General features: G+C 59.4%; 49 protein-coding genes and 1 tRNA gene (2 of these 50 only partly in view). 18 read left to right on the forward strand and 32 right to left on the reverse strand.

Features of this window, described 5'->3' with window-relative positions; all coding sequences use genetic code 11:
- Both BSZ35_RS01720 and BSZ35_RS01725 read left to right on the forward strand, forming a co-directional pair.
- Positions 1 to 193 carry the 3' portion of a LacI family DNA-binding transcriptional regulator gene (locus BSZ35_RS01720; RefSeq protein WP_105010839.1) on the forward strand. The gene continues 845 nt to the left of window position 1, outside the view, so 193 of the gene's 1038 nt are visible here — the last part of the coding sequence; its start codon lies beyond the left edge, outside the window; it ends in the stop codon at positions 191 to 193.
- 45 nt (positions 194 to 238) lie between these two features.
- Positions 239 to 1210, forward strand: a complete 972-nt coding sequence (locus BSZ35_RS01725) for a phosphoribosylaminoimidazolesuccinocarboxamide synthase (protein ID WP_105010840.1) — start codon at positions 239 to 241, stop codon at positions 1208 to 1210.
- A gap of 63 nt (positions 1211 to 1273) precedes the next feature.
- Here BSZ35_RS01725 and BSZ35_RS01730 read toward each other — a convergent pair whose 3' ends face one another.
- From BSZ35_RS01730 to BSZ35_RS01740, 3 genes are all read right to left on the reverse strand, one after another.
- Positions 1274 to 2116: a nitrilase-related carbon-nitrogen hydrolase gene (locus BSZ35_RS01730; RefSeq protein ID WP_105010841.1), complete on the reverse strand. Its 843-nt coding sequence runs from the start codon at positions 2114 to 2116 to the stop codon at positions 1274 to 1276.
- 78 nt (positions 2117 to 2194) lie between these two features.
- A complete protein-coding gene (locus tag BSZ35_RS01735; RefSeq protein ID WP_105010842.1) occupies positions 2195 to 2686 on the reverse strand; it encodes a redoxin domain-containing protein in 492 nt (163 codons plus the stop codon).
- Positions 2687 to 2737: 51 nt separating this feature from the next.
- Entirely contained in the window at positions 2738 to 3973 is a 1236-nt protein-coding gene (locus BSZ35_RS01740) for an ABC transporter permease (RefSeq protein ID WP_105010843.1), read from the reverse strand.
- 357 nt (positions 3974 to 4330) lie between these two features.
- Between BSZ35_RS01740 and pruA the strand changes: the two genes are divergently transcribed.
- Entirely contained in the window at positions 4331 to 6019 is a 1689-nt protein-coding gene (gene pruA, locus BSZ35_RS01745; protein ID WP_105010844.1) for an L-glutamate gamma-semialdehyde dehydrogenase, read from the forward strand.
- Between the two features lie 627 nt (positions 6020 to 6646).
- Positions 6647 to 7579 (forward strand): GntR family transcriptional regulator, encoded by a 933-nt coding sequence (locus BSZ35_RS01755; RefSeq protein ID WP_105010846.1) that lies wholly within the window; start codon positions 6647 to 6649, stop codon positions 7577 to 7579.
- Positions 7580 to 7611: 32 nt separating this feature from the next.
- Here BSZ35_RS01755 and BSZ35_RS01760 read toward each other — a convergent pair whose 3' ends face one another.
- The 4 genes from BSZ35_RS01760 to BSZ35_RS01775 form a co-directional block, all read right to left on the reverse strand.
- A complete protein-coding gene (locus BSZ35_RS01760; RefSeq protein ID WP_105010847.1) occupies positions 7612 to 10314 on the reverse strand; it encodes an HDIG domain-containing metalloprotein in 2703 nt (900 codons plus the stop codon).
- A 146-nt stretch (positions 10315 to 10460) separates the two neighbouring features.
- Positions 10461 to 12584: an NAD-dependent DNA ligase LigA gene (gene ligA, locus BSZ35_RS01765; protein ID WP_105013677.1), complete on the reverse strand. Its 2124-nt coding sequence runs from the start codon at positions 12582 to 12584 to the stop codon at positions 10461 to 10463.
- Positions 12585 to 12596: 12 nt separating this feature from the next.
- Positions 12597 to 14051, reverse strand: a complete 1455-nt coding sequence (locus tag BSZ35_RS01770) for a helix-turn-helix transcriptional regulator (protein ID WP_105010848.1) — start codon at positions 14049 to 14051, stop codon at positions 12597 to 12599.
- 204 nt (positions 14052 to 14255) lie between these two features.
- A tRNA-Pro gene (locus BSZ35_RS01775) sits at positions 14256 to 14332 on the reverse strand.
- Between the two features lie 205 nt (positions 14333 to 14537).
- Between BSZ35_RS01775 and BSZ35_RS01780 the strand changes: the two genes are divergently transcribed.
- The gene (locus BSZ35_RS01780) at positions 14538 to 16517 is read left to right on the forward strand and encodes a hypothetical protein (protein ID WP_146109969.1); all 1980 of its coding nucleotides are present in this window, start codon (positions 14538 to 14540) and stop codon (positions 16515 to 16517) included.
- A gap of 26 nt (positions 16518 to 16543) precedes the next feature.
- Here the strand turns inward: BSZ35_RS01780 and BSZ35_RS01785 are convergent, their stop codons facing one another.
- The 16 genes from BSZ35_RS01785 to BSZ35_RS01860 all read right to left on the reverse strand — a co-directional run bounded on the left by BSZ35_RS01785 (position 16544) and on the right by BSZ35_RS01860 (position 34533).
- Entirely contained in the window at positions 16544 to 17857 is a 1314-nt protein-coding gene (locus BSZ35_RS01785; RefSeq protein WP_181149134.1) for a M48 family metalloprotease, read from the reverse strand.
- Between the two features lie 64 nt (positions 17858 to 17921).
- Positions 17922 to 20111, reverse strand: coding sequence for an adenylate/guanylate cyclase domain-containing protein (locus tag BSZ35_RS01790; RefSeq protein WP_105010851.1), 2190 nt, complete (start codon positions 20109 to 20111; stop codon positions 17922 to 17924).
- Positions 20112 to 20383: 272 nt separating this feature from the next.
- Positions 20384 to 22003, reverse strand: coding sequence for a hypothetical protein (locus BSZ35_RS01795; protein ID WP_146109970.1), 1620 nt, complete (start codon positions 22001 to 22003; stop codon positions 20384 to 20386).
- A gap of 26 nt (positions 22004 to 22029) precedes the next feature.
- Positions 22030 to 22797, reverse strand: coding sequence for a hypothetical protein (locus BSZ35_RS01800; RefSeq protein ID WP_146109971.1), 768 nt, complete (start codon positions 22795 to 22797; stop codon positions 22030 to 22032).
- A gap of 6 nt (positions 22798 to 22803) precedes the next feature.
- Positions 22804 to 23403: a hypothetical protein gene (locus BSZ35_RS01805; RefSeq protein ID WP_146109972.1), complete on the reverse strand. Its 600-nt coding sequence runs from the start codon at positions 23401 to 23403 to the stop codon at positions 22804 to 22806.
- Between the two features lie 423 nt (positions 23404 to 23826).
- Positions 23827 to 24129, reverse strand: a complete 303-nt coding sequence (locus BSZ35_RS01810) for a MerR family transcriptional regulator (RefSeq protein ID WP_219846565.1) — start codon at positions 24127 to 24129, stop codon at positions 23827 to 23829.
- Between the two features lie 92 nt (positions 24130 to 24221).
- A complete protein-coding gene (locus BSZ35_RS01815; RefSeq protein WP_105010856.1) occupies positions 24222 to 27281 on the reverse strand; it encodes an SMC family ATPase in 3060 nt (1019 codons plus the stop codon).
- Between the two features lie 103 nt (positions 27282 to 27384).
- Positions 27385 to 27816: a hypothetical protein gene (locus BSZ35_RS01820; RefSeq protein ID WP_105010857.1), complete on the reverse strand. Its 432-nt coding sequence runs from the start codon at positions 27814 to 27816 to the stop codon at positions 27385 to 27387.
- Between the two features lie 287 nt (positions 27817 to 28103).
- On the reverse strand, positions 28104 to 28679 hold the full coding sequence (locus tag BSZ35_RS01825) for a CvpA family protein (protein WP_105010858.1): 576 nt from the start codon (positions 28677 to 28679) through the stop codon (positions 28104 to 28106).
- Positions 28680 to 28862: 183 nt separating this feature from the next.
- Complete coding sequence (locus tag BSZ35_RS01830; protein WP_105010859.1) at positions 28863 to 29333, reverse strand: GatB/YqeY domain-containing protein; 471 nt, start codon at positions 29331 to 29333, stop codon at positions 28863 to 28865.
- 74 nt (positions 29334 to 29407) lie between these two features.
- Entirely contained in the window at positions 29408 to 31204 is a 1797-nt protein-coding gene (gene ptsP / locus BSZ35_RS01835) for a phosphoenolpyruvate--protein phosphotransferase (RefSeq protein WP_181149135.1), read from the reverse strand.
- Between the two features lie 37 nt (positions 31205 to 31241).
- On the reverse strand, positions 31242 to 31511 hold the full coding sequence (locus tag BSZ35_RS01840) for an HPr family phosphocarrier protein (RefSeq protein WP_105010861.1): 270 nt from the start codon (positions 31509 to 31511) through the stop codon (positions 31242 to 31244).
- A gap of 82 nt (positions 31512 to 31593) precedes the next feature.
- A complete protein-coding gene (locus BSZ35_RS01845) occupies positions 31594 to 32592 on the reverse strand; it encodes a polyprenyl synthetase family protein (RefSeq protein ID WP_105010862.1) in 999 nt (332 codons plus the stop codon).
- A gap of 50 nt (positions 32593 to 32642) precedes the next feature.
- Positions 32643 to 33284: an adenylate kinase gene (locus BSZ35_RS01850; RefSeq protein ID WP_105010863.1), complete on the reverse strand. Its 642-nt coding sequence runs from the start codon at positions 33282 to 33284 to the stop codon at positions 32643 to 32645.
- A 110-nt stretch (positions 33285 to 33394) separates the two neighbouring features.
- Positions 33395 to 33994, reverse strand: a complete 600-nt coding sequence (locus tag BSZ35_RS01855; RefSeq protein WP_181149136.1) for a hypothetical protein — start codon at positions 33992 to 33994, stop codon at positions 33395 to 33397.
- Between the two features lie 29 nt (positions 33995 to 34023).
- A complete protein-coding gene (locus tag BSZ35_RS01860; protein ID WP_258096028.1) occupies positions 34024 to 34533 on the reverse strand; it encodes a phage holin family protein in 510 nt (169 codons plus the stop codon).
- A gap of 184 nt (positions 34534 to 34717) precedes the next feature.
- Here BSZ35_RS01860 and BSZ35_RS01865 point away from each other — a divergent pair, with 184 nt between their 5' ends.
- Entirely contained in the window at positions 34718 to 34999 is a 282-nt protein-coding gene (locus BSZ35_RS01865; protein WP_105010864.1) for a NifU N-terminal domain-containing protein, read from the forward strand.
- On the opposite strand, the gene BSZ35_RS01870 is transcribed toward BSZ35_RS01865, so the two are convergent.
- Both BSZ35_RS01870 and BSZ35_RS01875 read right to left on the reverse strand, forming a co-directional pair.
- Entirely contained in the window at positions 34996 to 36048 is a 1053-nt protein-coding gene (locus BSZ35_RS01870) for a hypothetical protein (RefSeq protein WP_105010865.1), read from the reverse strand. The two genes, BSZ35_RS01865 and BSZ35_RS01870, sit on opposite strands and share 4 nt — an antisense overlap.
- A gap of 33 nt (positions 36049 to 36081) precedes the next feature.
- The gene (locus BSZ35_RS01875; RefSeq protein WP_181149137.1) at positions 36082 to 36681 is read right to left on the reverse strand and encodes a redoxin family protein; all 600 of its coding nucleotides are present in this window, start codon (positions 36679 to 36681) and stop codon (positions 36082 to 36084) included.
- Positions 36682 to 36844: 163 nt separating this feature from the next.
- Here BSZ35_RS01875 and BSZ35_RS01880 point away from each other — a divergent pair, with 163 nt between their 5' ends.
- Complete coding sequence (locus tag BSZ35_RS01880) at positions 36845 to 38284, forward strand: sodium-dependent transporter (RefSeq protein WP_105013680.1); 1440 nt, start codon at positions 36845 to 36847, stop codon at positions 38282 to 38284.
- Positions 38285 to 38398: 114 nt separating this feature from the next.
- Entirely contained in the window at positions 38399 to 38719 is a 321-nt protein-coding gene (locus tag BSZ35_RS01885; protein ID WP_105010866.1) for a hypothetical protein, read from the forward strand.
- Between the two features lie 69 nt (positions 38720 to 38788).
- On the opposite strand, the gene BSZ35_RS01890 is transcribed toward BSZ35_RS01885, so the two are convergent.
- Both BSZ35_RS01890 and BSZ35_RS01895 read right to left on the reverse strand, forming a co-directional pair.
- Entirely contained in the window at positions 38789 to 41281 is a 2493-nt protein-coding gene (locus BSZ35_RS01890; RefSeq protein ID WP_105010867.1) for a penicillin acylase family protein, read from the reverse strand.
- 33 nt (positions 41282 to 41314) lie between these two features.
- Complete coding sequence (locus BSZ35_RS01895; RefSeq protein ID WP_105010868.1) at positions 41315 to 42163, reverse strand: ParA family protein; 849 nt, start codon at positions 42161 to 42163, stop codon at positions 41315 to 41317.
- A 171-nt stretch (positions 42164 to 42334) separates the two neighbouring features.
- Here BSZ35_RS01895 and BSZ35_RS01900 point away from each other — a divergent pair, with 171 nt between their 5' ends.
- Both BSZ35_RS01900 and BSZ35_RS01905 read left to right on the forward strand, forming a co-directional pair.
- A complete protein-coding gene (locus BSZ35_RS01900; protein ID WP_258096029.1) occupies positions 42335 to 42952 on the forward strand; it encodes a Maf family protein in 618 nt (205 codons plus the stop codon).
- A 187-nt stretch (positions 42953 to 43139) separates the two neighbouring features.
- Positions 43140 to 43931, forward strand: a complete 792-nt coding sequence (locus BSZ35_RS01905; protein WP_258096030.1) for a type 1 glutamine amidotransferase — start codon at positions 43140 to 43142, stop codon at positions 43929 to 43931.
- 4 nt (positions 43932 to 43935) lie between these two features.
- Here the strand turns inward: BSZ35_RS01905 and folB are convergent, their stop codons facing one another.
- The 4 genes from folB to BSZ35_RS01925 form a co-directional block, all read right to left on the reverse strand.
- Positions 43936 to 44376 (reverse strand): dihydroneopterin aldolase, encoded by a 441-nt coding sequence (folB, locus tag BSZ35_RS01910; RefSeq protein WP_105010871.1) that lies wholly within the window; start codon positions 44374 to 44376, stop codon positions 43936 to 43938.
- A 37-nt stretch (positions 44377 to 44413) separates the two neighbouring features.
- Complete coding sequence (locus BSZ35_RS01915) at positions 44414 to 45352, reverse strand: PfkB family carbohydrate kinase (RefSeq protein ID WP_105010872.1); 939 nt, start codon at positions 45350 to 45352, stop codon at positions 44414 to 44416.
- 148 nt (positions 45353 to 45500) lie between these two features.
- The gene (locus BSZ35_RS01920) at positions 45501 to 46244 is read right to left on the reverse strand and encodes a YtxH domain-containing protein (RefSeq protein ID WP_105010873.1); all 744 of its coding nucleotides are present in this window, start codon (positions 46242 to 46244) and stop codon (positions 45501 to 45503) included.
- A gap of 139 nt (positions 46245 to 46383) precedes the next feature.
- Positions 46384 to 46635: a hypothetical protein gene (locus BSZ35_RS01925; RefSeq protein ID WP_105010874.1), complete on the reverse strand. Its 252-nt coding sequence runs from the start codon at positions 46633 to 46635 to the stop codon at positions 46384 to 46386.
- A gap of 278 nt (positions 46636 to 46913) precedes the next feature.
- On the opposite strand from BSZ35_RS01925, the gene BSZ35_RS01930 reads away from it, so the two are divergent.
- The 8 genes from BSZ35_RS01930 (at position 46914) to BSZ35_RS01965 (ending at position 55711) form a co-directional block, all read left to right on the forward strand.
- Positions 46914 to 49883: a tetratricopeptide repeat protein gene (locus tag BSZ35_RS01930; protein WP_181149138.1), complete on the forward strand. Its 2970-nt coding sequence runs from the start codon at positions 46914 to 46916 to the stop codon at positions 49881 to 49883.
- A 132-nt stretch (positions 49884 to 50015) separates the two neighbouring features.
- Entirely contained in the window at positions 50016 to 51707 is a 1692-nt protein-coding gene (locus BSZ35_RS01935; RefSeq protein WP_146109973.1) for a hypothetical protein, read from the forward strand.
- Positions 51708 to 51838: 131 nt separating this feature from the next.
- Positions 51839 to 52045, forward strand: a complete 207-nt coding sequence (locus BSZ35_RS01940) for an HU family DNA-binding protein (protein ID WP_105010877.1) — start codon at positions 51839 to 51841, stop codon at positions 52043 to 52045.
- A gap of 30 nt (positions 52046 to 52075) precedes the next feature.
- Positions 52076 to 53623, forward strand: coding sequence for an SPOR domain-containing protein (locus BSZ35_RS01945; RefSeq protein ID WP_105010878.1), 1548 nt, complete (start codon positions 52076 to 52078; stop codon positions 53621 to 53623).
- 41 nt (positions 53624 to 53664) lie between these two features.
- Positions 53665 to 54378, forward strand: coding sequence for a MotA/TolQ/ExbB proton channel family protein (locus tag BSZ35_RS01950; protein ID WP_105010879.1), 714 nt, complete (start codon positions 53665 to 53667; stop codon positions 54376 to 54378).
- A 45-nt stretch (positions 54379 to 54423) separates the two neighbouring features.
- The gene (locus BSZ35_RS01955) at positions 54424 to 54831 is read left to right on the forward strand and encodes a biopolymer transporter ExbD (protein WP_105010880.1); all 408 of its coding nucleotides are present in this window, start codon (positions 54424 to 54426) and stop codon (positions 54829 to 54831) included.
- A 329-nt stretch (positions 54832 to 55160) separates the two neighbouring features.
- The gene (locus BSZ35_RS01960) at positions 55161 to 55451 is read left to right on the forward strand and encodes a hypothetical protein (RefSeq protein ID WP_105010881.1); all 291 of its coding nucleotides are present in this window, start codon (positions 55161 to 55163) and stop codon (positions 55449 to 55451) included.
- Entirely contained in the window at positions 55448 to 55711 is a 264-nt protein-coding gene (locus BSZ35_RS01965; protein ID WP_105010882.1) for a hypothetical protein, read from the forward strand. The genes BSZ35_RS01960 and BSZ35_RS01965 overlap by 4 nt, the downstream gene beginning before the upstream one ends.
- Positions 55712 to 56086: 375 nt before the next feature.
- Here BSZ35_RS01965 and alaS read toward each other — a convergent pair whose 3' ends face one another.
- Positions 56087 to 57671, reverse strand: the 3' portion of a protein-coding gene (gene alaS / locus BSZ35_RS01970) for an alanine--tRNA ligase (protein WP_105010883.1). The gene runs 1304 nt beyond the window's last position; only the last 1585 of its 2889 coding nucleotides appear in the window; the start codon falls outside the window, past its right edge; it ends in the stop codon at positions 56087 to 56089.

Below are 57671 nucleotides of genomic sequence, written 5' to 3' on the forward strand. Positions count from 1 at the left end.
AGGATATGATGACATCAAGGTGAGCCGCTTTATTGGCCTCACCAGCGTTGCGCAAAACATGCACTATGTCGGGGAACGTGCGACCGACGTTCTGCTGAACCGCCTGGACAACACCGGCTCCGACGAACCGGTTTCCGAACTGGTCGAACCAGAACTGAAGGTTCGAAAATCGAGCCAACGCCCCGACGACTAATTCTCGTCTCTCTTGCACCGCTGTTTTTGACTGACTGCCTTCCTCATGGACCGCGACCTCATTCGTCAGCAACTCGACCATACCCTCACCGCCACCCATTTCGACGACTTAGGAACCCGATACCAGGGCAAAGTTCGGGACACCTATCGCCAGGACGACCGGTTGATTCTGGTTACGAGTGATCGAATTTCGGCCTTCGATCACATTCTCGCCCAAACAATCCCTTTTAAGGGCCAAGTGCTGAATCAAACGGCGGCCTACTTCTTCGATGCAACCGACGACCTCGTGCCGAACCACGTGATCGAGGTTCCGGATCCAAACGTGACAATTGCCCGGGCGTGTGAACCGATTCCGATCGAGTTCGTGGTGCGCGGATACCTTGAGGGACACGCCTGGCGCGAATACGATAGCGGGGCCCGGTCGCTCTGTGGCCAGTCCCTTCCGGATGGGCTTCAGCAGAGCGAAAAACTTCCCTCTCCCATTGTGACACCGACCACCAAGGCGGAAGAGGGCCACGATCAGGATGTGACCCGAGAAGAGGCCATTGCGAGCACCGACGTTTCTGCGGCTGAATACGACCAGTTGGAAGAGTGGGCCCTCGCCTTGTTTGATCGAGGAAGCGAAATGGCCGCGGAGCAGGGGCTGCTTCTCGTAGATACCAAGTACGAGTTTGGGCGTGCTTCCGACGGCTCCTTTGTCTTAATTGACGAGGTACATACACCCGATTCCTCGCGCTACTACTACAAGGACGGGTACGAGGACCGCCTCGAAGACGGCATTCCTCAACAGCAGCTTTCCAAGGAGTTTGTACGAGAGTGGCTCATGGATCACGACTTTCAGGGACGCGAGGGCGAAGAGATGCCCGACCTTCCCGATGCGTTCCGCGTCAAGGTTGCGGAGCGATACATTGAACTGTACGAGACCGTGACCGGACTCACGTTCAAGCCGGACCCCCATGAGGATCCCGAGCGTCGCATCCACGAAGCTCTCGGAGCGTACGTTCAGTCGGCGGAATAGCCCTCTTTTTGCCGCTTTCCTTCTTCAAGAAAAGCGCCGTGAAAGCAACGGCGCTTTTTTATTTTAATGGGTTGTGCGTCGCTCCGGCCCGGATGCAGTTTGCTCCGTGACGTACGTTTCCGGTCGACGATCCCCAAGAGTATCGTTGTAACGGTTAATGTCGCGGCTGCGCGCCTCATGCGGATCAAACGATTCGATTGCGATCTCCACCTCGTCACGAGGGCCACGGTGCAGAATATCGCCCGTGGGGGCACAGATTTCGCTCATCCCGATAAAGGTCAACGACTCCGTCTCATTCGTCTCCGTCCCGAATCGATTGGCCGTGATGGTGTAGACGTGATTCTCACGGGCTCGTACCGGCATAGAATCCGGGCAATGAGGCAGGACTAGATTGGACGGGTGAGCGATCACATCTGCCCCTTGCAGGGCTAAGCTCCGCGCAGCCTCTGGAAAGTACCAGTCGAAGCACACCATCATGCCTAGCATGTAGGACGTCCCATCTCGGGTGGATGCCTCGAAGACAGGGAAGCCGAGATTGCCAGGCTCAAATCGCTCTGTTTCCTCGTAAAAGAGATGGACCTTTCGGTACGTTTCCGTGGATCCATCCGGCCGAACGAGTACAGCACTGTTGTAGAACACCTCCCCATCCCGCTCGGCAAGCCCCGCTACGAGTGTAGTACCGGTTGCAGAGGCCCATTCTCGTAGAGCCTGGGTCGTCGTCCCATCTGGAATCGGCTCCGCTACCTCCTGCAAATGTGCCTGAGACTGAAAAAAGTACCCCGACGTGAAAAGCTCCGGCAACACGAGAAGGTCCGCGTCGAGAGTAGATATGTGATCAGCGACGGCATCACGGTTCTCAGTGGGCCGAAGATACTGGGGGGCAAACTGAAGGTATCCTGCCTTCATGACTGACTGTGGTATTACGAGGAGATTGCAATAACAGAAATAAAATAGGAGAGTGCTCGGACACGCAGAGCCCCTCCCTTATAGGCCTTCTATTACGGCAAGGATCTGATCAAAATCCGGCTGCTTTCCGGCATTCTCAAGGACTTCCTGGTAACGTAACACTCCCTCCCCGTCCACAACGAACGCTGCACGCTTCGAAATGCGATCGAGGTTCATCGGAGTAAAGTTGGAGTCGTACTTTGCCCCGTACATCTCACTCACCATCGCATTGTGATCACTCAAAAGCGGAAAGTCGAACGCCTCCACCGAACGGAACTCGTCAAGCACAAACGGTGAGTCCGTAGAGATGCCCACGACCGTTGTCTCCCCAAACTGATCGAGGCCATTGTTTACCCTGTTGAGTTCGGTCGTACAGACGCTAGTGAAGGCCCCCGGAAAAAAGAGCAGTACGACCGGGTGCCCGCGATGCTCCGAAAGCTGCCACCGCTCACCGTCGTGCGTAAAGAGTTCAAAATCCGGTGCCGTACGTCCCACCTCTACCGGAACGGGATCATCGGGAACTGGGCTCATCGTAATAGTCAGGTCGTTCGAAAGAACGAGAGAGAAATCGTATGAATCCGATTACTGGAATCGGATGGCGCGGACCGGTTCCACCTGAGCAGCCACTCGAGCGGGAATGTACGCCGCCACCCCACAGAGGATCAACGTAAGCGTACCCACAATCAGGTAGTCCATGGGATTCAACTCGATGGGAGCAGTTGTCATGTAGTACGCCTCGGCCGGAAGCGGAATCAACTCAAATCGCAACTGAATGTAGCCGAGTGTGAGGGCCAGAGCCGACCCGATGAGCGTCCCCACTCCGCCGATCAGCACGCCGAAGGAAAGAAACAACCGCTTCAGGGTCCGCCCCGACGTGCCTAAGCTTTGGAGAACTCCGATCTCACGGGTCTTCTCGAGAATAAGCATGAGCAGCGTGCCGACGATATTGAACGCCGCTACGAGCACGATGACTCCAATCACCAGCGGGATGATACTCTGCTGAAGATCCACCCAGGCAAAGAGGGATGAGTAGGGCTGAATCTGATGGATGGTGCGTGCCGTAGCGGGAAATCCGGCCCGCCGTTCAATTTGTGCAGCTACGGAGTCGACCGTTGAGAAATCCCGCACCGTTACGTCGAAGCGACTCACGCCCCCCTTCGGCATGCCCACAAGACGACGCGCAGTTCCTAGATCCGTGAAAACAAAATGGTCGTCGATGTTTGATAGCGAAGTTTCATAAAGGCCGGCCACGACGAACTGCTTCACCCGAGGCCGGCGGAGCTGTACCCCCCCGCCGTTCTGGCCCTCATTCCGCAATGAAAACGCCGTCACAACCTGCCCCAAATCAAGCCCGAGCCGATTGGCAAGTGCAGCCCCCACCACGAGCGGCGGGTGCTCATGCGTTCCCTGCTCCAACTCAAACGTCCCGCGCTTCACGTGCTCCCGGAGATATGACGGCGGAGCGTCGGTCCCCAAGAGCCGAACCCCATCAATAGACTTTGCTGACTGTCGGAGCAGGACGATGCCTTCCACCATGGGCGCTGCACGGGTCACGCCTTCAGTGGACAATAGAGTATCTTGAAGCGCTCCTGCCTCTGTTAGTGGACGATCTCGAAAGTAGCTCTGCACCTGAACGTGCGCTCCAAACCCGATAATTTTCTCGGTAATCTCTTGGCTGAAACCGCGCACGATGGAGAGGGAAAGCAGTAGGGCGGCCACTCCAAGCGCGACCCCGCCAATGGCTACGTAGGTCACAAAGCGCAGAAAGCTCCGTCCTTCAGCTCGTCCCTCTGCCCCACGCAGATACCGGAGAGCCATGAAATGTTCAAAGCGCACACTCAAGACAGCAAATCAATTATCAGAACAAGGCGATCGCATCCCCCGAAAGGATTCCATGGGTTGTACATTTTCGGGACAACCTGTATGAGTGCCCCAACGGGTGTACGGTACCTGAGTTGCGGACCCCGTCGTGGGGATCGACCGAGGCCCGGAAGCGTTTCCGAACATGGACAAACACCGGTCCGTATCGAAAATAGCGTTACTGATCCGTATCGATCTCCATCCTCCCTGTTCTAGGGAAGAATGCAGTTTTGAATTCAGTGGGCCTCACGAAGGGCCCAGGTAACGCTTGTCTTCGATGCATCGTCGAACAGCACGTCTATTCCCGTACCGACTATGAAGAATGCCATTGCGAGTGTACCGACGCCCCAAAACGAACCGACGCTGTCGTATGCCCCCGGCTCCGAGGAGCGCCGCTCCGTAAAAGCGCGCCTGCAAGAAATGCGCAACGACACCGTTGAAGTTCCAGCCTTCATTGGCGGGGAGGCCGTCCATACCAACGAGACAAGTCGTATTTCTCCCCCACACGACCATCAGCACACCCTGGGACACGTGCACCAATCTGGGGGCGACGAGGTCGATCGTGCAATTGATGCGGCCCTCGAAGCGAAAGCCGAATGGGCCGGAATGGACTTTTCGGATCGGGCCGCGATTTTCCTTCGCGCCGCCGACCTGATTGCCGGTCCGTACCGGGATACGCTCAACGCGGCCACTATGCTCGGGCAGGGCAAAAGTATCCACCAGGCCGAGATCGATGCCGCCTGCGAGTTGATTGATTTCCTGCGCTTCAACGTCCACTTCGCAGAGCAAATCTACCGCCGTCAGCCGAACAGCTCGGAGGGCGTGTGGAATCAATTGCAGTATCGTCCGCTGGAAGGCTTTGTTCTCGCCGTTACCCCCTTCAACTTCACCGCCATTCAGGCGAACCTCCCGACGGCCCCGGCTCTGATGGGGAACACGGTGCTCTGGAAGCCGGCCTCCCGCTCGGTCTACTCTGCATACTATACCTACAAAATTCTGGAAGAAGCCGGACTGCCGCCGGGCGTCATTAACATGCTTCCCGCCGATGAGGGAAGTGCGGTAGGCACCCCCGCCTTGGAGTCTGAACACTTTAGTGGCCTTCACTTCACAGGCTCCCAGAAAACGTTCAATCACCTTTGGTCAACAATCGGGGAGAATCTGGGACGATACCGGACGTACCCCACGATTGTAGGAGAAACCGGCGGCAAAGACTTCATTGTCGCACACCCCTCCGCTGACGTCTCGCAACTGTCGACCGCAATTGTTCGAGGAGCCTACGAGTATCAGGGTCAGAAATGCTCTGCCTCGTCCCGGCTCTACGTTCCCCGCTCTCTTTGGCCAGAGGTGCGCGATGAAGTCGGTACACACCTGGACGACATCAGCATGGGACCACCGGAGGACTTCACCAACTTCGTCAATGCTGTTATCGACCAGCGGGCATACGACAAGATTGTTGGCTACATCGAAGACGCCCGAGAAGACGAGAATGCTGAGATTGTGTTCGGGGGCAACTACGACGACTCGACCGGCTACTTCATCGAGCCCACACTCATCCGAGCGCTCGACCCGAAGCAAACGACCATGAAGGAGGAAATCTTCGGACCGGTCACCACCGTGTACGTTTACCCCGACGAGGAGTACGCCTCCACCCTTTCCCTCGTCGACGAGACCTCGCCGTACGGCCTCACCGGATCGATCTTCGCCTCCAACCGAACCGCAATCAAACTCGCAAGCGATGTCCTCGAACAGGCTGCCGGCAACTTCTATATCAACGACAAGCCGACTGGCGCCGTAGTGGGGCAGCAGCCCTTTGGTGGCGCACGACGCTCCGGCACGAACGACAAGGCCGGCTCCATCTTCAATCTGGAGCGCTGGGTCTCCCCCCGGGCGATAAAGGAAAACCTCAATCCGCCCACCAATTATGAGTACGAGTGGAATCAGCCGGACGCAGCTGACGAACCGGCGATTCGCACCGAGGCTGGAGACGGATCAATCGCCTCCTAACTGTTCATCGGGGGGAATTCCCCCGTGCATTCTGCTGCTGAGCCTTTTTGCTGTGCACACTGTCTTTCAGAGCATTCACCATCCGGAAGACACCCCCAGCAGCCTAGTGTATGCCCGCGCCCTGGTTGCCCCAATTGGGGCCTGCACAACGCCCGTAATGATTGGGGCCGCTGCTACTGCCCTTCAGGGGCAACCGGTGTGGGCATACTTGGTCTGGGGCTTTCCTGCGGCGCTCCTCGTCGCGTCCGTTTGGACCCAGTTTGCGTTGTCCACGACGGCCGCCGAGGTGCATCTAAAACCAGGACAATGTGCCATTCGAAGTGTCCAGGAGGTCCTACGGGACGCACCACCTGAATTCCATCCTCTGTTCAACGTTCGGACGACGCCCTCGCGCATTGAAATTGCCTTGGGATGGGATACACAAATCTGTGCACGCTCAGACTGGCCGGAATATGGGAAACTCCGCGACGCTGCACAGCACGCTGTTGATAGTCATTCCGACCCTGTGGATACTACTCCTGGTTGAGGTGTTTGGTGTTTTAATTTGCTAACTTGCAATAACGGAAACAGACCGGCACTTCACAGTTTCCGCTCTTTTCTTTCGGTCAGGCGACCCCACTCCTGCCAATGCCTCGTATTGAATTGGACTCTACGTCAAAACGGCCTGTTCGCGAACAGTTGATCGAGCAGCTGCGCTACCTCATCGCTACAGGCCACTACCAGGTAAACGACACTCTTCCGTCCACTCGGACCTTGGGGGATCAGCTTGATATCTCCTTCCATACCGTCCGAAAAGCCTACCAGGAGCTGGAAGAAGAAGGTCTCCTCGAAGCGAAAGTCGGAAGCGGATACACCGTCCAGGAACGAACGCCCCTCGCGAAGAGCGAACGCATCGAACGCGGCGCAAAAGTCGTGAATGAGACGCTCCAAACGCTGGTGGGACTGGGCCTGAGTGAAGCAGAGATCGAGGCCCTTTTCCAGGAACAAGCCAATCTGCTGGATCACAGTAATTTAGAGCGCAAGCTCGTGGTGGTGGGCCCTCATCCGGAGCTGAATGCCATGTATGCTGAGCAGCTCCGTTCGGCTCTGCAGCAGTCCGTACGTCCCATCTCCCTCTCACAGCTAGAGCGACACCAAGACGCAGATTACGCCTTTGCTCCGTACCCGTTCTTATCAGAAGTGCTCCGAAATCTACCGCGGGGAGACACCCTGGGATTCGTCACACACGTGCCGTCTCGTGTACTGGAGCGAACGGCCCGTCTCTTGGACCGGGAAGCACTGGGGCTCGTGACCCGATACCGTGACACCATTCCTCCTCTTTCTGAAGAGCTCCGAACCGACACTGCGTATGGGGGCCAGGTGATTGCCGCCTCCATCGAAGAAGGTGTCGAACATCTCCCCAACGTAATAGAACAGACGGACCTTCTACTGTACACGCCCGAAAGCAAGCGACGCCTGCTTCCGTTCCTCGGAGACAATGAAGACCTGGATGCCGTCGAGCTCGAGATGATCGTCAGTTCGGACTCGATAGACGCAATTGGCGAGTCGGTCCCTGCATAGAGGCGAGAGAATACAGCGACAGAACGGCCGTATCAGGATTGGTTCTCGGTCGCAGACGACTCGTCCTCCTCTTCTGCTCGGGCCTGTGCATCTTCCTTGGGCTCCTCGGTCTGCTCAGGGTCGGACCCCCCCTGTCCATTCCCCACCGCAGACGGCGACATGTCGTGCGTAATCGTCCCCTCCGTCGCCTCCGCGTGCTCGGCACGGTAGTGGGGAGACGCTTCGGCCAATTCGGGCCGGGGCTCACGGGGATCGCGAAGGCCCGGCGTTCGATCAAGATTCTCAGTCTCGGGCTCTTCTTCCTCTCCCCAGGGTCCGTCTTCTACCTCCACCGATACCCCGTCGTACGGTTCTTCCCCGACCACGGAGACAACGGTTGGGGACTCTTCCTCTTCCTGTTCGTCCTCCTGATCGGGATACTTGACCCGCACGTGATAAATCCCGAGCAGCATCTTCAGGAAGGTATCCTTTATCTGACGAAGGTCCCGGAAGGTCAGATCCGTATTGTCGAGTTGCCCGTCCTCGATCCGCTCCTGGAAGATAAGATCGATGAGCGATTTCAGGCGGTTGTGCGTCGGGTCATCGAGACTCCGGCTCGCAGCCTCTACCGAGTCGGCTAGCATGAGAATTCCGGTTTCCTTCGAATCCGGCTTCGGACCCGGATATCGGAACTCCGACTCCAACACTGGGGAGTCGTTCTCGTCTGCATTTCCAACCGCCTTTCGGTAAAAGTATTCAATCCGGGCCGTCCCGTGGTGCATCGGAATGAATTTTAGCACGCGCTCCGGAAGATTGTACTCTTTCCCCATCTCAAGCCCCTCTTTAACGTGGCTCGCGATGATGAGCGCGCTCATGCGCGGCTTCAGCCGATCGTGGGGGTTAACGCCGGCACGCTGATTTTCCACGAAGTACTCCGCCTTCTGCTTTTTGCCGATGTCATGGTAGAGGGCTCCTACCCGTGTGAGCAACGTGTGGGCTCCAATCCGATCGGCAGCCGCTTCCGCCAAGTTGGCCACCTGGAGGGAGTGGTTAAAGGATCCGGGTGCCCGCAAACTCAGATCTTTTAGGAGCGTGTTGTTCGTATCCGAAAGCTCCAGGAGCGTCAGGTCCGTCGTGATGTCGAACGTTCGCTCCAGCGCCCAGAGGAAGAGTGAGGCCGTAATGGTGAACGAGGACCCAATGGCCGCAAAAATAAGCTCACGGCCGTACAACATACTGGGCGTTCCCAGGTACAGCCAACTCGCTGTTAGAACCAGCAGGTACCCAAAAAAGACCAGTCCGGCACTCACAAAGAACTGCCCGCGATTCTTGATGTCCCGTACACTAAAGATGCCGAATGCCCCGGCAAAGAAGCTGGCAAGCGTATACTCCAGGTCCAAGCCCAGCATTTGTCCCCCGGTGAAGGCAAGAACCAGAGTCCCGAATAGCCCAATGCGTGAATTGAAAACAATGGTCAGGAGAACCGACGCCAGTGCGACCGGAACCGCATAGAGATTCACCCAAGACACACGCACCCCCACCCCGAAGAGAACGACAATGAACCCCAGGAGCAAGGTAATCAGGATCATGTCCCGATCCTCGCGCCAGATGTCAAGGCGAAGCAAGTAGAGATAAAAGAAGAAGAAGCAGAAGCCCAGCAGAGCAAACAAGCCCTCCCCGAGGATCTGCTTCCACACAATGGCCGAAGCCATACGCTCATTTCGAACCCGTTCCAGGGAGGTGAGCTGGCGCTTAATTTCGGCCGTGACACGTCCTCCCTTTTGAACAATCACCTCTCCCTTTTCCACACCGCCTTGAATTGACGTAACATTGCGGGCCCGACGGTTGCGCTCTTGCAGCGTCTCGGCGCGCATGTACTGCAAGGAGGGCTGGAAAATGCCCCGAAAAAAGGAAAACGCAATGTCCGCGTATGCCGGATTGTCCTGGAAGGTCTCCTGAAGCTGCTTCTCGACGTACTCGTACGCCTCATTCAACCCGTAGACGTTGTCCTTGTCGACCGATCGCTGAATTCGTTCTTCTTGGTTGCGGACGATAATAACATCCGTGGAGACCGAATCGCGAGAGCGGTCCATCACCCCAACATTGAGAAGCTGTGTGGCAAGCTGAAAGGCCTCTCCCAACAGCTCGTCATCAAGGGCTTGGTCGGAAGCCCCCGTATCGGCTCGCGATCCTTCACTCAAGCCCTGTACTCTCCTCACGTGCTGTTGGGTAAGCGTTTCCCACTGGTTGGGGGGGAGAGCCACGACCGCATTGCGGCGATACTGCACGTATCGGGCTGAATCTTCCCGGGCCGCCGCGATCTCCCCCTGTGATCGGTGGTAGCGGGCACTGGCATACGCATCGAGGATGCGGTCGAGCTGCCGTTCCAGAACGTCCCGATTCTCGACGACTTTCTGTCGCGCATTGCTCAGCTCTCGAAAGTACGGGGGCGTATTTTGCCGCACTGTGTCCCGCTTTGCCTCCACCCGCTCCTGATCCACATAGACCGGAAAGTCGAACGGGGCCTCCAGCGTCGACTGGCGCCACGTATCTCCCACCTGTACAGTGTACTCGTAGACCTCGCCCCGGGGAAAGGCCGCCGCCGTAATCCCGATAAGAAAGAGAAGCAACCCCGCCCGAAGGGCCCAAAATTGCCACCGAGAGGAGTCCTCTCCCGAACGACCGCTAGTCTCGAGCTCGTGGCCCACAGGCTGTGCAGTGCGACGGCCCCAGCCAAGTTGGTCAAAAAGTCCCATAGCGTGGAATCACTCAGTCAAAGCGGTACAGCAGAGAATTGACCTCTCAGTTCGTAAAAGGGTGAATGCCGGCCCCCATCAAGAGGATCCTCCGGCCGAAATGATCCAACGAGAATGGGGACAGGGACGGCCCGCTGCTGCACCGATCATAATCCGTCGGTCAAGAGACGGTCAAAGGTGTCCGGACGCTCAACTTCGATGACCTGAGTGCCCTGCTCTTCCGCTTCCTGAAGCTTCGAACCCGGATTGGCCCCGACGAGGAGCAGGTCGGTATTGCCGCTTACACTCGACGTCACATTCGCGCCTGCGCGCTCGAGCGCGTCGGAGGCCTCCGCCCGGCTTCGCTCCGGAAGAGAGCCGGTGATAACAACTGTCACTCCCGCCAGCGGAAGGTCCTGTGACTCCTCGGCGGGCGCCTCGTGAGATTGGCGCTGTACATTCACGCCCTCCGATTCAAGATCAGCAACCAGGTCTCGATTCTCCGGAACCGCAAACCAGTCGACGATGCTCTCAGCAATCGTCGGACCGATCCCATCGATCGCCCCCAACTCCTCCGCGGTGGTGTCGGCAAGCTCATGAATCGAAGACACGTGCTTCACTACCGTTTCTGCCACGGTTTTTCCGACGTGCTGAATGCCGAGAGCAAACAACAAACGACTCAGTGGTCGATCCTTCGAGGCCTCAATGGCCGTCAGCAAATTGTGGGCACTCTTTTCGGCGAACCCTTCAAGCGGAAGCAGATCCTCTTCTCGAAGCCGATAGATATCGGCCAGGGTCTCAATGAGACCGAGGTCTACGAGACGATAGGAAAGCTTCTCACCGAGACCCTCAATGTCCATCGCGTCCCGCTGGACGAAGTGCTCAACCAGGCGCTTAAACTGGGCGGGGCACTCACTATTCGGACAGAAGTGATCCGCCTCATCCGGCAGCCGAACGAGGGGCGTCCCACACGCCGGACACTCATCCGGAAAGGTCCAGGGCTCCTCTTCCCCCGTTCGTGCGTCTGGCACAGTTCGAACCACCTGCGGGATGACGTCTCCTGCCCGTTTTACCACCACGGTATCCCCAACACGGATGTCACGGTCGACAATGTAATCTTCGTTGTGGAGCGTGGCCTGCGACACCGTCACTCCGCCGATCTCAACGGGCTCCAGTACAGCCTCAGGATTGACAGCACCGGTACGCCCCACGTTCACCTCGATGTCCGTGAGCGTAGTGGTCGCCTCACGAGCCGGAAACTTGTACGCCACCGCCCAGCGAGGCGCATCGGCGATCGTTCCAAGCTCGTCGCGGTACTCGTGGCGATCGATTTTCACCACCACTCCATCCACCTCATAGTCCAACGAGTCGCGGCGTTCCACCCACCCTTCACAGAAGTCGAGAAGCGCCTCAAAGTCCTCAAATCGCTTCGTGTGCTCCTCCAATGGAATCCCGAGCCCATTCAGAAGCTGAAGCACATCGTCGTGCGTAGGAGGAGCTCCGCCACTCACAGGCCCAACGGCAAATGCAAAAAAGCTAAGAGGGCGCTGAGCAACGACCTGCGGGTCAAGTTGGCGAAGCGTTCCGGCCGCGGCGTTCCTCGGATTCGCAAAAGGCTGCTTTCCCTCGTCGACTAGCCGCTCGTTGAGAGCATCAAACTCACTCTTCCGCATAAAAACCTCCCCTCGTATTTCGATCTCATCGGGGGGGGACTGCCCATTGCTGGCCCCTACCGGTATGCGGAGGGGGATGCGGTGAATGGTCCGGACGTTGTGCGTTACATTCTCGCCGACGGTTCCATTTCCCCGCGTGGCCGCGATTTCCAGCTGTCCATTCTTATAGGTGAGCGCCATCGCCACCCCATCGATCTTCAGTTCAGCGACAACTGCCGGCTCGACCGCCCCAAACGCATCCGCCAATCCGCGCTTACATCGGTCGTACCACTCGCGAAGTTCGGTCCGATCGAAAGCATTGGAAAGAGACAGGAGCGGCTCCGGGTGCTCGTGCTTTTCAAAATCATCAATGGGCTCTCCCCCCACCCGCTGCGTTGGCGAATCGGCCGTCTTTAGCTCCGGGAAGGCTTCTTCTAGCTCCTGTAGACGCCGATACAACTGATCGTACTCTGAATCGGCGATAACGGGGTCGTCCTCTACGTAATATCGGTGATCGTGCTGCCGGACAATCGAACGCAGACGATCAACGAGGGAACGTGCTCCTTCAAGCGAAAGCGCATCGGGCTCCAATCCACTGAGGGCGACCTGGAGTTCACGGGTATCCTCGACCAGACTCATGAACAAAGGGCGTTATTCTGCAGGAGCGCCGACAGGAATCGTATCCGGTACAGCCGAAAGAGACGGAGGAGCGCCTCTGAGGGTGTCAGCAAACGCTTCCGCCTGTGATCGGGTGATTTCGATGCCTCCCGTCGTGTCGTTGGGCATCGGGTACGGATAGCCCTCCAGAAACAAATCGATGTCATCCAGTTCGTTCTGGAGGGTCACTTGACGTTCGAAGGGGAAAACATTGGCCTCTCCATCTTCAATCCAATAGGGGCGCCGCAGGTCGTCGTCTCGCTGGACTCGGAGATTGCTTACATTTGCGGTAGCTCGCACCGTGAGATGAAGCGTCTCTCCAAGTGTAAGATTGGCCGGAGGCGGACGCTCGGGCTGCGTCGCAGCTGTATCGGGAGCAGAAGCGGCCGCTTCGGTCGTGTCCTCGTTCGCTGGAGACGTCGACTCGGGCACCGGTTCCTCCGAAGAGAAAAACAGAAACGCAAGTCCGACCAGCACGACAGCAACTATGGCGATCCCAGCCGCCGCCAGATACATCTCCCGTTCCTGATGCCCCGAGAACGGATTCCAGGACGCAGACCCTGAGGACCGCTGCTGTCTCGACGGACGGACCTCTTGAGAACGAGCCCCCGTCGTTCCTTCCTCCTCTGACGAACTGCCTAGGGGTGTAGGTTCGCCTATAACTCCTCCCTCTCCCATGCCTGCCGAAGGGGCCTCGACATCCGGCTCGGCAGCCGAATCCTGCTGGGGAAACGACGGAGACGGCGCGTCCTCATCCGACCCCTCATCTTCAAGCCAGGATGGATTATCACCGTCAGCATCCGACCGGCGCTCTTCATCTGTGTCAGTGCCGTCATCCACCGTGGAGGAAGACGACGGAGACGGAGAATGCTCAGGCTGCGATGGCTCTTGATCATTGTCGGGGTCCGGGTCCGCCTCCTCGACATCCACCTCCGCTTCGGATTCCTCTCCCTCCTCAGCAGACGCAGCCTCAGCGTCCGATGCCTCTGAGTCGTCATCCCCTACTGCTCGCGGGGGACCAACAATTCCGCCGCGCCCGTCAGGTCCACCGGCCGACGGTACATTCGAAAACTCCTCCGTCTCTTCGGACTCGTCCGGACTGGCTCCGGAGTCGGCTTCGCGCTGAGGGCCCTCGTCGGATGCTCGCGGACGGCGTATAAACTCCTCTGCGAGCCGGCCGTCGTACGTTCCGTCCAAGGCGTCTTTCAAGCCGTCCAGTGCCTGCTGAACGGAAATGTCAACTGCTTCGGCATACGCCTTCACGAAGGACCGCAGATACACGCGGTTGTAGCTCTCGTGGTCGTAGAGGTGTCCCTTCTCGAACGACTCGATCAACGTACGAGCGATGCGCGTTTTGCTATGCACCTCGTCGATGGAGATGTCGCGCTCTTCACGGATTTGCCGTAGATCCTTAGAAAAGCGCTTCGCGGCGGTGGGCTCATCAACCATATCAGCTCCGGCTGGAAATGGAGCGAAGAACTCTCAAGTGGACAGTCCTCCCTCAGGACCAAGTATACACCGGCACGCTCCGCAAAGCAACCGGGGCGAACGCTTCAGTGCTTCCAGGAGCGAAGGGATGCTTCCCTACTCCAAAGCGAAGGCCGCTCCGATCCAAACAGGACGGATGAAGCGGCCGAGACCAATAGAACCAAATGGTCGGGACAGCCGGATTCGAACCGGCGACCTCCGCTCCCCCAGAGCGGTGCGCTACCGAACTGCGCCATGTCCCGAAAGCACCCGTCTGTAATGAGGCAGATGACGGCAGGTTCTCCGTCTTCCCTCATTCAATCGGATCAGATCTATGACTTCTCGACGAATCCAATATCATTGGGACCTAGACACTACACAAATTATTCATCTCCACAGAAATAGTCTCGTATTCTTTTCGCAAGTTCTCTCTCGTCAACTCTACCTTCCGTAACTTCGGGATGACTTATGCGCACCTCGGTGCTTCTTCTCTTGGCAACCTTCATGCCCACTGCCTTTTCTCCCGTTGCGGCCCAACCCACAGACTCGTCTCCCTTTACGCCAAGTGCCGTCTGGTCCTCCCCCACCCAGTCGAGTGACTCCTACCGCACCGGCAACGGACATCCGGGGCCCAATTACTGGCAAAACCACGTTGAATATAGTATTGAAGCCCGCCTCGACACCACTGCCCACAGGATCCGAGGGTCAGTCCAGTACACCTATACGAATAACAGTCCCACACCACTTCAGTCCATCTGGTTGCTTACGGGCGGCTCCTCCCCATCTTCGTTGGTTGACTCCTCGAAGGTCTCGTCTTCCAGTGCGAGTGCGCCAATCCAAATCAGCGACGTATCCGTCGATGGAGCGCAGAACTCCGCAACCACAGTTTCTACGGACACTCGCACGCAGATACGTTTTCGCTCGCCCGTTGCCCCTCGCGGGGGAACGGTCACATTTACCCTTCAATACCACGTCCCCATCTCGCTAGAGGGAAAGCTTCCTACTCGGATGTACGCCCCAAGCGGGGTCCTGTACGAGATCGGCCACTGGTACCCTAGAGTGGCCGTCTACAGTGAGCAGCACGGCTGGGCCGAAGTGCCCGCTCGTCGTTCCCTCAAGGCACTGTCGGAGTACGGATCTTACGACTACTCTCTCACCGTACCGGCAAACTTGATCGTTGCCGGCTCAGGAACGCTCATGAACTCAGACTCCGTGCTCACCTCCGATCAACGTCGGCGGTTAATGCGGGCTCGTGATAGCCACCGGAAGGTCGCGATCATCACCCCGGACCAGACAGGACATCCGGACACCCGCCCTCAGCAAAGTGGGCTCCTGACATGGTCCTACCAGATGAATGGGGTGCGGGACGTGGCGTGGGCCGCCTCGCCGGCCTTCATCTGGAATGCCACACGCATCAATCGAAAGGAAAAGCGAGATGGACTCGCAATGTCGTTCTATCCCCGCTCTTCGATGGGAGGGCAGGCCTGGAACCGATCTACCTACCATATCCAGAAAGGAGTGGAGTTTCTTTCTGACCGTCTCATGACGTACCCCTGGAATACAATGGTAAACGTGGCCGGTCCGGTCAGCCTTCGGTCCTTTCCCGGACTCTCATTTTGCTCACGATCGGCGGCCGGGTATCGCTTATTTGCCTGTACAATCCAGAACCTGAGCCAAAACTGGTTCTCAGTCATGGCCAGCGCCAACGAAGAGCGGCATCCCTGGATGAACAAGGGACTGCGGACTGCCCTGAGCGTACTTGCGCATCGCACTCTGTACGAAGGAGAGTTTTCCCCCAAGCAAGATGCCGCTTTTGCTCCGAAGGGAAACGCACCCGCAGAGGGACTACTTCCACTCATGACGGCGCCGGACGCGTCCTCCATTACAACTCCACCTGCCCTTCAGGATCAGCAGTGGCGTTCCACATTGACATCTTACAAGCCTGCGTACGGTCTACTTCTCCTCCGCGAGTACATCCTCTCCCCCAACCGCTTCGATTATGCCCTTCGCCAATACGTCCAGCGTTGGGCCTACCGTCAGCCCACGCCCGAGGACTTTTTTCATGCGATCAACGACGCCACCGGAACGGATTTGTCTTGGTTTTGGACGGGCTGGTTTCGGCACTCCTGGGCCGTTGACCAGGCGATAACGAACGTTTCATACGTGAACGACACCCCGAGCGACGGCGCCGTCGTCACGTTCGAACTGAAGCGAAAACTCCCCATGCCGGTCGAGGCCACGATTACCGAATCAGACGGCGACACCCACCATCTCCGCCTTCCTGTTGAGGTCTGGCAACAGGGGGCAACGTACACAGCCCGTCTCACGACGGATAGCCGTCTTCGAACAATCCAGCTGGACCCCAACGGTCAACTACCGGACGTCAATCCCCGCAACGACACGTGGTCGTCCCAGCACTCCCCCGACAGAGCAAATCGCACACCCTGATCGGTGTCTTTCATCTGGGGAACCGCTCAGTGAAATTCAGCCTGGTACGCCTGAAACCGACGTTCGAGTTGCAACCCCTCGCCTTCGTTTCCGCCATTCGACTCCACAAACTGCTCCAGTCTGTTGAGGCGCTTGCGAATGTTCTTTGTCGACAAGTAGTCTTCGTCGAACAAGTCCGGGTCACTGCCTCGAAGGACCGCAATGTGTTCGACCGCCCGGACAATGCCCATGGCCGGATAGCCCGCCTCTGCTAAGAGAACCGCCGCAATACGGTCGGCATCGGTCTCATATTTTAGAAGCCGATCGTTCACCACGCGCCGATAGCTTTTCCGCATCATAACGGCCAGATCCTCTTCGACCTCCTCATACTTCTGATCGTCCTCTCCCGTCGCGTCCTCCAACTCCGCAAACGCCGCTTCGGACTCCCGCTTCACTTCCCGTTCGCTCCGCTCCACCATTCCGTGGTGCCGAACGATATGCGCAATTTCGTGCGCCAGAAGTCCAGCAAGCTGAGCCTCTGTCTCAAAGTGCGTAAAGAGCCCCTCGGTGATGAAAATCATTCCGCCCGGACAGGCAAACGCATCAGGTCCCTCTCCTTCGATAACCACCACATCAAAGCTCCAATCGTGGTACGGCGTGTCCGCCGTGAGTTGCTCCGTAAGCAGCGTCAAATACCGCTGCACACGCGGAGTCCGCACCAATCCCTTGCTCACAAGGCGCGTCCCAACGGCCATTCCGACCTGCCGCTCTTGGACGGAGGGATCATAAGGCGTAAGCTCAACACCAAGGTCTCCAAAGTCGAGGTCGGCCCGATCGGCACTGCGAAACGGACGGCGAAAATGCTCCCAGTCCGCTTCCGTGATGGTCGGGGTATTGTGAAGATAGGTCATAAGCTCCTCGACCGAACCGTCCTCCAGCCCTTCCGCGTGCATCTGAAATCCTCGAACGGCAGCCGCCACTCCCGTTTGCGTAGCCTCCGTGCTCGCCCACTCCTGTGCAATGTCCTCCGTCGTCACTGTGTCTTGCGACGCCCCCTGTCGCACACTCGCCTCCGAGATCCATCCGGTCCGGTCGTCTGGGAGGCGAACACGTATCCATCCCTCCTTCTCTTCCAACACCGCAAGCGGAGTGTCCTTCTTCACCACAACTACCACTTGGTGATAAGAGCCTGGTCCCTTTCGAACATAGTTGCTCTGCCGAACGGTCACGACTACGTCGTCGGACGCAAGGACCTCCGATAGCGAAACGGGACTTGCTGCTCCGAATGTCCCTCCCCCTACAAGAAGCACAAGCACCCAGACAGAAACGAGTCCCTTCCGAGCTCCAATGGAGACATGCATAATTAAATTCGTGTACATTCAAGATCTGACTGGATACTGCAGTCTCCTGAGGCGAGTAGCCGGCTTACTTCCCGACCTTCATTTCGTGAATCCCTCTCCAGCTTGACGGCAAGGTCTCTCCGGCTCGCTCCTCGACGCGTTGCTGATACACGGCGGCTGGTCCGTCGTCGGGATCGATCTCAAGAACATTCATGAAGGCCCGACGGGCGCGAGCCCAGCGCTGGCGCCGATAAGCCGACAGGCCCTGCTCAAAGATCTCCCGGCATCGCTCCTGCGCCGGGCTAAGTGCTCCTTTGCGGGCCACCACCTCGAAGATGCGAATGGGGGTCTCTTTCCCCGTAACCCGAAGCAGATCAATTTCTCGGGCTTCGATGGCGGATTGGGCCTCGTCGTACGTACTTTGACTGATAAGAATACGAGTGCCGTATTGCTTGTTGGCCTGCTCCAGGCGCGCCGCTACGTTCACGGCGTCCCCAATCGCCGTGTAATCCACCCGTCGCTGGGTCCCGATATTGCCCACAACGATGCGACCGGTATGAATCCCAATCCGGGATTGAAACGGCGGCCGATCGGGGTGCGCTTCCTGATCGTAAAACTCTTGGAGCACGGCTTCCATCTCGAGCGCCGCCAGGCACGCCTGGGCGGGATGATCGGGATCTTGCACAGGTGCCCCAAAGACGGCCATGATCGCATCCCCGATAAACTTATCCACCATGGCACGCCGATCCAGCACCACATCGGTCGCCACGCCGAAGTACTCATTGAGCCGCTGTACGACCTCCTGAGGGGCTAACTGCTCGGCAACGGAGGTAAACCCCTTGATGTCTGAGAAAAAGACCGTGCCCCCTACCTCCGTGCCCCCCAAAGTCAAGGCATCCGGGTTCTGCACCACTTCGTCTACAACCTGGGGACTCACGTAGCGCTGAAACGTCGACCGCAATTCACGTCGACGTCGGCCTTCGGCGGCATAGCTCACCGCCGAACTGGCAGTGAAGCCTGCTACCAGTGCCCCTCCGGGAGCCACAACCGGAATCCACCACCGAAGAAAGTAGAACGCCGCCGCCGCTCCCCCGACGTACAACAAACCGATGCCAACTATCGCGACGGCCGCCCGACCAATCCGATCAGGACGAACTGCAACAATGCCTGCCCCCACGAAGGCAAAGAGAAAAATAAATACGTATGCCCATCCGCCGGTAAAATCCCGCAGGAAGTGGCCCTGGAAGGCATTGCTCAGAAAGGTGGCGAAAATCTCCATGCCCGGGTAGTCTCCCTCTCCCCCAACCGGGGTCGAATGATGATCATGAAGGCCAGCGGCGATGCCCCCGACAATGATCGTTTTTCCCTCAAACCGCCCGGGAGGGACAATGGGCTCAGTCCCGATTTGCATCCGGGCAGCCGAGACGATAAGGGATTGAATGGAATAATACTGATCCTGAAACACCCCATCTACTCCTCCCGGCCCGTACCAGTAGAGCAAGAAGGCCCCAGTGGGCCCCACCGGAAAGTTCGATAGAACGGACGCAGCGTCCTCATCTTCGCGATTCGTAAGCAACGCCGAGACGCCCAGATTCGGAAGGAGAAGACTGTCTCGAACCTGGTATGCAAGCGGCACGCGACGCACGACTCCGTCACCATCTGCCTCCATGTTAACAGCGCCGAGGGCTGCAGCTCCGTCCTGAAACGACGGAATGGGCGCCAGAGCCCCTTGGCTGGACCGAAGGCGAAACTGCCTCTCCCTCCCTGCATCCATCAGGTGTCTCGGCTCAATGGGGTTTGTCGTCGTATCCGATTCGGTAAGCTGTACGGCCAACGTGACATTTCCCGCCGAATCGAGCGCTCGTGCAAACCGCTGGTCCGACTGGCGCGCACTGACGTTGGCCCGCGGAAAATCCGGTTCGGGGAAGAGAATATCGAACACTACGGTTTGGGCTCCCCCCTTGCGAAAATACTCCAAAAGCATCCCGTAGTACTCCCGGGGCCAGGGCCATCCCACCTTCATTTGGCGCCGGGTCCGTGAGATACTGGCGTCATCAATGGCCGCGAGGACGATGGAGGTGTCCACCCCGGCAGGTCGATTGAGGTGACGAAACCGAGCATCCAGGGTGGTGCGCTCAAAGGATTGGAGTGCTCCTCCGGCGTGGAGGCCCGCCACGAAAAGAAACGCTCCAATCGCACAACCAATCGCGCGCACACCGCGGCCCCACTCCTCCCCGGTCATGTCTATGAGCTTCTTCCAGGCCGATCTGCTCATGAATTGAGGAGTGAACTACACCTGATTGAACTCACAAATCCTTTCAACTCTGCGACGGGAACTGTCTCCCTGACGGCCAAGACGACTAGCAGTCTGGAAAATCAGCTACAGAGTGCGGGCACGGCAGGAAAAAGCGCGGGAAACGAACGCTCCGGAGCAAAGAAGGCGATTTCTGTACGGGACGGTGCTCGGAAATGTAGCGTCTCCTTTACAAAAGAACGTTCAGCCAGCGGGCACGCCAATGAGAGCGAGAGTGGTCCCTACCAAACGATCTAGAACGATAGGACCTCAGGCTTTTTGCCTTCGACAAAGGGCATCTCCATCCCGATACTGCTCCCGATGTAGGTTGGATCGGCCAGGATGTAGGTCTCTCCCTTTACTGTCAGCGTTCGATCGTTCGAGGTTGCCTCCAGTCCCCCTCCCTGCTGTACGGCCGTTGCCACATGGCCCGGCCACTTCACTCCAACGATTGAGCGATCCAGAAGGGTGCGTACCAGATAGGCAAAAAGCACGGCCCGGTCCTCACAATCGGATGCCGATTCCGCCAGCGACTCCTCCGGGAAGAGAAACCGTTCTTCCCCAAAATTATCGCGGTCACGCTTGTACTTGGTCGCAAACTGAACGAACGAGAGAAGGAAGTTGAGGGCGTCGCGGGACGAGCGGTCTTGAATGTGTGGACGCAACGCGTTCGCAAGCGACCGCTCCGCCGTCGCCGACATCCCGGACCGGAAAAGCACAGCGAGCTCTACATTCGGATAGGCTCGGAGATACTCTACGACCGACGGATTATACTGAAATTCGATCGTGTACCGCTCGTCGTCGTACGAAAAGGACACCGAACGACGTTGGGACGCAGTCTCCAGATTTGGCAACACCGCCTCATCAAGAGTGAGTACCCGATCAGCCGTTTCGTGCTGTCCCTCATACGTACGAAGTGCGCCCTCCCCCGCCTCTCCCATCAGGTAGTACCGCTGGCCGTTGATGTGCAATTGGGAACGGTTGAAGATCTTTTCCTCTACCGGCAGCATCAGGAAAATGTTACTGTCCCGATAGCCGACCCGTACGGAATATCCGGACTTCATCATCATGAACCACGTCCAGAGCGTGGCCTCGTTCGACCCGGAGCGGAGGCCCTTCTGCTGGTACAACTGATCTCCAAGGTTCCGAATGTAGACATAATATCCCCAGTCGCTGAGGCCCAACTGGTCTCGGCGCTGTTGAAGGACCTCAAGAGTCGGGGTGTACTCTTCACTGGCCATCGACTTCCAGAACGACCCAATGGCTTCTTTACCGGGCGCCCCCTCCACGGCTGGAACGAGGGATGAGGAGTAGGGAACGGTTGTCTGAGTTCCAAAGAACGACAGGCTCGCCTGCGACCGGTTCGTGCTCTCTCGCGCTTCGGCCCTCTCAGAAGCCGGGGTCGACGTCGGCGGTGTTGGAGCGGGGCGGGACTGCTGCTCTTCGTCTGCCTTCGGCTCTTTGGAGACCGACTGCCGCACATTCTCCGCGGATTCTGACGCGGATGCACGCACTTGTCTTGGCGCCGTGGGCGGCTCCGGCGGATTTGCTTCGGACGCCTGCTCAGACGAACTGGGCGTTCTCGCCCCTCCGACGGAAGGGATTTCTTCCGGCTTATCGTCAATCGGACTCCCGATCCGGCCGTCGACCTCCACATCCGTCCACTGTTTCTGCAAGAACTTCAGAAAGGCCTTGTCCTGCTCGTTCATGTACTGCTCGTACTGCTGCCGTTGCTTCTCCCGCCACTCTTCGTAGTCTTTCTGTCCATACGCCACCGGCATCCGAAAAAGCAGACACGCCGAGAGTAGAAACACCACGGAGACGAATCTCCTCACGCACCAGGACAGGGGAAGCGGAGCCGAGAAATCAGACATAGGACCATGGAGACTGTGTGGAAATGCTACTGTGTAAACACCGCTTCTACGGTGCCTTCAACAAGAACGTAGCAGGTTTCCTTATCGGCCCACCGGGCAACCACCTGCGCTCGCCGAAGAAGCACGCCTGTAAGAATGCTCTTCACGTCGTGTTTCCATTCGTCCGAGCTGGTGTTCAGGCTTCGGACGTGGCTGGCAGCCTTGAAGGCAAGCCTACGTCGGGCTCGTGTTTCAGCAGTGCGCCAACTACTTTCGAGGTTGTAGTATCGCGGTGCGATGCCGACTGCTCGACGCGCAGCGTGTCCTCCGTGCAGTTCCTGCTCCACCCAAGAGGGCCGCGTGCTCGAAAAAGGCGATCGACTGGACGACGGTCCCCGAGAAGACCCCCCATCCGGGGCCCAAGTCGCAAGCACAAGGGTCATGCCACCAGCCCGTACTGAATCGACGTACGAGACCGAATGCAGCGTGTCCGGCAATCCCATACGGACGAAGCTACGTCCCTCAATGGAAGCCCCATACCCTGGCGCGTCCTCGTACAGCTTCTCACCCAGGATCACCATACGATGAGCCGCACGGAGCGCGTCATAGGCGTCCGCCTTCGCCACCGACACCCCATCGCTAAGATTGGAATAGGCCGGCGCATACCCCACGGCCCACAAGGCCGTTCCCCCCGACGGTGAGGTCTTAAACCACGCGGGGTAGGCAGGCTGCGCGTGTATACACTGACCGCCGTCATATCCGACGACGGCCAGTGCTACAAGAAACGCAATCCCGAAAGGGACACCGTCAGACACGAGGCACTACCGATTGCTACCATTCTGAGAAGCCATGCCGCTCTCCTGCTCCTTCTCGTACTCATCAACAGCTTCCTTCATCTCTTTGAACGCCTGACTGGACCGGAAGCGCGTGTACATTTCGTCTTCCTTGTTCATGCTGTTCATTTTCGAAAGGAACTCCTGGGCCGCTTCCCCAACCGGTAGCTCCATCAGTACGTACGCCCGCCAGGTGCCATTGTCCTGCTGAAAAACCTCCTTCTGCTTTGGGCTCGTGCCCTTCAGCACCTGACTGGTGATTTCCTTCTGTGCCTCCGTGTACTGCTGCCGCAGGTCATCCCCAATTTCTTCGGTAAAGGACTTCGTCATGCTCTCGATTTTGGTTTCGAGGCTGGCCGCGAGGTCTCCCCGTGCACCAGTCGTTGCCTTATCGATCGCCACCTGCATGCGTTGGGACGTGGACGTATTGGCAGCATAGACATAATTCGGATCCTCCGGCGTATTCAGATACCACTCCGGCACTTCCTGCCCTCCCGCCGACGGCTCTGAGGAGCCGCATCCGGTAAAGACGGCAGCAACAAGAAGAAAACTGAGTACGTGTACGCCGAGTCGTGCACGCTGAGTCATGGCTGTAAGCATAGTCGCGGATAGAGGGGGTAATGAACGAGGCAAACGAATTCGGAGCAGTGCACACGAAGAGCCCATGATCAAAACTCAGAAGGTCAACGCTTGAAAAGCGCACCCTCGCCATACCGACAGCCGTCGTGTGCCCACCTCCCAACAAAGGGAGCGTCCCCATTCGGGTGGATGGGCGCCACGTCAAGCGTGAACCTCTCAGATGCTAGCCTTCTAGATGGCCAGGAGCGACGGATGCAAACAGTTTTGCGAGGGACTCGAAGTTACCTGCTCGTAAAAGACATGAACGTAGTACTCGCTAGACTTTTCTGGGGGTGGCTTGTTTCTGCCGCTTCGCTACAACCCTAACTGGGAAATACTGATCGAGCGGGTTCTTTCACACCCTGACGGTACGAAGCGGAAAAACAGTCCTCGTCATAATTCCTCTCGTAGATCGACGAGGAAGTCGCGCAGTTCTCGAAGTTGTTTTTGCAATTCGTACCGGCTCTGCGGTTCACGGAGTGCCTGCCGAGCCCCCTCAATGGTGTACTTTTCGTCCTTGAGCAGATACCGAATTCGCTCAATGACTTCAATGTCATCCTCCGTGTATACACGCCGACCCGCTCGATTCTTTCGAGGACTGAGTTCTTCAAACTCCTGCTCCCAATACCGAAGCACGTGAGGATCGTACCCGACGATGTCACTCACTTCACCAATGGAGTAATAGAGCTTCTCCATCCTTGGTAATTGGGTAGGACGTGTCCAAAGAGAAGAACGAAAACGCGGACCAAAACCGGACAGGCTTCCCCAGAAACGATTCCCGCGAGTTCTCATCTCCCCACCACTTCGAACGTTGACCCAATCGCCGGATCTTTCTCCACCTCGATGCGGACAGGAAATGCTTGCTTGAGTCTCTGAAGATGCGTAATAACGAGGATTTTTGCAAAGTCCTCGCGAATGGCCTGGATAGCCTCCACAAGACGCTCAATTCCCGTTTCGTCCTGTGTACCAAATCCTTCATCAATAACAAGAGTCCGAACGCGGACGCCACTGCGGTCCGCCAGGAGTTGAGCAAGGGCGACCCGGAGGGCAAAGTTCACCCGAAAGCTCTCGCCACCGGAAAAGGTCTCGTAGGGGCGCGGCACGCCCTGTTCGTCGGTAATAATGATGTCAAGCGTTTCCTTCGTCCCCCCACTCTTTTTCTCTTTGAGCGTTTCAAGACGAATGTGCATCCGCCCGTCCGTGAGACGATCGAGGATTCGATTGGCCCGCTCTTCGATCTCTGGGAGGGTCTCCTCAATAATGAGAGACGGAATGCCGTGCTTCCCAAAGACGGTACGGAGATGCTTGTACAACTGCCGATCTGTCTTACAGTCCTCTAGCTGGTCCTTTGCATCCGCAAGAGCCTCCTGATCCCGCTGGGCCTGCTCCAGGCGTTCGTTGAGCATGCCAAGGGTTTGTTGCGCCTCATTCAACGCATCTTCTGCCGTGGCAAGCTCCTCCTCAATGGTACCCACCTCTTCATCGAGAGCCGGCTTTGCCTCCAATGCTTCCTTCAAATCGGAGAGCCGCTCGCGCTCCTTCTGGCGTTCCTCCCGCAGCGACTCGACGCGATCGGCCGCCTGCGCACGCTGTTCCTCCCATTCGGCTCGGTTATTTTCGGCGTGCTTCAATTCACTCCGCCGATCTGGAACGTCACTCAGCGTCTTCAGCGCCTGTCGGACCTCCTGAAACCGATCCGGATCGAAATCAACGTCAGCAAGCTGCTGTTCCAAGGTGCGCCGTCGCTCGTGCAACTCCTCGAACGCCGTCCCTTCCTCGAGTTGCGTGCGCAGGGTTTCAATTTCTTCGTCGTGCTGAGCAATCTTGCGCTGTAGCTCTTCGCGTCGACCATCCAACTCGTTGAGTTCTCGCAACCGCTCGGTATACCGATCCATTTGGGCCGCCCGGTTCTGCAGGGTCTCAAACCTCTGGGGGTCGAAGTGAAGCTCCGCCCGGCGCTGGGCGCACCACTGCCAGCGTCGACGGGCGTTTTCTCCGTACGAACGCTGTTGCAAACGATTTTGAATAGCGAGTGCCTGCTGCCGGTGTGCCTCGAGGGCCTCGGCCCGTTCCTGAAGGGCGCGCCGCTGCTCACGAGCCGTCGCCAGTGCCCCCTCTACTCCCTCCATTTCTTGCACCTGTTCCCGAAGACGAGCATACTTTTCCCGGAGGGACGCCCGACGCTCGATCAACGTCTCCAGTTGCTCTTCCCCCTCCACAATCGCCTGTTGAAGCGCGTCGATGCTCGACTGAAGGGTCGTTTCGACCTCCTCCCGGTGCGTTGGTGTTAGCTCAGTGCCGCACGTGGGACAGGTCGGCCCCTCGGCCGCGCGAAAGCGCTCAAGCTCGGCCTGTTCCTCGTCCCGCTCTTCGCGCCGGGCTTCAAGTTGTCCTTCCAGTTCCTGAATGCGCTGCCCAACCTCTTTTCCGTCTGCCTCAATGTCTTCAAGCTGATCTTCGAGCCGGGTTTGCTTCTTCTTTTTTGACGTTAGCGTCTCAATCCGCTTCTCGAGGTCTTCGAGCGAAGAGACCGCCTCGCGCTCGTTTTCGATCTGTTTCTGCAGCGCATCGAGCTCTCCCTTGAGTTGTCGACGCGTCCCGACGAGTGCGCGTCGGGCCTCTTCTTGTCTCGCCTGAAGGCGCTTCTGGCGATGGCGGACGGCCTCCCACTCCTGCACCTGTTGACGCGCCGACTGCGCCTGCCGTACCCCCTCTTCAACCGCCGACCGCTTCGCAAGCTGGGTCTCGCACTCATTGAGGTCTTGCCTGAAGCTCTTTCGCTCCACGGTTAGACGGTCGAGGCGACGCTCGAGTTTGTTGGTGCGCTCTTGAAGGGTAGACTCGACCTGTTCGAGTTGCTTCTCCAATCCCCGGTGTAGATCGCGCTTATCGTCGAGCGTATCGCGCTCCTCCTGCAAGGCTTGGTACCGCTCATAGGCCGCCGCAATGTCGTCGCGTTCTTCCAGAAGCTCGTCGGCCTGAGCGATCTTTTTTTCAAGGGCCTCCAGCGCATCGGTCTGTTCGGCAATCCGCTCATCAAGGTCTTCAATGGCAGATTCGGCCGTCTCCCGTTCCCGAGCCTTCGCCTCCAGATCGGCCAGTTGCTGAGTGAGGGCCTTTTCCTTCTCCCGGAGTTCGGACACCGTTTCTTGTTTGGCCTCGACCTTCGCCTGTACCTCTTCCCGTTGCTCTTTCCATTCCGGCACGTCGGCCACGGCCTCTTGCAACCGCTCCACCTCCGCCTCTATGCGCTGCTGTCGCTTTTTGGCGTCCCGCCACCGATCCCGGGCCTTCTCTTCGAGGTTCTCGTACCGGCTCAGGTTGAGAATACTGACGAGTATTTCCTTGCGCTGACTCGGGCTCTTATCCGTAAACTCGTCGGAGCGTCCCTGAAGGAGGAAGGCCGAGTTGATAAAGGTGTCGTAGTCCAGACCCAGAGTATCCTCAATTCGGCTCTGAGTTTCGCGCTGGGTAGCCCCGGTGAGCGGGCGATAGTCGTCCTGTTCCGGCGCGTAAAGTTGAAACTCAAGGTCTGACGACGTGGTCTTGCCAGTCGCGGAGCGTGAAAACGAGCGCGTGACGCGGTATCGTGTCTCCTCCAGATCGAAGGTAAAGGTCACCTCCATATGCCGCGTACCTATGCGGATGAGCTCGTCGTCGGGCTTCCGCTTCCCGCTCGATTTGCGGGCTTCGCCCCACAGCGCCCACGTCATCGCATCCAGGAGCGCCGACTTGCCCTCTCCATTCCCGCCGGACAAGCACGCCACGTCAAACTCATCGAAGTGAAGAGCCGGGGCTTCTGTGCCGTAGCTAAGAAAGTTCTGGAGCTCAAGACGAACAGGAACCATGCAAGACCGGGGCTACAAACGGGACTTCTCAACTTCCTTTCCCTGCCGGATGCAAATCCATCCAAGTCAACGATTCAGAGTCGGCCCGTTCGAGTACTACTATTTATCGAAACTGAATTGGCGTAACGCTAACAATCACATCGACGGCCGAGGCCAAGTCGTACTCCTGCAGGTAGTCATTCATTTCCTCCTCCAGCGCGTCGGCAAGACGGGCCCGGTCGGGCGGTGTAATGGCATCGTCGACCGCCGCAACCACCGCGTCGTCACCCTCTACGTCCATAGCAACCGAGATGCGCTCCCGGGGCGCCCCGGGAACCCGATCCTGCTCCACCTCCACGTCCACCGAGAGCGTGTACGAGTCAAGGTCGGCCCCGTTCAGCGCGTCCTCGGCCTGTGCCTGCACCACCTGTCGAACGCGCTGAGCCACTGTGGGATGCACACGCTCATTGTCGCGCGTCGCACCTCGCACGGAGTCCAGGTCGGCGTCTTCGGTGAGATGGAGATCAATCGAGATCGTGCTACCAACAACGGGCATGATGAAGTATGGGGGGCAGTGAGCCGTGGACGGACGAAGACACTCTTAGTTGACTAGTGTAACCATTCACGTCATTTTGATTCAACCCTCAAACCCGATTCCTTTCGTTTAAGAGACTGTTTTGATTTCACATGATCACATTTCAGGCTGAGCGTAACGACCGCAGATCGTCGAGATCCGTCTGTGTTGGGGGCTTCCGAACGATTAACGGTCCTCCAGATCGGCGAAACACCTCTCCGATTTTCAATCCGGCCAAAATCAAAACAGTCTCTAAGAGCGAAAAAGTGCTAACGATCGTCCGTTCCGCCACGGGCCTCCTGCACCGACGGTTGCAACCTGGGCTTGATCTGGTGACCAAACGTCTCGGATGCACGCTTCGCTGCCGGCAGATAGGGAGAGGTGGCTTCCAACGTCTCGGGCAAAGCACTCGCGACCGGTGAATACAGGACCGATTCTTTTCGGGTTTTCTTGCTCGGCATCTCCAGACCCGACAGCACCAGAAAGAGGACGCTCAGCAACAGGGCAGCCTTGAATCCCCCGAGTGCTCCCCCAGCCGCCCGATTCACCAGGTTCAGCGACAACGTCTCTAGGATCTGTTCTAAAAGCCGCGACACTGCCCAAAAGACCAGCTGGACCCCAACGAAGATTGCGATGAACCCGGCGATGGGTGCAACCGAGGCCGATAGGCCCAGGCTAGACACGATGAGCGTGCCGACCGGATGCATGAGTTGCACGGATAAGAAAAAGGCCAGGACGAGGCCGAGCAGACTTGCGATCTGGCGCACGGCTCCCACCATAAAGCCACGAACGAGTCCCCCCGCGAGCACGATCAAAATGAACCAGTCCAGACCGGCAAGTTCCATGTGAGGGGCCACGCTTGGGTGTGTGACTGGATAGCCAGACGATGCTGTCTCACCAACGGGACTCCATGCTCGAGGCTCGGCGAAGGGTGCATTCCCAGGACGACGCTGCATTCCTTCTCATTGCCTAAGTGATGAGGTGTATCAATTGCCAAACGGCGTGCGCCTCGAAGAGATTGCCCCAGCCTATCCGAGAAGCTGCTTCACCATACGCTGGACCCGCCCGCCATCCACTTTGCCACGGAGCGCATCCATCGCTCGTCCCATGACAGCGCCCATGTCGGCCATGGACTCCGCTCCCACATCGTCGATGATGGACTGTAACTTCTCTTCCAACGCCTCGTCCGAAAGCTGATCGGGCATGTACTCCTCCAGCACGGCCAGTTCCTCCTGCTCTTTCGTCACCAGGTCGTCCCGTCCGGCCTCCTCATACTGCTCAATCGAGTCCTTCCGCTGGTTGACCTGCTTTCGGAGAACGGCCAGTTGGTCTTGTTCGCCCAGGAGCGTTTCTGCCCCGTCCTGGCGCTGGTCGATTTCTTTGTTCTTAAGGGCAGCCCGGAGGGAGCGAAGAGTACGCAGGCGCACCTTGTCTTTGTTGCGCATGGCCGCCTTGAGGTCCTCATTGAGCCGGTCGAGGAGAGAATTGTCGTCAGACATGGAGGAGAACAAATCACTGTCAGTTCAGAGAATACTGAGGAAGATATGTACGCCTCGCCTCCCCGAACGGTCCCTCATTCGCCCTCGATAGCGGACCGAAACTCCTCCTCATAGTGCCGTGTGCACCACTCGCGCGCCATCCGGCGCACGGTAGGCGCATCCGCAGCCTCTACAGCCTTACTCGCCAGATCCTGAGCCGCGGAAAGTGAAATTTGAGAGATGCCCCGCCGCACGGCCGGGATGGATCGCGGGACCATACTCATACACCGCAGTCCGACCCCCAGCAGAACAGGGAGGGCATACAGGTCGGCGGCCACCTCTCCGCAAAGAGCAACGGGCGTATCGGTACTCCGTCCCGCATCCACGGTCCGGCGGAGGAGGTAAAGAACGGCGGGATGCAACGCATCATAACGATCCGCTACGCGGTCGTTACCTCGATCAACAGCCAGAACGTACTGCGTGAGGTCGTTGGTACCGATCGACAGAAAGTCGGCCGCCTGGGCAAATTGCCGTGCCTGAAGCGCGAGGGCAGGCACTTCCACCATGGCCCCAACCGGAAGATCTGCGTCATGCTCAACATTTTGCGCTGTAAGCCGCTCTCCTTCCTCTTGCAATAGAGCCTGAACTCGCTTCACTTCGTCCAGCTGAGTTACCATAGGCAGAAGGACGCGGAGCGACCCGTGGGCATTGGCCCGGAGCAGAGCCCGAATCTGGGGGCGTAGCAGCGCCTCTTCCCGGTCGAGCAACACGCGAATGCCGCGCCAGCCAAGAAAGGGGTTGGCCTCTTCGTCTGCAAAGGGCACCAGCTTGTCGCCTCCTAAATCGAGAAGACGAATGGTCGCTCCATGATCGCCTGTCGCTTCAGCAGCGCGACGATACACCTCGGTCTGCCTCTGCTCATTCATCCCCATTCCGTCCTCCCCGAAAAATAGCATCTCGGTCCGCATGAGACCGATGCCTTCTGCCCCGTACTGATCGAGCCCTCCCAACGTCTCCCCAAACTCCACATTGGCGCGGAGCGTGATCGTTTGCCCGTCGGCGGTTGTCGTGGGAGGACGAGCCTCCGCCGTGCAGGCCTGCAGGAGCGTCTGTTGCTCCGACTGGCGACGACGGTACATCTGTACAGTCTCCTCGCCCGGCCGAACGATGAGGTGTCCGCGTCGCCCATCGAGAATCACGCGGTCGCGATCCGCCACAGCATCGAGAGCCCCCTCGGCTCCGACGACGGCCGGCAACTCCAAAGCCCGCGCGATAATCGAAACGTGTGAGGTCTCCCCCCCCTTCGTGGTGACGCACCCGAGCATTCCGTGTCGGTAGAAGCGAATGAGATCGGCAGCCGTGAGCCGGTCTGTCACGACGATCGAATTCGGCCGGATCGTGGCCGCCGTTCGATTGCGCTGTAGAATCTGAAGAAGGCGCGTCTCCAGTCCTTCAAGATCGTCGGCTCGCTCGCGAAGATACTCATCATCACTCGCTTCTAACCGGCGTCGGTACTCTCGAAGCTCCGACGCAAGAGCGTGGGCAGCGGACTGGTGCTCTTCTTCTATGCGACGTCGGATTTCTCCCAGTACCTCCTCGTCCCGTAGCATCAGGGCCTGGGCCTCCAGCAACGCCGTCGCCTCCCGTCCCACCTGATCCTGAGCAATCGAGCGGACGTTCTCCAGCTCTTGTTCTGCACGGTCCAGGGCCTCTTCGAGAAGCGTGAGTTCGGTGTCTACCTCCGCCGGATCGACGTGGGTCTGCCCCACTTCAGGAGCGTTAAGGTGATATCGGTGCACCGCACCGATTACGATTCCAGGAGCTCCCCCAATCCCATGCACTACCGTTTCAGCGGCTGGGGCCCCATCCGAATCCAAAACATCATCGCTCATGGCCACACCCGTCCAAGGGGACGTCCTATCGAAAACACTACATCTCTTCTCCAAACCCGTCTTCAAACAACTCGGCAATGGCATCGGCCGCCGCCTCTTCATCCTCCCCCTCCACCACGAGCGTGAGCGACGCCCCCTGCTCGGCCGCGAGGGTCATGACCCCGATGACGCTCTTGCCATTAATCTCGTAATTGTCGCGCCGCAGGAAGACCTCCGAGTCAAATTTCGAGGCCGTGCGCACAAGCATGGATGCGGGCCGGGTGTGAATCCCAGCCCGATTCCGAACGGTCACCTCGCGTTCAATCATACAGAGCGGACATCATCCAAGGGCAAAGAGTAATCAACGCTAACGCAACGGACACCGCGGCCCACCGTTGCGCAACGGTCCACTAGTGGCTGCGGGCTTCCATCTCATCAATCAACCAGCCCAGCGTCTCCCGGGCCTGCCCGGAGGGAAGAACGGTAAGATGATTCCGCGCCTGCGCACTATAGCGCGTTACCTCAGCCCGGGCCTCTTCAAAGACTCCAAGGCGATCCATTCGCGCTCGGGCCTCTTCTACGTCTCCCGGCGGAAGTCCTCCATCGTGAATGAGACGAGCAAACCAGTCGTACTCCGATCCCTCCGCTCGTTCGAGCGCACGGAGCGTGAGGTATGTCTTTTTTCCAGTGACGAGATCGCCCCCGACTGCTTTGCCCCACTCCTCCCCATCAGCAGTGAGGTCAAGGAGGTCGTCCTGAATCTGGAATGCCCGCCCCACCAGCCGTCCAGCGGTGCGAAGTTGGGTCTGGTGCTCCGGGGCACTCCCCCCGACGACCGCCCCAAGCTCGAAACAAGCCGACAGCAAGGCAGCAGTCTTCCCGTCGATCATGTCGAGGTAGGCATCAACAGACACCTCTGCCTGCCCTTCGAAGGAGGCATCAAGCGCCTGCCCCGAACAGAGCTTCTCCACCATCGGATGATACACCTCATACAGAGCATCGTCCGGCACCTCCGGTACGTCCCCCAAGAGCTCGTACGAAAGCCCCATCAGCAGATCCCCCGTAAGGATGGCCGTACCCACGTCCCACTTCTCATGCACCGTGGGCCGTCCACGACGCTCCTGCGCCTCGTCCATGATGTCATCGTGAACGAGCGTGAAGTTGTGAAAGACCTCCACTGCAAGGGCCGCCGGCAAGGCCGAAGCAGGCGATCGGCCGTACGCCTCTGCTACAAGCAGGAGCAGCGTAGGTCGCACTCGCTTTCCGCCTCCTTCCAGAACGTACTCTACAGGGTCGTAAAGCACGGCCGGCTCCCGGTTGGCCACAACCGATCCCAGGGCCTTTTCGACCTGAGATCGGAGCGTAGCAACGTGATCGGACGGCGACACCGTAGAGGAGAACGAATCCATGCAGCGGGACAATCAGAAGGTTCGCAAACCAATTGGAACGAGCAAATTGACTACGCAGCGACCCGCTCGTCCAACGCCGTTTCGATGCGCGTGTAGACCTCTTCGATGTCGCCCTGCCCATCGACAGTTACCAGAGCGTCGCGGTCTGCGTAGTAGTCTTCCAGCGGCTGCGTCTCCTCTCGGTACACCGAAAGCCGGTTGCGAATCGTCTCGGGCTTATCGTCGTCGCGTTGCACGATGAGATCCGGATCGACACTGTCGGGCGGTGGATCGTGATCGAGATGGTAGGTCTCGCCCGTTTCAGCGTGGACGCGACGGCGGCTCAGGCGCTCGACAATCACAGCATCCGGCACCTCCAGGCTCAGCACCGCGTCGATCGGAGTATCGTTTTCCTCTCCAAACTCCGTAAGCCACTCGGCCTGTTGCGTCGTTCGCGGATAGCCGTCGAGCACGTAGTCATCATACCCTTCGTCGGCAATCGCATTTTCCGCAAGCTTGCGGACCACCGTATCAGGCACGAGTTCTCCCTTCTCCACGTAGGCCTTTGCTTCTTTTCCCACGGGCGTCTCGTTCTTCATTGCCTCGCGGATGATGTCGCCTGTCGAGATCTGAACGAGACCACGCCGCTGTTCCAATAACCCCGCCTGGGTCCCTTTGCCTGCACCCGGAGGGCCGAAAATAATAAGTCGCATAACCGGTGATGGTGTCGCTTGGTGAGTGCGTACAAAAACTGATTTCGAAGCGCCGTTGGGGCTCAATCGCAGCACAAAATCGCCCCGAAAGTCCCCCTTGGAAAGCAAGATTATGCGTCCGTGTCGACGGGCGATTCGCCGGCCTCTGCTCCCCCGAACGCAGGCCCGTCTGCTGTCTTCTCATCTACGAGCTGCTCCTCGATGATGTCCTCCACGTCGAGACTAGCGAGCAACGTCTCGACGGCCTCCCGAGCCAGCAGGCTGAGGCCTGTACTAAAAATGATCTCGATGCCCTCCTGAAAAAGGCGGCGGCCCCAGCCCCTTCTACTTCTTCCCTCTTCGCGGTGACGATTGTATACCACAAGCGGCACCCGATCGCGAAGGGCCTTGTCCAGGGCGGGGCCGGGCTCTTCCCCTTGGTCCACGCGTTCCTCCACCTCGTCTCGGAGTGCCTCAAGGTAGGTGTCAATAAGCTCTGCGTGCTCCTTTCGGCGTCGGGACCGGCGACTGCCCCCGAAGAGCACACCGACCGCCATCCCGGCCGCCAGCATGCCGCCTACGCTCTTGAGCGGATTGCGTACGATCCACTTCTGCAGCGAGGCCCCTGTGGACGAGACCTCCTCCTGCAGAGACCCAAGACGTTCGGACATGGCCTCGGCAGTCTGGTGCAGACGCGATTCCACGTCGGCTTTGCTCGGCTTCGAATCCATCGGTACGCCAAAACGAATGAGGGAAGCAACTACGATAAAGAGGAAGGATTGTCAGGCGAAGCTGCTGCGTCGTCCGTCTCCACGGTTGCCTGAGCCTCTCGGCTTGGGCGATCCTCTTCCGCAGGCTCGTCCGTCTCTCCTCGAATCTGCTCGAAAAGATTGGACGGGGGCAGTAACTCCGGACGCGCCTTGGACAACGCCGTGAGGGTGAGAACAAGAAGGACCGACACGATCAAGAATCCCCAGAATGGATGCCCCAACAACCACCCCAGGCCCAATGCAATTGTCGTAAACACAAAGAGAGCCGCAAAGAACCCAAGAAAGGCCAGCGTGACCCCAAGGGCCACCTCGTTCCGCAGGTCATCGACTTGCTCTTCTATCTCCAAAATTGCGAGGTCGATCCTCAAATCGATCCACTGGCGCAGGTCTTCTACCAAGCCACGCGTATGCCCCGCGATTCGACCCATTTTCCCACGCCGGGAGGCCTCTGAGGGCGGGCTCCCTTCGGAGGAGGACGAGCGGTCCTGGAGCGATTCCATGAGCAGAGCCTGCGTCTTTCTAAACAAGATTGGAGGGTAAAAATAGCACAGAGCACACCACACTCAAGTGAATTCGGTATCCAACTGTGCCACATGATCACATCGTTGAACTCGCGTTTGTCCCCACCGTACGTGCTGTCCGATTTCGCCTTTATTCCAGCCCCGTCCCAGCGCCCTCGCTGCCATGAGCTCCATTCAGTCCGAACGCACCCCAAACCCAAACAGCCTCAAGTTCTCCAGTAGCAACGGTCGGTTCAGCGAGGCCGTCGTCGCGATGACGTCAACGGATGAGGCCGACCAGCACCCACTGGGGGATCCGCTCTTTGCCATTGACGGCGTCGCTGACGTATTCGTGACCCCGGAGTTCGTCACGATTTCCAAAACGGAAACGGCCGACTGGAACGAAATTCAGCCGGACGTGAAAGCAGTCCTAGCGGACTTTCTCGGTTCACAGTCGTCGGACTAGTCCGTGATCGCTCCGGCTTGGAGAAATTGAACGATCGCCCGCCCCTCTTCATCATCCAATGGAGGAACGTGCACACCGCCCGGCGTACGAACTGACCAGTCGTCCGGCAGCTGATCATGAAGATGGGGCCGGGCCACCACAACGTAGACCTCGTCCGAATGATCACTAAGCCAGTCGTCCACCTCTCCGAAATCATCGTATTCCGTCCATCGGATGTGTCCGGCTCGCTGAGGCGTAGGATCGCCCCGGCTCACCAAAAACTCCAATCCTTCGGCGTAGGCGTGCGGCTGGTCTCGGGCCTCTAAGAACGCTTGCTGCATTTGGAGGGTGCCGGGCGTATCCTCATGGGCCGGAAAGAGCCCCCGGAAACGAGCCATGGCCTCCAGATACGCGTCCGGCGAGTGATCGCGTGGTGCCCAAAGCAGTGCCAGTCGACGACGCCCCTCCCCCTCAAAAAGCAGCATATCTTCGGCCAGCCGTCCCATCTCGTCTTCCGATTCATGCCCGTCCACCACTCCCACGCTGTAGACGGGGGATCGAATCAGGCGTTGGGACTCGGGAATGTCGTGCTGATTACAGGCCTCCTGAACCGTACCCTCTCCCTCTTCTCCCTCCTCGGCAATAAGGAGATCTGCCTCCTCGCACACTGTATCGGTGGAATCAAACCGAATGGATCCCTCTACTCCCTCTGCCCGCACAGCCTCCGCAAAGGCCGGAAGGAGCGCTGGGGACGACTCGGGAACCCTCCCCACGTAATCAAGTCCGAGCGCCCATACCACAAGCGCGTCCCGAAACCCCGACAACGGTCCTGCCTCGCCGTGCAAAACGCCCACGGTGCCGTGCCAAGACGCACCAGCATCTCCAATCCATCGGTCCACGGCCTCCAGCGTTAGACTCTCCATCCACCGGTCTACGGCATGATCGAGGGCCTGCTCGGTCCAACGATTGGGAGCTTCTACCGTCTCGTTGATGGCACGCTGGCGGGCCGACTGCGAGGCGTCTCGCCACTTCGTGGCCGCGTTGATAATTTTTTGAATTGAGGAAGACACTTTATGCAATAACAGAAATTAAAAGGGTGACGTTTATGGGTATCGTAGGGCACAACCGAACGCCTTCTGCCGAGCACGCTCCACCGTCCTCCCCTCCACCAACGCCTGCACGGCTCGCCTCACGTACGGCTCCTCCACACGCCCCGGCGCGCTTGGACTATCGTCAATCGCCCCCACGTAGATGAGGGTGCGGGCCGGACCAAACACGTAGGCATGAGGCGTCCGCGTGGCTCCGAGTGCCCGCGCAAACGTCGCCTCGGGGTCCCGGACGTACGTAACAGTCTCGCCCCATTCTTTCCCCTGTGCCCGGATGGCGTTTATGGTCTCATCCGCGTTGGCGTTTACAAGGACAAATCGAATGCCCTGTCCCTCGTACTCGGCCACCAGGGCCTGGACTCGGTCCTTATAGCGGTCCACCCAGGGACACTGCGTGCTCCAGAAGATGAACACCGTTCCGTTCCTCCCGGTCAACTGCTGGGGTGATACGGACGCCCCATTCAGGCGCTGAAGTGCCCCTGTCACGTCCGGAAGCGACGCTCCTGGCGTCAACGGCGTTTGCGCCCGCACACTCTCCCCCCATCCCATCCCCAAAACAGAGAGAAGTACGAAACCGACGAGATAAGTGCGGGCCATTTCGAATAAAGCGGTGCGAACCAATACTTCGAAGCGCCTCTCTCTATCCAGACACAGGACGAACCGTTCCATTTTTTCGCCGTTGCGGTGCAATTCGAAATTTCGGTCCTGCTTCAATACTTTTGGGGCGTTCAAGTGGACCGCGCAGTGACCGTTACCGATGATGTCTGACTCCAACGTTGAACTTTCTCGTGCCCAGTGGGGATCGCGCTTCGGATTCTTGATGGCGATGCTCGGAGCCATGGTGGGGGCTGGCAATATCTGGCGCTTCCCTTACATTGCGGGCGAACAGGGCGGCGGGGCGTTCATTCTCGCCTATCTTGCTCTCCTCATTATTCTCGCGATTCCCGGACTCATCGCAGAAGTCGCGCTCGGCCGCTACACCGGACGGGGGGTCATTGGCGCTTTTCGAAAGATTGTGGACTCTCGGGGACTCGTCGGACTGGGCGTTGTGGTCCTACTGGTAAACGTCGTGTTGATGTCCTATTACGCTCCCGTCGTAGGATGGACACTCTACTACGCGGTCCACTCCCTCCTCCTCACATTCTCCCAGGCCGGATTTTCCCCGGAGGCGTTCTGGCAATCCTTCCAGAACAGCCTCTTTCTAAACATCGGGATGCACACGACCGTGATGGCGATGGTCGCAGGCGTGCTCTACTTCGGAATCCGGCGCGGAATTGAGCGCCTGGTGGTCTATGCCGTGCCCGGTCTCATCCTTGCCCTCCTCGCCATCACCATCCGTGCCCTTACGCTCCCGGGAGCAGCCGAAGGACTCATCTTCACCTTCGACATTGACTGGGGCGCTCTCGCGCGAGGAGAAACCTGGGTGACCGCCCTCGGCCAAGCGCTCTTCTCTACGGGCCTGGGATGGGGCATTGCCCTCACGATTGGCAGCTATCTGCCAAAGTACGACGACATTCCGATTGGGGGCGGCCTCTTCACCGTCATTGGCAACTCCAGCGTCGGGCTGCTAGCTGCCTTTGCGATTTTTCCGATCGTGTTTGCCTATGGCGTGGATCCGGCGTCGGGAAGCGAACTCACCTTCGTGTCGTTGCCACAGGTCTTTCCTCAAATGGCCGGGGGCGCACTGTGGGCCATCCTCTTCTTCATCGGGTTCTTCCTCGCTACCTTCACGTCGGCGATCCTCATTACGGAGGTGGGGGTGACCACTCTCAACGAGGAAACCAACTGGAGCCGGGAGCAGACCGTTTTTGGGGTGTGTGGGGGCATCTGGCTGATCGGGCTTGCCAGCGTGTATTCGAGCGCGGTGTTTGGCTTCCTCGATTTTGTCTTTGGCAACTTTGGTCTCCCCCTCGCTACCCTCTCCATCATCGGCGCCATTGGTTGGTCCCTCACTCCGGAAAAGCTGCGGGTGCTGGAAGTGAACCGGAACGCAGGAATCTACGTCGGCCCGCTCTGGAACCCGATCATTAAGTACGTTATCCCGGTCGTAATGCTCTTCATTCTCGGCAATTACGCCTGGGCCAACTTCGGATCGATTCAGATGATCGGAGGAGTGATTGTTCTCATCACCTTCCCCTTGATCGGGTATGGGCTGATGCATCTGATCGACGACCCTCGCGAATACACGCACTCCCAATAGAGGACGGCGTTGATGGGGCGGCGCTTCCCCGATCCGCCCCGCCCCGTCGAACGATCGTCTGGCACGCGTCCCGTCGTACTACTCACACTCTTCTCAATAGTCGACACTCCCTCAATGGCTGGACTTCCCCCTGACGTCTGGGCGATGATGATCTTCAGCATCCTCGCCTTCTTCGGTGTATCGCTTTGGACGCTCGTGTACACTCTCTTTCAAGAGGAGCGAAAGCTGGACCTCCTTCGCTCTGAAGAAGCCATCGACACCCATGCACCAGCCGCTCTTCGTGATCTTCGGGCGTGGATCGAGGCTCATCCCAATGACCCTGATCTTGATGAGGCCCAGCGCACGTATCGCGAATGCGTAGAGGCGCTCCAGACCACCGATCGGCACTTCTACGACTGGACGGCCGAAGACATCGAACGCTTGGAGGCGCTGTAGTCCTCAGCGGTCCGGGGACAAGCGTCGAACTACAAGTGGAGACCTCTGACCACACAACACACGGCCCCATTACGAATCTGCTGCTTCCAGCCGCAGGGTCGACCGTACGTTCTCATCGGCCAGCCCCGACGGGGAGGCTGGCGTCTCAAGTCGAAAATACTCAAAGTTGAGATACGCCGGGATCTGCGTATCGTAGAAGTTCGGATCAAGGGGGCGGCCGTTTTGTCCCCCGGGCACTACCCCGTATCCCGTAGGAGGAGACGTGGAGAAGTCGACAATGACGCGCTGGCTAGCACTGTGGGTCGTCGGACGCCCCCCAGCCGGAGACAGTGTAGAGGCAAACCCCGGATACTCATACGGACCACGATCAAGCGGACGTAGCAGCTCACTACCGGTCAAATGCCGGAACCGCACCTGATGGTGATCTCCCCACCGCCAGGTGGAGGGGGGCCAGCCGTATTTCGCAGCCATTGTGTCGGCAGTCGCCTCCATCACTCGCGCCAATAGGGCCGATGCATCCTCTGTTGCGTCGGTGGCCTGGACGTCGAACCACCGAGCGTTTGGCGCAGTGCGGAGGAGCTGGACGAGGATAGCATCCGCCGGATTTGGTGCTCCCCCAAAAACCGACTCATCCCACATCTGCCCGCGGAGAATCGACAGCAACTCGTCAAAGACAAGCGGTTCAGGCCGATCGACGGTCGCCTCGCCGTTCCACTGTTGAAGCAACTGTCGTAGCGTATCGGCCCGTGGAGACAGGCCTTTCGCATCAGAAAGAAACGGCATTAGGACGCGGTGCTGTTGTACCCGCACATCGGCCTGATAGTGCTTAAAGTCCTCCACGGAGTGAGACGCGGATCCTCGTAGGAGCGAGTCGATGCGCAGCGACCGATAGCCGTCGCCCCAATCGTGACCTAGATAATAGGGATATCCGGGTCCGGTTGGCTTCTGATTGGTAGAGGTCAGGAATTCCTGTCTCGGGTTCCGGGCAGCCGGCAGCGAATCGAAGGGGACGCGGTGCGTCCATGCGTACGTGTCGGTGGACCCCGGCAGGAGCCCACGCCCCTCCCCAGCCCGCCGCACGGGCAGGTGCCCAGTGGCCCGAATGGCAATGTCGCCGCTCTGCCCCGTATAGAGAATGTTTTGCATCGGCGTGTCCCATTTACGGAGCGCCTCCGTCACGGCCTCGAAACTGTCCGCCCGGTTCATCTTCCAGAGGGCTTGAAGGGTACGGGACGGCTTGTGGGCAGTCCAGCGCTCCGCAATGGCCGTCCCGTTCCCCTCCTCGCCCGAAAAGCGCACCGGTCCATGGTGAGAAAAATACATCGTATCGAGTACCGCGGGGGCCCCCTTGACACGAATTGTGTCTACAACGCGGCGGAGATCGCGCCACTGTCCCTCGTACCGATAGCGCGTGCGAGTGGAGTCCAGCGCAAGGGATAGATGATCGATCTGATCGGCCCCGGTATTGGTCATCGTCCATCCGACCTGCTGGTTAAAGGCCTGTACGAGCACCGGCGCTCCGGGAAGGGTGAGGCCATACGCGTTCATGGACGGCGTCACGATGTGGGCCTCGTACCAGATGGACGGCAACGAGAGCGAGAGATGCATGTCTCCAGCCAACAGTGGGGCCCCGGTCGCTGAGCGGGTCTCGTGAACGGCCCAGTTGTTCGACCCCTTCCCCGGCACCTCCCGCGGCCCGAGGAAGGACCGAACGGCCTGCTGCCCCTCTTGCCGGTACTGATGCACCGCCCCTGCCTCCGCCAGAAGCGTCGGTTTCTCGGCCGCCTGGACCGGCCCTGCCGACGCCGTGCGCTGCTGTTCCGATGGAATCATGGGCTCGAAGAGGCCCGGCGGATGCTCAGGATAGAGCATTTCGTACGCCTCGTCGCCCAGCGCCCGACGCAGGGACGTGTACACAGGGTCGTCCGTGTTGTAGGTGAGGTCGTAGCTCATATACTGAATGAGCCGAAGCCCCTGAATCGGAGAAAACCGATCGGGACGGTAGCCCAGGAGTCGAAACTCCAGGGGAAGGTCCTCCGGAGGCGTCTGGTCAAGGTAGGCATTGACCCCCCTTCCATACCACTGCAGCGCGTGGAGTTCGATGCCATCCACCGCCCGGATCCGCTCTAAATTTTTCTGCGCCCCCCACTCCATGCCCGTCCGCCGCAGGTATCGATCGGCTCGCACCGACGCCTCTCCGAACGCTTCGGAGAGGCGGCCCGACGCCACCCGCGGGAGGAAATCAAGCTGAAAGAGGCGGTCTTGTGCGACGACGTACCCGAGCGCAATGAGGGCATCTCGGTCACTCTCGGCGTAAATGTGAGGCACGTGCCGTTCATCCCGAACGACAGTGACGGCCTGATCGAGGGCTGGAAGGCGGAGCGTCGTCGAATCGGCGGGAGGGACCGCCGTCCGCGCCGTCCGGTATAGGCCGTCGGCCGGGTCGAGAAGAATACTCGCGGACGGGAACGCCGCAAATCGATGCTGGAGCCCGTATATCGCAGCCCCCGTTACGACAAGAAGTCCCGCGAGAAGCACTAGACGTTTTGACAGCGAAGACATGACGCGGGCTCAACAAAGACAAAAAACGCGTGATCAGGAGTCGAGCGCCTCATCCGGCAGCGGCACATCGTCGGCATCAATCGACTCGTCCGTCACAGTAGCCCGAACGTCCTCCTGCGATTCCATGGCGCGGAGACGACGCAGCATCTCGTCGGTCGCATTCGCATAGTCCCGCGCGCCCCGGGCACTGGAGTCATGATCAAAAACTGTCGTTCCGCCGTCACGCGATTCCGCGAGCGCCGTACTGGTCCGAATCACGTTGTCCAGCACCCGCTCGCCGTACTTTTCGCGGAGGTACTGCTGATAGGTGCGGTGGATGCGCTTGCGGGCATCCACCTGCGTGAGCAGAAACGTGCGGGATTGAAGCCGCGGATTGAGCTTGTCGCGCACAAGAGTCGTCGTCTGAAATGTTTGCTCCGCTCCAACGACCGCCTGGTACTCCGGAAGGACCGGGATGAGAACGTGCTGACTCGCAACGATGGCGTTTAGACTAAATACCGTCACCGCAGCCGCGGTGTCGAACAGAACGAGATCGTAGTTTAGCTTTGCCCTCTGTAGAGCCTCCCGTACCCAAAGCACGTCGGTCGGCTTGTTGAGATCTCGCAGCCGCTTCGTAAGCGTGCTGGACGAGGGCAGCAGATCAAACCCGCTGGCCTCCCGCACCGGAAGTCGCCCAACCTTAACGTCGGGACTAAAAAGCGCCGCCACCGACGCCTCGGGCGCCGGCTCATCGATGCCCATCGTGCGGGTCAGAAATCCCTGCGGATCCAAATCGACGACGAGTGTACGCCACCCCGACAGCCCCATCGCAGCCGCGAGGTGGATGGCGGTCGTCGTTTTTCCCGTACCTCCCTTGTGGTTGCAAACCGACAGGACGATCATACAAGTGGAACCAAGTGCGGAACAGCATCAACCTGAAAGGTAGCCGCCCACGGGGGTGGTGTCAACCTCACCTCCGCCTGTTGTCGACGGCCCGGAGAACATCCGTACCCGAATCATCAATCAGTTACATCCCTCACCGTTTTCTCACAAATACGCACACCGATTTCGACCGTGACTGTACTTACGAATTTGTCCGCTCCCCTCATTCTGGCGTCGCAGTCTCCCCGTCGCCGGGCCCTTCTCGAACAGGTCAACGCCAATTTCCAGGTGCAGGTGAGCCCTGCCGATGAGGAGTTGGCGACTTCTCGCCCCCCATACGAGACGGCACGTGCCCTTGCGGACCGAAAAGCAACCCCCGTCGCCAAGCAACATCCCTCGGCTCTCGTGCTCGCCGCCGACACGATCGTCGTGCATGAAGGCGACATCCTCGAAAAGCCCGGATCCCCGACTGAGGCTCGCCACATGCTTCGGCGTCTCAGCGACGACGTGCACGCAGTGTATACGGGGATTGCCCTCCACCACCGCGCTTCAGACCGCACACTCACGACGGGCCGGGAAACCCAGGTTCATTTCGCTAGGCTCACCGACGACGAAATTGCGTCCTATGTCGCCACGCAGTCCCCGATGGATAAGGCCGGCGCCTACGGAATTCAAGACCACACTGGGCCGTTTTTTGTCCAGCGCCTCGATGGCGACTACTACACGGTGGTCGGTCTACCGCTGCGTCAACTATACGAGGCGTTGCGGATCCATTTCTCGGACCTCCTGAACTCCTCAACATCTTCCTAAGCAAGCCCCATGCATAACCGCTCAACTTTTGGGGGATTTCAAAGTATATGAACTGTCCGATTTATCAGAACTCGAGTGCGTCTCCATGAACGCCCCCGCCCGTTCCGATGTCCCCTCCCGCCTGCGTTCTCCACTGTGGTCGCGCTCCTTGCAATTGCTGCTCATACAGGCCCGAAGCGCCCCACGCATGGTTGAACAAGAACAGCAGTGCTTCGTCGAGCGGTGCCGGGTCCCCCTCGATCGATTTCGGATTGTAAACGTCGTTCGTGGGACGCCCCCTTCCCCAGAACACCTGTCGGCAGTCGACGCGGTTCTGATCGGAGGCGCAGGCAAATACTCGGCGGCAGAGGATTACGAGTGGACAGCGCCCCTCCTCGACTTCGTCCGTCACGTCGTGGACAGACAACTGCCCCTCTTCGGGTCGTGTTGGGGTCACCAAGTGATCGCCCGAGCCCTGGGCGGCACCGTGGTGTACGACCCCGACCACGCCGAGCTGGGATGCCTCGCGGTGGAGCTCACGGAGGCGGGTGCCAACGATCCGCTTTTCCACCGCTTCCCAAAGCACTTTCGAGCCAACATGGGCCATCACGATCGCGTCATCGAACTACCGCCGGGCGCAACAGAGCTGGCCCGCAACGACCAACCCTACCAGGCTTTTCGTCTGACCGATGCGCCTGTGTACGGCACCCAGTTCCACAGCGAGCTCGATGCGGAGCGCGAACGTGAGCGCATCCGCGTGTATCGGAAGCACTATCGCGACGCACTGCCGGACGAGGCAACTGTGCAACGAGTCATGAGCAACCTGGCCGACACGACGGAGGTCGATCACCTCCTGTACGACTTCCTCACCACCTTCGTGGCTCGGGGGCACCCCCTTTCCGAGACTTCGTCCCTCGAATCCCCGTCGTCTCTTCCGCCCGCAAAAAGACTCCCTGCCGCCTCGTCCCCTCCCGAAAAACGACTGCCCAGTGCCGAGTGAGTCGTTACTCGGCCTCATCGGTATTGTCAATGTAGTATGTCGCTTCCGCCCGGTCACACGGTCCCCCCACCGGCGGATTTGGCTTTCGGACCGTTACCTCTACCCCCTCAACCGAGGGGTACGTCTCCAGCACCTTGTGAGCAATTCGGTACGCTAGCTTCTCGATCAGGTAAAAGTTATTCTCCGTCACGAGCGTCCGGACGTACTCATAGACCTTCTCGTAATTCACCGTCCGATCCAGGTCGTCGTGGAGGGCAGCTTCCTCAAAATCCAACTCCACCCCTACGTCCACCTCGTAGCGCCCGCCCACTTTGTGTTCTTCCTGCATCACGCCGTGATGACCGTAAAATACGGCATTCACCAGGCGGACCCGGCCGGTCGAGGATCGGCCGGAGGACGGATGGGCATCAGACTCAGACACGTCGTCGGCGTTTATATCAGTCATTGGAGAAGCCCCGATGCAAATAAATCCGAACCGGGGGCTACGCGGGCTGCTTCTCTACGGAAACGAGGCTGGGAATGGCCGCCAGGTCTCGGAACGACTGCGCCCGCTCACTGATGTCGATCGGGCCCAGCTCAAGCAGGCGCTCCGGCCCGAACCGTTCAACCACGAACGACGCCATGACGCTGCCATAGACGACCGCGCGGCGGAGGGCTTCATGATCGATGCTCTCTGCCCGCACCAAATGGCCCGCGAGTCCTCCCGCAAACGCGTCTCCAGCCCCCGTCGGATCCTGAATGTCTTCCAAGGGATAGGCCGGTGCACTAAACACGGACCCGTTGGCAAACAGGAGCGCCCCGTGCTCCCCCTTCTTGATGATCAACGTCTCCGGGCCCATGTCTCGGATGACGTCCGCTGCCGTCACGAGGTTCGGCTCATCGGCCAGCTCTCGGGCCTCTGAGTCATTGATGACGAGGCAGTCCACAAGTTTGAGCGTCTCGCGCAGGCTCTCGGGCGTATTCTCGATCCAAAAGTTCATCGTGTCGGCAATCACGTAGCCCGGATCGTCGACCTGCCGGAGCACGTCGCGCTGCACCTTCGGATCGAGGTTGCCAAGACAAACGATTTGACTGTCATTGTACGAGGCTGGAATGTCCGGCGCGAATCCCTCAAGCACGTTGAGCTGGGTCTCCAGCGTGTCGCGCTCGTTCATGTCGTAGTGATAGCGCCCATGCCAAAAGAAGGTTTTCCCGTCCTCATTCACGTCAAGGCCTTCGAGATCAACCCCTCCGTCCAATAGGGTTTGACGATACTCGTCGGGAAAATCATTGCCCACGACGCCCACGAGACGAACATCGTCGGTAAAATACCGGGAAGCGAGGGTAATATAGGAGCCACTTCCCCCCAGTACCCGCTCAGCGGAGCCGAAGGGGGTTTCGATAGAATCAAACGCAACAGTGCCAACAGCGAGAATGCTCACAGGTACGTCTAGACGACTCTTAAAAAGTGGACTCGAACGCGAAGAAGCTAAGGGTCAGGCACGGCTCATAACAGGGCCTTGTACGAATTCCCGACCAAGGCCCTGCGCCGCACTCTCCAGCCTACAGGCCGGGTCTCTTCAGCTCACCTTACAGCCAATGGCGGAGCTTCGCAGCTAAGTAGCTTCCCGCGGCAAGGCCAGCCAGCCCCAAAGCCGTCCGCGTGTACGAGCGACCCTCTGTTGACGCTCCAGAAACGGTATCAGACACGGCATCTGCGTACTCCTCCACGGCCTCCGTGGCCTGCTCGCCCAGCGTTTCCCCGAGCTCTTTGGCCCCCTCTCCAGCCTTGGCGCGCTGCTTCTTGAGGCGCTGCGCGGCTTTGCCGGTCGCCTCGCGGAGTCGTTCGGATGCACTCTTGGCAATGTCCTGTGCTTCCCGCTGCGCACTGCGACTGGCCTCCTGCGCGTCCGCTGCCAGGCGTTGCCCGGTCTTCTGGGCTCGTTCACGCAGCTCAGCACCGGAGCGGGCCGCACGATCACTCACCTGATGGCGGAGACGAGACGCCGCCTGTCGGGCATCGTCGGTCAGTCGGCGCAGGCGCTGCCGGGCGTGCTCGGAAAGGGTGCGGGGTGGGCGGGGACGAGTCGCCATTGAAGCGCCGTAGCCCGCCGCGGCCCCAACCCCGACCGAGAGCGCCATGGTGAGAAGCGGGTGCCGCTGAATCCAGTTCTTCGCGCGGGCTTTCGCCTGCTGGGCTTTGAGACGGGTAATCTCGGCGCGCAATTCGCCAACGAGCTCTCGGAGATCCTTCGAGGTCTCGTCAGCCGCTTCCTCATTGTTGCGAGTATCGGGGTCCTGGGACGTGGAAGATGCAGAATCGTCGGTGCTCATGAGTGGATGGGTGCTTGAACGGAGAAACGTAGATGAACAGGAGTGGAGCCTGGCACAACGGCACGGGTAGCCGTGCCACTGCACAAAGCCTCATGCGGAAAGTATCATCGGCCCGGCAGAAATCGACCGTACCTTCTTCCTAGTCGCGAAAAAGGGATCCGAGAACAACGCCGGTGGCAAACGCTCCGAGCATAGAGGCCTTCTGATGCTCCTCGACCCACGATCGCGCGACGCTCAGGGCGAACGACGCCTGCATTTTTGCCGAAGAGAGGGGATCGGGCTCCCCGGAGGCATCGGAGGCCCCGAACGATGGACCGTCGTCGGCCTCCGAGTCTCTCATCTGTTGGAACGGATCCGGGTCCTTCTCTTCGCGTGAAGGGGAATCAGTCATATCGCTGTGAAAACACCAATGACCAGAACACGGCGAGCGGTTCACGTGAATGCCCCCTCCGACTAACAGTATTCCTTCATGGGGCGGTCCAAGATACCGCTCAGAAAGACACACTTGTTCCCGGTAGTGCGCTCATTTTTGACGAACCTCTGGGCACCTCATCCCTTCCATTCCGTTAGGCTGTGGTATTCGATGCTCTTCGGTCTGTCCTTTCGATTGCGAGTATGACTTCTACGCGTTCGGATATCGTTCCTCGGATGACTGTGTGGGGCCTTGTGATGGCGAGCCTTCTTGCGCCCTTCACGGCGTTTGCTCAGGAAACCGCGCCTTCTGCCCAAAGAGAATTTGCATCGGCGGTGGAGCTCTACAACCAACGGCTCTATGCCGAGGCCATGACGGCGTTCGACGCCTACCGGGCAGCCTACCCTACCCATTCGCAGGCCGGCCAGGCCCTCTACCTGGAGGCCAAGGCGGCGCTCGCGCAGAACCGCGACCAGGAGGCCATTCGGCTCTTCAAGCGATTCCAGCGTACGCGCCCCTCCCATCCGCGAGCAGCGGAGGCCCAATTGAGCCTCGCACAGTACTTCCTTGATGAAGGAGACACCGACGCCGCTCGAAGCCAGCTTCAATCTATCATCGACGACCCCGCCACGCCCGCCCAGGCGGCTCGCGCCTTGTACCTCTTCGGGAAAACCGAACGCGAGCGCGGCAGTCTCGACCGGGCCCTGCGCTATTTTCAACAGGTAAAGCGCGACTACCCCGACACAGACGTGGCGCCCGCTGCCTTTTATGCTCTCGGTGCCACGCAGGTGCGCCTCGAACGCTACGACGCAGCGGCCGCCTCGTTCGAAGAGTTGGGACGGCAGTTCCCGACCTCTCCTTTTGCACGCAACCTTGGAACCGCCCTCGCCGAGGTGTACTACCGTCTTGAACAGTACGAGCAGGCCGCCACTGAGCTTCGCGGACGTCTCGACCAACTGCAAGGCTCGCAGCGGGCCCGTGCCCTGTTCCTCCTCGCCGAAGCCTCAAACCACCTGCGCAACGGCGAAGATGCGGTCGTGCACTACCGTCAGGTGATCGACGAATACCCGAACACGCCGTATGCGGGGCCGGCCACGTACGGTCTGGCCTGGCACTACTTTCGGGCGAAGGAACATCAACAGGCGGCCGAGACCTTTTCGCGGGTTCGACGTGAGGCTGCATCTCCCCTCTCGGAAAAGGCCACCTACTACGAGGCCGTAAGCCGGGCGTTGGCCGGCGCGACAGATCGAGCGGTGGAGCTCTACCAAACCACCGCCGAGCAGCAGCCTGAGAGCCGTCTTGCCGCAGAGGCCTTGTTCGAGGCCGGTCTGCTCCGCTACCAACAAGAGCAGTATGGCTCGGCAGCAGCCTTTCTCCGTGCCCTCGTGCGCGACCATCCCGAGGCCGAACGGGTCGGCGATGCGTACTACTGGCTCGGCAACGCGTACCTCGTGGACGAGAGCCTAGACCGCGCGCTTCAGGCGTACAACCAGGCCGCCAAACGCGATTCCGCTCCCGACTCCCTGCTTGTCGAAGTCCGCTTCCAAAAGGCCTGGGCCCAGTATGAGAAGGATCGATTTGCGGACGCGGCTCCGGATTTTCTTGCATTGGCCGATGCTCACGCGAATACCCCCCGCGGCCGGGAGGCTCTCTTTTGGGGAGCCGACTGCCACTATCAGCAAAACAACTATGGTCGGGCCCGCACCCTCTTTCAGCGGTACTTGGAGGAAAATCCAACCGGCGATCACGCCGTGGCCGCCCAATACGCTCTGGCCTGGACGTACTTCAAACAGAATCGCTTTCAGCCCGCAGCGCGCTTCTTTCAACAGTTCCTGAATGCCTTCGACGACCAACAGACGGACATTCCCTACGCTCAGGACGCTCGTCTACGCCTCGCCGATAGCTATTTGGCCATGAAGCAGTACGAGAATGCCCTTGAAGTCTATCGGCGGGTCGGCGGCCAGGGGGCCGATTACGCGCTCTACCAGGCGGGGGAGGCACTCAACTATGCAGGTCGACGCGAGGAGGCCCTCCGCACACTTCGCCGCTTTGTGGAGCGCTATCCAGATAGTCGCTGGCACCCGGAGGTCCTCTACCGAATCGGGGCCGTACACTTTCAACTACAAGAGTACGAAGCGGCTGTGGAAGCGTATCAGCGCTTCCTGGACACGTATGCGGATCATCGTCTCTCCCCAGAGGCCCAATACGGCATTGGGGACAGTCACTACAATGCTGGCGAGATGGAGCAGGCCGTACAGGCCTACCGGACCGTACTCGAAGAATACCCCGAAAGCCCAACCGCCAACGAGGCCGCCTCAAGCCTTTTCTTTGCTCTTAGCGCAGCGGGGCAAAGCGATCGTGCCGACGAGCTGATCGCGTCGATTGCCAAGCAGAACCCGAACGCAAACCTTGAAGACCGGCTTCGCTTCCAGCGTGCAAAAGCGGCCTACCAGAGCGGCGATTCTGAGCAGGCCCTCCGCCTTTTCCAGGAGTTTGTGCGCACCTCGTCCACAACCGCTCTCCTGCCCGAAACCTACTACTACCTCGGCCTTCTATACGCCAACGACGACGCAACGACTGAGGCCAAAAACTACCTACAACAGCTCGTCAACCAGTACCCCGATAGCGATGTCCTGCCAGAGGGGGCCCTTCGGCTCGGAGATCTCTACATGGACGAGGATGCCTATACGAAAGCCATGGACGCCTACAAGGCAGCCGCTGAAAGCGACGCCATCAATGACGAGCTTCGCGCCCAGGCCCGGTACGGGCAAAGCACAGCCCTGCTAAACCTCGACCGCAACGATGAGGCGAAAACCATTCTAAACCGGATTCTGGACGAGGCGCAAGGAGGCCCGCTGCAAGCCTCGGCGCGGCTTGGGCTCGCCCGAATCTACGAGGACGAGGGACAGTCCGGAAACGCCCTTGGACTCTACCGGCGCGTCGTAGAAGACTCCGACAGTGAAACCGGGGCTGAGGCCCTATTCCGACTCGGGAAACTGCTCCGCGAGCAGGGCAATCGGCAGGACGCGATCCAGGAGCTCGACCGTATGTCCGCTCTCTTTGCTGGATACCCTGAATGGGTGGCCAAGTCCCTTCTCGAACAAGCCCGAGCCTATCAGGAAATGGGTCAAACCGGCCAGGCCGCTCAGCTTTACGATCAGGTTGTAAACTCGTACCCGGGCACGCCCTTCGCCCAAACCGCGAAGGAGGAGCGCCAGTCCCTCTAGCGCTTGCGATGCCCCCATCGCTGCTTTTCCGAATCGACTCCACCCATGCGCTTCCCCGTGATCGCCGCTCTTGTCCGTATCTCCGCCCGTTCCACGTGCCGCCTTTTCGCTGTCTTCATTTTGGTGTGCGTTTTGCCCTACAACAGCGTCGCCCAGGAGCAAGGCGACGCCCCCGAGCAGCAGTTGCCTGAGATTGCTCCGCAGGAGATCGAAATCCGGGGGGAACTTCAGTTGTCGTTTCCGTCCCTGAAACGCCAGCCGCTCCGGGGCTTTGCCTCGCCACCGACCATCCCCTCAGTTCCAGACGGACGGATGCCGTACGTTGAGCCCTACAAGCAGGCCTTGGAAGATCTGCCGGAAAGTTTGCCGGCGCCGGACGCTGCGTCTCAGACGGTGAGTACCCCAGCCGACCCTCAGGAGGGGTTTGTGGAGATGGGCGGCGGGCGGTACCTTTCTCGATTTGCTCGGGGTCGCCTCTCCTTTCCCTTCACAGCACAACAAACGCTCTCCGTTCGCGCCGACTATTCGGGTCTGGACGGCTTCTCGCCATTTCCGGGCTCAGACGTGTCCACTCCCTCCGACGTCTTTGATGGAGCCCTCTTGTTCGAGAGCCGCCACGACGCTCTGGCAGTCACGGCAGACGTCCACGCACAGGCCCAGCGCTATACCCTCTACGGCCTCCCACCCGTCGGGCAAGATACCGCCGCGATTGCCCCCGATCGGTCGGGGTACACGACGGGCTCTGCCCTCCGACTTCGCACGTTCGGATCGATCACGTCGTCGGTAGAGGTCTCCTTCGATCGTACACAGTATACCAGCCAGTTGGCCCCTCGTCCGGATGCTCCATCGGACGCGTACCACGAACACCGGCTCGCCTTCGACGGGTCACTCACGGTCCCCATCGGGCGCATGGCTACGACCCTGGATGCGCTCGCCCACCGTGCCTCGTATGGCGGCGACGTGCCCAACCATACGGGGTATCGGGTCGGCAGCGGTCTTTCCCTTCAGTTGGCAGACTCCGATGCTCTCTCGGCCACCCTGGGAGGACGATTCCTTGGGTTTGAGGCTCCCGCGACTCCACGCCAGCGCACCGACAACACGGCGTCCGCTGCCTTCATCGCCCCGGCGGGGCGGGTGGAGCTCTCGTTGGCCCCTGGGGTCACCCTCTTTGCCGAAAATGCTCCGTCGGTCACGTCGGACGGCCTCGCCGATCTTTATCGTCGGAATCCGTACGCCGAGCACGCCCCCTCCGTTCGCCCCACCCTCTACACCACAAAGGCCGAGTCCGGCGTACTTCTCTCTCTCGGCCCGCTTCGCATCCAGCCCACAGCGGGATACCGGTATGCCCCAAGCTACCAGTACACCCAAAACCCCTCCTCCTTTGTCCCCAACGTCCCTCTGCTCGTTCAACACGCCTCTGCCCGAATCATTCACGGAGGCGGCCAGATCGCCCTCCAGGGCCTCACCGGGGTGGAAGCATCGGTAGATGTCTCCGTTCGAGACGGTGAGCTAGTTGGAGATAATGCCCCTATCCCTTACTTTTCCCCACTGGTCACCGATGCGATGCTCTCGGTCTCCTTTGCGGATCAACGCGGTTTACTCCAAACGACGGGCACGATCGAAAGTCCGCGTCCGACGACGCCCTCCGGCGATACCGAAGTGGGCACCTACATACACTTCGACCTCGAAGGCTCTTACGCCGTATCCTCCCTCCTTGACATTGTCGTCCGGGCAAAGAACCTCGGCCCTGAGGCCCCAAAGAAATGGGCCCGGTATGCCCGTCCCCCTGCAATGATCATGGGTGGGGTTCGAATTCATTGGTAGTGAGACGTTCTGTGCCGCTGCACCTTCAACTCTGCCCCTTGCAATCGGACGATACGAAACGGATTTTCGCTTTTCGTATATCCTGACCCCCCTGTTCGCTCGTCCTTTTCGCTGTCCTCCCATTTGCTGCCATGAGCACGCCCTCCGCCGAAGACATCATCAAGGCATTTGTTCGCGTTACGCGCAAGAAACTCGAAAATGGAGAGACCGTGCAGGTCCCCGGCTTCGGCACCTTCTCTGTGGAGCACCGTCCTAGTGAACAGAAAGAAGGCCCGGACGGTGACAGCTACATGAAACCCCCTCGGGACGTCGTCACCTTCGAGCCCGAACAGCAATGACCTTTTTTTCTCGTTGGCCTCTCTACCGCTATGTCTGCCCCGATTCATTCTCTGCTCGCCGACGAACTGGACCTCCCCGACGCGAAGGCAAAAAAACTGCTCGGGGCCATGCTCCGTGAGGTACGCAAGCGGGCTCGTCAGGGGGTACGCCTGCCCGACTTCGGAAAATTCTCGGAGGAAAATGGCACCTTGGTCTTTGAGCCCAGCGAGTCACTGGCTCGTGCTGTGAACCATCGGTTTGAGGGGCTGGACACAGAGGACCTTGGGAGCGCCCCCGACACATCAGCGGAAACGAACACAGACGACTCGGACGGCGGGCCCGATACCATTACGCTCGGCTACCAGGAAAGCAGCAACTGGAGCCCGATTGATGGCGAGGACGACGAAGAAGAAACGGAACAAACGAGCGACGAGCCAGACACGGCAGAATTCGAGGTCCCGTCGGCGGAAGAAGCGGCAGACACCGAGGAGCTTCAGACCTCTTCTACGGAGCCCTCTGACGCACCGACCGACCCGCCCTCCGATTCCTCTTCAGACGTTTCTTCTACCGAGGAGGGAGGGGCCCGTACAGAAACGGAAGAACTGTACCCACTTGTCGAGGACATGCCGAGCGGCCCCGACGAAGAAGACGCCTCGTCGGCCTCTGCCTCTTCGGCCCCTTCGGACGAGGAGTACGACGAAGAGCGCGATTCCCTCTCCGGCATCTGGGGATCCGAGGAAGAACAGTCCGAAACGGAGGCGCCCCCCTCCTCCCCATTCGAGGAGGAGCCTGAGCCCGCGTCTGCGTCGGACGAGGATGTCGATCCATTCTCTGGTTCAGATACATCGGAAGACGCTCCTGCGACGAAGCCCGTCGACCAGTCCCCTCCCACCTCCGATTCCGATCCAGAACCTGCCCTGGACCCCGAACCCACCCCGGATGCCCCCGAAGAACCTCAACCGGCTCCGCCGGCATCGGAAGACCCACCAGAAGATACGGAAACAACCTCTACCACCCTCCGGGTCCTTACCTCCCTGCTGATCCTACTGCTGGTGGGGGGAGGGGCGTGGTACATCCTCGGCCAGCAGGGCATGGTTCCCGGCCCCGGAACCACGTTTGCCCAACTGGAATCCCGCCTGCAGGGCACGACGGCCCAACCCAATGCGTCATCCTCAACCGGCCCGACCACCTCGTCTTCTGGGGAGACGCCCGAAACGTCGGCCTCTGAGGAAGCAGAAACGACCTCTAGCACAGACAATGCAGAATCGACTGCGTCCTCCGCATCGTCGGATTCCCCCTCCGACGAGACGACCGCAACGACCGACTCGTCTCCGCGCCTCGATCCGACAGCAGGCGGCTGGACGATCATCGTTGCGTCTCGCACCCAGCAAGCTCCCGCCCGCACCCTTGCCTCCGACTTTCGCCAACGTTTTGCCGATCAGCAGACGCCGGTCGGCGTCCTTTCCGGAAACGTCGAGAACACGACTCGGTACCGTGTGGGCGTCGGGCAATTTGACTCTCGAGAGGCTGCCCAACAATTTCTCGACCAGCACGGCTCGAAACTGCCGGACGGCGCTTGGCCTCTGCGTCTACAGTAACGGTCCGTTTTCCGTCATTCACTCGTTTGCCTCGTTGCTTCATGGTCTTTCTTCAGCAAGTCGATAGTGTGGCCGCGGACACGGCCCAAGCAGCCGCCGCGCAGACCTCCTCCGTCCTCGACATGCTCGTGCTTGGAGGATGGGTCATGATTCCCCTCGTCCTCCTCTCAATTCTCACGATCTACCTGCTTATCGAGCGGCTCATCACAATCCGACAGGCATCGTCCAATCCCGATGCCATTACGGATCGAGTTCGGGACTTTGTGCGCAACGGAGACGTGGAGGGGGCCATTGCCTACTGCGAAAAGAAGGATGTCCCGATCACCCGCATCCTGCAACAGGGACTCGAACGACTGGGACGTCCCATCTCGGAGATTCAGGACGCCGTGCAGGCAGCTGGGAAGCACGAAACGTTTGAGCTCGAAAAGCGCACCAATCTCCTGGCCAGCATCGCGGGCATTGCCCCCATGCTCGGCTTTTTCGGTACTGTGCTTGGAATGATTCGGGCCTTTCAAGAAATCCAGAACCTGCAAGGAAATGTAAATCCGAGTGTGCTGGCGGGCGGGATCTGGGAGGCCCTTGTGACAACAGCTGCCGGTCTCCTCGTCGGGATCCTGGCCCTCTTCTCCTACAACTTCCTCATTGGCCGCATCCGTCGCCTGACGAACGATATGGAGCGGTCCGCTACCGACTTCATCGATCTGCTACAGGAACCGGTGTCCTCCGGCCAGCGAAAGAAGGAGGCCCTCGGATAACCGTCCTGGTTCTCGCGTGTCGTCTTCAGCACTTGTCTCTGCTCTATGTCCCTCGACTTCTCGCCCTCCCGGGAGCCCATGACGGACATCAGCTTGGCCGGCATGACGGACATTGTCCTGCTCCTGCTGATCTTCTTCCTGCTCACCTCGAGCTTCATCCCTCAAATGGGCATTCAGGTGACCCTCCCGGAGGTGGACACTTCCGCTCCGGTCGACGAACAATCCATCACGGTCGCCCTCACGAAGGACGGCACCTACTATGTGAACGGCACGCCCGTGGCCGGCTCTCGCCTGCTCGAGGAAATCCGCGCTGCACGCACCGCTCAGAGTACCCTCATCGTTCGTGCCGACCAGGCCGCCACGATTGAACAATTCGCTTCGGTCGCTTCTGCCGCCCGCGCGCTCAACATGCGCATCCTCGTGGCAACCGAACGCAGCGGCCGCTCCCCGTAATCCTCTCTCTTTCTTGGGTCGGGTACAGTCTCCAAGAACGGCCTCTCCGCCGGAGATTCTCCCCTTTTCGTCGGAAAAAGTTACCATCCCGCCCCTCTCTCTTCGTCCCGGTCCGGCGTACTTTTTTCCCCGTCTCTGTCCGCGGACCACAACTCTGAAGCGAATTAGCGTTCGAATCCCGCATCCGCCCGGAAAAACCGTCTCTTCTTGCCGTCCTCGGGGCCCCATTTGTCAAAACGGTCGCCCTATCCCTTTCCTCTGGTCCAGATTTTGCTGGGTGGAGTAGTAGTCATTCGTTCCAACGTTTCTCCGCCCTCCTGGCTGCCTTCATGACCCGCACCGCTGTCCATCAAGCCATTCAATTTGAAGGGTTAATTGAGGGCTGCACCGACTACCAGTGGTTGCTCACGGATGCATTGTATGAGGCAGCCTCGTCGTCGGGCGAGCCGTCCCCGCGCTGGCTCATCAAAAGCCAGGATCAGAAAGCCGAGGAATCCTCCTATCAGGTACACTACCACTTTACGGATCGCCAGTTAGGACTGCATCTGTCGGCGCCCTCCGCACCGGCACTGGCCGAAGAAATTCGCACCCGCTTCCACAACCACAAGACGAATCAGTGACTCCTCCGAAGGTTGATGACACCGTGCATTTCGAAGGGTCGTGGCTCCCGGAGCAACGTGCCCTTCTGTCTAATGCCATCGAAGATTTTGAGGCCACACGGAACGACGACCGCCTCTTCGAGGAGGTCCCTGCCTGGGTCTGCGTCGCGTACGACGTAGGCCGCTCTACGCTGTTTTGTGCCCACCGTCCGTACCTTTCGAAAGTCTTGGCCGCCGAAAGCGCAGGGGGACTCGCCCAACGGGTCCGGAATGCGGGATAGCCGTCGCACATACGTTCTCCCTTCATCGCAGATGTCCGGCGGCGTAGACCGCGCGTCGCTTGGAGATATCGGGGGCTTCGATTTAGCTTTCAACTCTCTGAGAAACAAAATCGGGGCTCTGGGACCGTTCTCTCTCCCCCTCTGTCGACCTCGACTGGGGACTCCACAGGCCCCAGGTCAGAATGGGCGTTGAAGGGGGCCGTCTTCCTTCATCCGGGAAGCCGCATTCTACGTTTGAGAGTGGACGACTCCGAAATTAGGCCTCAAAACGCCTCCCGTACGCCAGTATCCGCCGGCACACTCTGCCCGGAATATGGCATACGAATCCCCGTCCCCGCCTCGGATTCGATTCCATGAATGTGACCCTGGGAGTGCTCATCCCCGCTGCTCTCGAACCAGCGCAGGCACCTCCTCAAGAACCTCGCCCAGCTTCTCAGCGTCTCGCCCCCCGGCCGAGGCCAGTTGTGGACGTCCGCCCCCACCGCCGCCGAGTCGTTTGCCGAGTGTACCGACAATAGCACCGGCCTGTAGTACACCGGATTCAATCAAATCGTCGGAGACCGTGGCCACCACGTACACCTTCTCCCCCTCCTCTCCCGTACTGCCCAACACGCCCACGGACTGTTCTCCGAGCTTGTCGCGAAGCTCCTGCCCCAGCTCCTGGAGATCGTCCATGTCTGCGCGATCGATCCGGCCGGTGACGACCGTAATGCCGTCTACCTCCGTCGCCCCCTCTGAAATGATCGAATCGAGGCGCCCGGCCAGCTGCTGATGGCGAAGTTCCTCCACCTGCTCCTGCAGCGCGTCACGTTCGTCTTGCAGCCGCGCAATGGCGTCCGGCAGCGGGTCCTGCAAGGACCGGAACTGCCGACGGGCCTGCGTGAACTCATCGAGTTGCGATTCCACATGGTCGAACGCAGCCTCGCCCGCCACGGCCTCGATGCGCCGCACGCCAGAGGCGACGGACCCTTCCGACAGGAAGCGAAAGAGCCCGATTTCGCCGGTGGCGTCGACGTGCGTGCCCCCGCAAAGCTCCATGCTGTAGTCCGGGTCGAACGTAATGACGCGCACCTGGTCCCCGTACTGCTCGCCGAAGAGCGCCATTGCCCCCCGCTCTTTCGCTTCGTCGATGGGCACCTCGCGGGCCTCCTGCTTTGGAATGTTGCGGCGGATGGCGGCGTTCACCTGCCGCTCCAGGTCGCGCAGCGTGTTTTCGTCCACCGCCTCAAAGTGACTAAAGTCGAACCGCAGGCGGTCCGGGGCCACGAGCGACCCTTTCTGCTGCACGTGATCGCCGAGCGTTTCGCGCAACGCAGCGTGCAGAAGATGTGTGGCCGTGTGGTGGGCGCGGATCCGTCGACGCCGATCCGTATCCACGATGGCCTCCACAGGCGCGTCTAACTCATACGGCAGGTGATCAACGACGTGCGCGATGCGCTCGCCCTCGTGCTGCGTGTCGTGCACCGCGACCTCTTCGTCGCCGATGCGGAGAATGCCTGAATCGCCCACCTGCCCGCCCGCCTCGGCGTAGAACGGGGTACGGCTGAGCTCGAGTTCGTACTGCTCCCCCTCCTCCGTCTCGACGGTGCGCACCGCACGGATCTCAGCGTCGCCGACCGACTCCTGGTCATAGCCCACGAACACGGACGACGCCTCGCCCTCCGTCACTGGCTGCCAGGCATTCACGTCGCTCTGATCCACCTCAAAGGAGGACGCGGCGCGGGCACGGCTCTTTTGGCGCTCCATCAGGTCCTCGTAGCCCTCCATGTCGACCGACAGGCCCCGCTCCCGAGCCATCAGCTGCGTGAGGTCGACCGGAAAGCCGTACGTATCGTGCAGGAGAAAGGCGACCGGTCCCGGCACGGCCTCCTCACGCGCGACACTAGCGAACGAGCGAAGAATCTCCGCCTCGTCGTCGGCATCCACGTAGGCCTGCTCCAGCAGGTCCATTGCCCGCCCG

This window comes from Salinibacter sp. 10B (assembly GCF_002954405.1).
Lineage (GTDB): Bacteria > Bacteroidota > Rhodothermia > Rhodothermales > Salinibacteraceae > Salinibacter.

What these genes read in the sequence shown, in the direction of transcription:
- BSZ35_RS01830 (WP_105010859.1), bottom strand. Translation starts at nt 29,333, where the DNA reads ATGTCTGACGACAATTCTCTCCTCGACCGGCTCAATGAGGACCTCAAG.
- BSZ35_RS01895 (WP_105010868.1), bottom strand. Translation starts at nt 42,163, where the DNA reads ATGATCGTCCTGTCGGTTTGCAACCACAAGGGAGGTACGGGAAAAACG.
- BSZ35_RS01795 (WP_146109970.1), bottom strand. Translation starts at nt 22,003, where the DNA reads ATGTCTGATTTCTCGGCTCCGCTTCCCCTGTCCTGGTGCGTGAGGAGA.
- BSZ35_RS01815 (WP_105010856.1), bottom strand. Translation starts at nt 27,281, where the DNA reads ATGGTTCCTGTTCGTCTTGAGCTCCAGAACTTTCTTAGCTACGGCACA.
- BSZ35_RS01840 (WP_105010861.1), bottom strand. Translation starts at nt 31,511, where the DNA reads ATGATTGAACGCGAGGTGACCGTTCGGAATCGGGCTGGGATTCACACC.
- BSZ35_RS01845 (WP_105010862.1), bottom strand. Translation starts at nt 32,592, where the DNA reads ATGGATTCGTTCTCCTCTACGGTGTCGCCGTCCGATCACGTTGCTACG.
- BSZ35_RS01955 (WP_105010880.1), top strand. Translation starts at nt 54,424, where the DNA reads ATGTCCCTCGACTTCTCGCCCTCCCGGGAGCCCATGACGGACATCAGC.
- ptsP (WP_181149135.1), bottom strand. Translation starts at nt 31,204, where the DNA reads ATGAGCGATGATGTTTTGGATTCGGATGGGGCCCCAGCCGCTGAAACG.
- BSZ35_RS01850 (WP_105010863.1), bottom strand. Translation starts at nt 33,284, where the DNA reads ATGCGACTTATTATTTTCGGCCCTCCGGGTGCAGGCAAAGGGACCCAG.
- BSZ35_RS01890 (WP_105010867.1), bottom strand. Translation starts at nt 41,281, where the DNA reads ATGTCTTCGCTGTCAAAACGTCTAGTGCTTCTCGCGGGACTTCTTGTC.
- BSZ35_RS01780 (WP_146109969.1), top strand. Translation starts at nt 14,538, where the DNA reads ATGCGCACCTCGGTGCTTCTTCTCTTGGCAACCTTCATGCCCACTGCC.
- pruA (WP_105010844.1), top strand. Translation starts at nt 4,331, where the DNA reads ATGAAGAATGCCATTGCGAGTGTACCGACGCCCCAAAACGAACCGACG.
- ligA (WP_105013677.1), bottom strand. Translation starts at nt 12,584, where the DNA reads ATGAGTCTGGTCGAGGATACCCGTGAACTCCAGGTCGCCCTCAGTGGA.
- BSZ35_RS01960 (WP_105010881.1), top strand. Translation starts at nt 55,161, where the DNA reads ATGACCCGCACCGCTGTCCATCAAGCCATTCAATTTGAAGGGTTAATT.
- BSZ35_RS01885 (WP_105010866.1), top strand. Translation starts at nt 38,399, where the DNA reads ATGGCTGGACTTCCCCCTGACGTCTGGGCGATGATGATCTTCAGCATC.
- BSZ35_RS01860 (WP_258096028.1), bottom strand. Translation starts at nt 34,533, where the DNA reads ATGGAATCGCTCCAGGACCGCTCGTCCTCCTCCGAAGGGAGCCCGCCC.
- BSZ35_RS01940 (WP_105010877.1), top strand. Translation starts at nt 51,839, where the DNA reads ATGAGCACGCCCTCCGCCGAAGACATCATCAAGGCATTTGTTCGCGTT.
- BSZ35_RS01880 (WP_105013680.1), top strand. Translation starts at nt 36,845, where the DNA reads ATGTCTGACTCCAACGTTGAACTTTCTCGTGCCCAGTGGGGATCGCGC.
- BSZ35_RS01790 (WP_105010851.1), bottom strand. Translation starts at nt 20,111, where the DNA reads ATGAGCAGATCGGCCTGGAAGAAGCTCATAGACATGACCGGGGAGGAG.
- BSZ35_RS01770 (WP_105010848.1), bottom strand. Translation starts at nt 14,051, where the DNA reads ATGGTTGATGAGCCCACCGCCGCGAAGCGCTTTTCTAAGGATCTACGG.
- BSZ35_RS01825 (WP_105010858.1), bottom strand. Translation starts at nt 28,679, where the DNA reads ATGGAACTTGCCGGTCTGGACTGGTTCATTTTGATCGTGCTCGCGGGG.
- BSZ35_RS01725 (WP_105010840.1), top strand. Translation starts at nt 239, where the DNA reads ATGGACCGCGACCTCATTCGTCAGCAACTCGACCATACCCTCACCGCC.
- BSZ35_RS01760 (WP_105010847.1), bottom strand. Translation starts at nt 10,314, where the DNA reads ATGGGACTTTTTGACCAACTTGGCTGGGGCCGTCGCACTGCACAGCCT.
- BSZ35_RS01920 (WP_105010873.1), bottom strand. Translation starts at nt 46,244, where the DNA reads ATGAGCACCGACGATTCTGCATCTTCCACGTCCCAGGACCCCGATACT.
- BSZ35_RS01810 (WP_219846565.1), bottom strand. Translation starts at nt 24,129, where the DNA reads ATGGAGAAGCTCTATTACTCCATTGGTGAAGTGAGTGACATCGTCGGG.
- BSZ35_RS01925 (WP_105010874.1), bottom strand. Translation starts at nt 46,635, where the DNA reads ATGACTGATTCCCCTTCACGCGAAGAGAAGGACCCGGATCCGTTCCAA.
- BSZ35_RS01950 (WP_105010879.1), top strand. Translation starts at nt 53,665, where the DNA reads ATGGTCTTTCTTCAGCAAGTCGATAGTGTGGCCGCGGACACGGCCCAA.
- BSZ35_RS01805 (WP_146109972.1), bottom strand. Translation starts at nt 23,403, where the DNA reads ATGACTCAGCGTGCACGACTCGGCGTACACGTACTCAGTTTTCTTCTT.
- BSZ35_RS01820 (WP_105010857.1), bottom strand. Translation starts at nt 27,816, where the DNA reads ATGCCCGTTGTTGGTAGCACGATCTCGATTGATCTCCATCTCACCGAA.
- BSZ35_RS01855 (WP_181149136.1), bottom strand. Translation starts at nt 33,994, where the DNA reads ATGGATTCGAAGCCGAGCAAAGCCGACGTGGAATCGCGTCTGCACCAG.
- BSZ35_RS01865 (WP_105010864.1), top strand. Translation starts at nt 34,718, where the DNA reads ATGAGCTCCATTCAGTCCGAACGCACCCCAAACCCAAACAGCCTCAAG.
- BSZ35_RS01875 (WP_181149137.1), bottom strand. Translation starts at nt 36,681, where the DNA reads ATGGCCCGCACTTATCTCGTCGGTTTCGTACTTCTCTCTGTTTTGGGG.
- BSZ35_RS01785 (WP_181149134.1), bottom strand. Translation starts at nt 17,857, where the DNA reads ATGCATGTCTCCATTGGAGCTCGGAAGGGACTCGTTTCTGTCTGGGTG.
- BSZ35_RS01905 (WP_258096030.1), top strand. Translation starts at nt 43,140, where the DNA reads ATGGTTGAACAAGAACAGCAGTGCTTCGTCGAGCGGTGCCGGGTCCCC.
- folB (WP_105010871.1), bottom strand. Translation starts at nt 44,376, where the DNA reads ATGACTGATATAAACGCCGACGACGTGTCTGAGTCTGATGCCCATCCG.
- BSZ35_RS01930 (WP_181149138.1), top strand. Translation starts at nt 46,914, where the DNA reads ATGGCGAGCCTTCTTGCGCCCTTCACGGCGTTTGCTCAGGAAACCGCG.
- BSZ35_RS01755 (WP_105010846.1), top strand. Translation starts at nt 6,647, where the DNA reads ATGCCTCGTATTGAATTGGACTCTACGTCAAAACGGCCTGTTCGCGAA.
- BSZ35_RS01945 (WP_105010878.1), top strand. Translation starts at nt 52,076, where the DNA reads ATGTCTGCCCCGATTCATTCTCTGCTCGCCGACGAACTGGACCTCCCC.
- BSZ35_RS01735 (WP_105010842.1), bottom strand. Translation starts at nt 2,686, where the DNA reads ATGAGCCCAGTTCCCGATGATCCCGTTCCGGTAGAGGTGGGACGTACG.
- BSZ35_RS01740 (WP_105010843.1), bottom strand. Translation starts at nt 3,973, where the DNA reads ATGGCTCTCCGGTATCTGCGTGGGGCAGAGGGACGAGCTGAAGGACGG.
- BSZ35_RS01730 (WP_105010841.1), bottom strand. Translation starts at nt 2,116, where the DNA reads ATGAAGGCAGGATACCTTCAGTTTGCCCCCCAGTATCTTCGGCCCACT.